48 protein-coding genes and 1 tRNA gene (1 of these 49 cut by a window edge) are annotated in these 57,671 nt (G+C 46.9%); 29 read left to right on the top strand and 20 right to left on the bottom strand.

Translation table 11 applies throughout. The features are described from left to right. Positions 1-247, bottom strand: partial view of a peptidoglycan-binding protein gene (locus tag JGK11_RS07490; protein WP_293175736.1) — the 5' portion only. Its footprint begins 602 nt before the window's first position; the window shows 247 of its 849 coding nt (coding positions 1-247); the start codon lies at positions 245-247; its stop codon lies off the left edge, out of view. A 126-nt stretch (positions 248-373) separates the two neighbouring features. On the opposite strand from JGK11_RS07490, the gene JGK11_RS07485 reads away from it, so the two are divergent. Together JGK11_RS07485 and JGK11_RS07480 are read left to right on the top strand one after the other, a co-directional pair. Then, on the top strand, positions 374-2,293 hold the full coding sequence (locus JGK11_RS07485; protein WP_293211137.1) for an SdrD B-like domain-containing protein: 1,920 nt from the start codon (positions 374-376) through the stop codon (positions 2,291-2,293). 1,054 nt (positions 2,294-3,347) lie between these two features. After that, positions 3,348-5,825 (top strand): SdrD B-like domain-containing protein, encoded by a 2,478-nt coding sequence (locus JGK11_RS07480; RefSeq protein ID WP_293211134.1) that lies wholly within the window; start codon positions 3,348-3,350, stop codon positions 5,823-5,825. Between the two features lie 582 nt (positions 5,826-6,407). Here JGK11_RS07480 and JGK11_RS07475 read toward each other — a convergent pair. Further along, on the bottom strand, positions 6,408-7,436 hold the full coding sequence (locus tag JGK11_RS07475; protein WP_293175742.1) for a hemerythrin domain-containing protein: 1,029 nt from the start codon (positions 7,434-7,436) through the stop codon (positions 6,408-6,410). Between the two features lie 319 nt (positions 7,437-7,755). Between JGK11_RS07475 and JGK11_RS07470 the strand changes: the two genes are divergently transcribed. The 4 genes from JGK11_RS07470 (at position 7,756) to JGK11_RS07455 (ending at position 11,395) form a co-directional block, all read left to right on the top strand. Beyond that, positions 7,756-9,021, top strand: a complete 1,266-nt coding sequence (locus tag JGK11_RS07470; RefSeq protein ID WP_293197836.1) for a pitrilysin family protein — start codon at positions 7,756-7,758, stop codon at positions 9,019-9,021. 243 nt (positions 9,022-9,264) lie between these two features. Further along, positions 9,265-9,396: a hypothetical protein gene (locus JGK11_RS07465; RefSeq protein WP_293175745.1), complete on the top strand. Its 132-nt coding sequence runs from the start codon at positions 9,265-9,267 to the stop codon at positions 9,394-9,396. 7 nt (positions 9,397-9,403) lie between these two features. Next, positions 9,404-10,672, top strand: coding sequence for a pitrilysin family protein (locus JGK11_RS07460; RefSeq protein WP_293197869.1), 1,269 nt, complete (start codon positions 9,404-9,406; stop codon positions 10,670-10,672). 96 nt (positions 10,673-10,768) lie between these two features. Next, positions 10,769-11,395: a Uma2 family endonuclease gene (locus JGK11_RS07455; protein ID WP_293175747.1), complete on the top strand. Its 627-nt coding sequence runs from the start codon at positions 10,769-10,771 to the stop codon at positions 11,393-11,395. A 14-nt stretch (positions 11,396-11,409) separates the two neighbouring features. On the opposite strand, the gene JGK11_RS07450 is transcribed toward JGK11_RS07455, so the two are convergent. Then, complete coding sequence (locus JGK11_RS07450) at positions 11,410-11,721, bottom strand: DUF1272 domain-containing protein (protein ID WP_293175749.1); 312 nt, start codon at positions 11,719-11,721, stop codon at positions 11,410-11,412. A gap of 35 nt (positions 11,722-11,756) precedes the next feature. Further along, a complete protein-coding gene (locus JGK11_RS07445; protein WP_293175751.1) occupies positions 11,757-12,137 on the bottom strand; it encodes a hypothetical protein in 381 nt (126 codons plus the stop codon). An 84-nt stretch (positions 12,138-12,221) separates the two neighbouring features. On the opposite strand from JGK11_RS07445, the gene JGK11_RS07440 reads away from it, so the two are divergent. The 6 genes from JGK11_RS07440 (at position 12,222) to JGK11_RS07415 (ending at position 17,582) form a co-directional block, all read left to right on the top strand. Beyond that, entirely contained in the window at positions 12,222-12,356 is a 135-nt protein-coding gene (locus JGK11_RS07440; protein WP_293175753.1) for a hypothetical protein, read from the top strand. A 15-nt stretch (positions 12,357-12,371) separates the two neighbouring features. Next, positions 12,372-12,536: a helix-turn-helix transcriptional regulator gene (locus JGK11_RS07435; protein WP_293175755.1), complete on the top strand. Its 165-nt coding sequence runs from the start codon at positions 12,372-12,374 to the stop codon at positions 12,534-12,536. 409 nt (positions 12,537-12,945) lie between these two features. Next, the gene (locus tag JGK11_RS07430) at positions 12,946-14,766 is read left to right on the top strand and encodes an efflux RND transporter periplasmic adaptor subunit (protein WP_293175757.1); all 1,821 of its coding nucleotides are present in this window, start codon (positions 12,946-12,948) and stop codon (positions 14,764-14,766) included. A gap of 286 nt (positions 14,767-15,052) precedes the next feature. Beyond that, positions 15,053-16,318, top strand: coding sequence for an ABC transporter permease (locus JGK11_RS07425; protein WP_293197840.1), 1,266 nt, complete (start codon positions 15,053-15,055; stop codon positions 16,316-16,318). 56 nt (positions 16,319-16,374) lie between these two features. Continuing rightward, positions 16,375-16,644, top strand: a complete 270-nt coding sequence (locus tag JGK11_RS07420) for a DUF2442 domain-containing protein (protein ID WP_293211131.1) — start codon at positions 16,375-16,377, stop codon at positions 16,642-16,644. 110 nt (positions 16,645-16,754) lie between these two features. Then, positions 16,755-17,582: a methyltransferase domain-containing protein gene (locus JGK11_RS07415; RefSeq protein ID WP_293175763.1), complete on the top strand. Its 828-nt coding sequence runs from the start codon at positions 16,755-16,757 to the stop codon at positions 17,580-17,582. An 11-nt stretch (positions 17,583-17,593) separates the two neighbouring features. On the opposite strand, the gene JGK11_RS07410 is transcribed toward JGK11_RS07415, so the two are convergent. The 8 genes from JGK11_RS07410 to JGK11_RS07375 all read right to left on the bottom strand — a co-directional run bounded on the left by JGK11_RS07410 (position 17,594) and on the right by JGK11_RS07375 (position 22,747). Then, the gene (locus JGK11_RS07410; protein WP_293197842.1) at positions 17,594-19,057 is read right to left on the bottom strand and encodes a class I SAM-dependent methyltransferase; all 1,464 of its coding nucleotides are present in this window, start codon (positions 19,055-19,057) and stop codon (positions 17,594-17,596) included. A 124-nt stretch (positions 19,058-19,181) separates the two neighbouring features. Further along, a complete protein-coding gene (locus tag JGK11_RS07405) occupies positions 19,182-19,880 on the bottom strand; it encodes a hypothetical protein (protein ID WP_293197844.1) in 699 nt (232 codons plus the stop codon). Positions 19,881-20,040: 160 nt separating this feature from the next. After that, positions 20,041-20,289 (bottom strand): DUF4926 domain-containing protein, encoded by a 249-nt coding sequence (locus JGK11_RS07400; RefSeq protein ID WP_293197847.1) that lies wholly within the window; start codon positions 20,287-20,289, stop codon positions 20,041-20,043. Positions 20,290-20,307: 18 nt separating this feature from the next. Beyond that, positions 20,308-20,640, bottom strand: coding sequence for a DUF6883 domain-containing protein (locus tag JGK11_RS07395; protein ID WP_293197849.1), 333 nt, complete (start codon positions 20,638-20,640; stop codon positions 20,308-20,310). Positions 20,641-20,745: 105 nt separating this feature from the next. Further along, positions 20,746-21,249 carry an NAD(P)H-quinone oxidoreductase subunit J gene (locus tag JGK11_RS07390; RefSeq protein WP_293175773.1) on the bottom strand — a complete coding sequence of 168 codons (504 nt, stop codon included), beginning with the start codon at positions 21,247-21,249 and terminating at the stop codon, positions 20,746-20,748. Beyond that, on the bottom strand, positions 21,242-21,967 hold the full coding sequence (ndhK, locus tag JGK11_RS07385) for a photosynthetic/respiratory NAD(P)H-quinone oxidoreductase subunit K (RefSeq protein WP_265233759.1): 726 nt from the start codon (positions 21,965-21,967) through the stop codon (positions 21,242-21,244). Before ndhK ends, JGK11_RS07390 begins: the two co-directional genes overlap by 8 nt. After that, complete coding sequence (ndhC, locus tag JGK11_RS07380) at positions 21,958-22,320, bottom strand: photosynthetic/respiratory NAD(P)H-quinone oxidoreductase subunit C (RefSeq protein ID WP_006635500.1); 363 nt, start codon at positions 22,318-22,320, stop codon at positions 21,958-21,960. The genes ndhK and ndhC overlap by 10 nt, the downstream gene beginning before the upstream one ends. A 277-nt stretch (positions 22,321-22,597) precedes the next feature. Then, positions 22,598-22,747: a hypothetical protein gene (locus tag JGK11_RS07375; protein WP_293175776.1), complete on the bottom strand. Its 150-nt coding sequence runs from the start codon at positions 22,745-22,747 to the stop codon at positions 22,598-22,600. A gap of 522 nt (positions 22,748-23,269) precedes the next feature. Here JGK11_RS07375 and JGK11_RS07370 point away from each other — a divergent pair. The 7 genes from JGK11_RS07370 to JGK11_RS07340 all read left to right on the top strand — a co-directional run bounded on the left by JGK11_RS07370 (position 23,270) and on the right by JGK11_RS07340 (position 28,281). Next, the gene (locus JGK11_RS07370; protein ID WP_293175778.1) at positions 23,270-23,605 is read left to right on the top strand and encodes a rubredoxin; all 336 of its coding nucleotides are present in this window, start codon (positions 23,270-23,272) and stop codon (positions 23,603-23,605) included. Next, positions 23,592-24,605 carry a photosynthesis system II assembly factor Ycf48 gene (locus JGK11_RS07365; protein ID WP_293175780.1) on the top strand — a complete coding sequence of 338 codons (1,014 nt, stop codon included), beginning with the start codon at positions 23,592-23,594 and terminating at the stop codon, positions 24,603-24,605. Before JGK11_RS07370 ends, JGK11_RS07365 begins: the two co-directional genes overlap by 14 nt. A gap of 56 nt (positions 24,606-24,661) precedes the next feature. Further along, positions 24,662-24,910: a cytochrome b559 subunit alpha gene (gene psbE / locus JGK11_RS07360; RefSeq protein ID WP_293144446.1), complete on the top strand. Its 249-nt coding sequence runs from the start codon at positions 24,662-24,664 to the stop codon at positions 24,908-24,910. A 20-nt stretch (positions 24,911-24,930) separates the two neighbouring features. Beyond that, the gene (psbF, locus tag JGK11_RS07355) at positions 24,931-25,068 is read left to right on the top strand and encodes a cytochrome b559 subunit beta (protein WP_006635504.1); all 138 of its coding nucleotides are present in this window, start codon (positions 24,931-24,933) and stop codon (positions 25,066-25,068) included. Between the two features lie 9 nt (positions 25,069-25,077). Then, the gene (locus tag JGK11_RS07350; RefSeq protein ID WP_293175782.1) at positions 25,078-25,200 is read left to right on the top strand and encodes a photosystem II reaction center protein L; all 123 of its coding nucleotides are present in this window, start codon (positions 25,078-25,080) and stop codon (positions 25,198-25,200) included. A gap of 69 nt (positions 25,201-25,269) precedes the next feature. Next, on the top strand, positions 25,270-25,392 hold the full coding sequence (locus tag JGK11_RS07345) for a photosystem II reaction center protein J (RefSeq protein WP_293175784.1): 123 nt from the start codon (positions 25,270-25,272) through the stop codon (positions 25,390-25,392). Between the two features lie 636 nt (positions 25,393-26,028). Continuing rightward, complete coding sequence (locus tag JGK11_RS07340) at positions 26,029-28,281, top strand: transglycosylase domain-containing protein (protein ID WP_293175786.1); 2,253 nt, start codon at positions 26,029-26,031, stop codon at positions 28,279-28,281. Between the two features lie 104 nt (positions 28,282-28,385). Here the strand turns inward: JGK11_RS07340 and cobA are convergent, their stop codons facing one another. The 4 genes from cobA to JGK11_RS07320 form a co-directional block, all read right to left on the bottom strand. Beyond that, positions 28,386-29,231 (bottom strand): uroporphyrinogen-III C-methyltransferase, encoded by an 846-nt coding sequence (gene cobA / locus JGK11_RS07335; RefSeq protein ID WP_293175788.1) that lies wholly within the window; start codon positions 29,229-29,231, stop codon positions 28,386-28,388. After that, entirely contained in the window at positions 29,228-29,962 is a 735-nt protein-coding gene (locus tag JGK11_RS07330) for a sirohydrochlorin chelatase (protein WP_293211129.1), read from the bottom strand. Before JGK11_RS07330 ends, cobA begins: the two co-directional genes overlap by 4 nt. A gap of 143 nt (positions 29,963-30,105) precedes the next feature. Continuing rightward, positions 30,106-31,020 carry a manganese catalase family protein gene (locus JGK11_RS07325; RefSeq protein ID WP_363319084.1) on the bottom strand — a complete coding sequence of 305 codons (915 nt, stop codon included), beginning with the start codon at positions 31,018-31,020 and terminating at the stop codon, positions 30,106-30,108. A gap of 124 nt (positions 31,021-31,144) precedes the next feature. Beyond that, positions 31,145-32,656 (bottom strand): serine/threonine-protein kinase, encoded by a 1,512-nt coding sequence (locus JGK11_RS07320; RefSeq protein ID WP_293211127.1) that lies wholly within the window; start codon positions 32,654-32,656, stop codon positions 31,145-31,147. A 624-nt stretch (positions 32,657-33,280) separates the two neighbouring features. Here JGK11_RS07320 and JGK11_RS07315 point away from each other — a divergent pair. The 4 genes from JGK11_RS07315 (at position 33,281) to JGK11_RS07300 (ending at position 39,355) form a co-directional block, all read left to right on the top strand. Next, positions 33,281-33,353: transfer RNA gene (locus tag JGK11_RS07315), tRNA-His, on the top strand. A gap of 229 nt (positions 33,354-33,582) precedes the next feature. Continuing rightward, entirely contained in the window at positions 33,583-37,911 is a 4,329-nt protein-coding gene (locus JGK11_RS07310; RefSeq protein WP_293211125.1) for an AAA domain-containing protein, read from the top strand. After that, positions 37,889-38,824 (top strand): hypothetical protein, encoded by a 936-nt coding sequence (locus tag JGK11_RS07305; RefSeq protein ID WP_293175796.1) that lies wholly within the window; start codon positions 37,889-37,891, stop codon positions 38,822-38,824. The genes JGK11_RS07310 and JGK11_RS07305 overlap by 23 nt, the downstream gene beginning before the upstream one ends. A gap of 195 nt (positions 38,825-39,019) precedes the next feature. Further along, positions 39,020-39,355, top strand: coding sequence for a XisI protein (locus tag JGK11_RS07300; RefSeq protein ID WP_293175798.1), 336 nt, complete (start codon positions 39,020-39,022; stop codon positions 39,353-39,355). 246 nt (positions 39,356-39,601) lie between these two features. Here the strand turns inward: JGK11_RS07300 and JGK11_RS07295 are convergent, their stop codons facing one another. After that, on the bottom strand, positions 39,602-40,858 hold the full coding sequence (locus JGK11_RS07295; RefSeq protein WP_293211123.1) for a DUF3747 domain-containing protein: 1,257 nt from the start codon (positions 40,856-40,858) through the stop codon (positions 39,602-39,604). A 439-nt stretch (positions 40,859-41,297) separates the two neighbouring features. Beyond that, positions 41,298-42,290, bottom strand: a complete 993-nt coding sequence (locus tag JGK11_RS07290) for a ribose-phosphate pyrophosphokinase (RefSeq protein WP_293175802.1) — start codon at positions 42,288-42,290, stop codon at positions 41,298-41,300. Between the two features lie 529 nt (positions 42,291-42,819). Between JGK11_RS07290 and JGK11_RS07285 the strand changes: the two genes are divergently transcribed. The 4 genes from JGK11_RS07285 to JGK11_RS07270 all read left to right on the top strand — a co-directional run bounded on the left by JGK11_RS07285 (position 42,820) and on the right by JGK11_RS07270 (position 47,585). Beyond that, entirely contained in the window at positions 42,820-43,278 is a 459-nt protein-coding gene (locus JGK11_RS07285) for a GatB/YqeY domain-containing protein (RefSeq protein ID WP_293175804.1), read from the top strand. A 376-nt stretch (positions 43,279-43,654) separates the two neighbouring features. Then, positions 43,655-45,328 carry a serine/threonine-protein kinase gene (locus JGK11_RS07280; RefSeq protein ID WP_293211121.1) on the top strand — a complete coding sequence of 558 codons (1,674 nt, stop codon included), beginning with the start codon at positions 43,655-43,657 and terminating at the stop codon, positions 45,326-45,328. Positions 45,329-45,385: 57 nt separating this feature from the next. Then, positions 45,386-46,093 (top strand): dethiobiotin synthase, encoded by a 708-nt coding sequence (gene bioD, locus JGK11_RS07275; RefSeq protein WP_293189752.1) that lies wholly within the window; start codon positions 45,386-45,388, stop codon positions 46,091-46,093. Positions 46,094-46,373: 280 nt separating this feature from the next. Then, positions 46,374-47,585, top strand: coding sequence for a M20 family metallopeptidase (locus JGK11_RS07270; RefSeq protein ID WP_293175810.1), 1,212 nt, complete (start codon positions 46,374-46,376; stop codon positions 47,583-47,585). 330 nt (positions 47,586-47,915) lie between these two features. Here JGK11_RS07270 and JGK11_RS07265 read toward each other — a convergent pair whose 3' ends face one another. Both JGK11_RS07265 and JGK11_RS07260 read right to left on the bottom strand, forming a co-directional pair. Next, positions 47,916-48,896 carry an aldo/keto reductase gene (locus JGK11_RS07265; protein WP_293211119.1) on the bottom strand — a complete coding sequence of 327 codons (981 nt, stop codon included), beginning with the start codon at positions 48,894-48,896 and terminating at the stop codon, positions 47,916-47,918. 345 nt (positions 48,897-49,241) lie between these two features. Continuing rightward, the gene (locus tag JGK11_RS07260; protein ID WP_293175814.1) at positions 49,242-50,558 is read right to left on the bottom strand and encodes a glycoside hydrolase family 10 protein; all 1,317 of its coding nucleotides are present in this window, start codon (positions 50,556-50,558) and stop codon (positions 49,242-49,244) included. 279 nt (positions 50,559-50,837) lie between these two features. On the opposite strand from JGK11_RS07260, the gene JGK11_RS07255 reads away from it, so the two are divergent. Both JGK11_RS07255 and JGK11_RS07250 read left to right on the top strand, forming a co-directional pair. Further along, the gene (locus JGK11_RS07255; RefSeq protein WP_293175816.1) at positions 50,838-52,172 is read left to right on the top strand and encodes an FAD-dependent oxidoreductase; all 1,335 of its coding nucleotides are present in this window, start codon (positions 50,838-50,840) and stop codon (positions 52,170-52,172) included. Between the two features lie 524 nt (positions 52,173-52,696). Then, complete coding sequence (locus JGK11_RS07250; RefSeq protein ID WP_293211116.1) at positions 52,697-57,559, top strand: CHAT domain-containing protein; 4,863 nt, start codon at positions 52,697-52,699, stop codon at positions 57,557-57,559. Positions 57,560-57,671 lie beyond the last annotated feature (112 nt).

The raw sequence follows: 57,671 nt of genomic DNA, 5'->3' as shown, positions 1-57,671 counted from the left end.
AACCGCACAAACTCCAGCCGAGGAGTAAACTCGGAACTTCGCGGGCTTTATTCCAGCTTGCTGTCAGGTTTTGGGACATGGGAAATTCGACCGATACAAAACTTGGTAGCGATCGTACATCAAATCTGGCAAAAATTGGGCGGAGCGAAGCGGAGGGATGGGGCATGGGGCATGGGGCATCGGGCATGGGGCATGGGGCATCGGGCATCGGGCATCGGGCATCGGGCCCTCTGGGCCCAGAGGGCATTTTTGATTCCCAGTCCTTCCCTTTGATAAAAAAATTAATCCCCTAAAATAGCTGCAATTGGCAAAAAAACTGCTAGATTGCCGTAGAGCAAAGATTAAACCGCGTTCATTGGGCCCCACCAACACCATGACCGAATCCAGCAACCCCACCAGAACCGCTAGCCAAATAGACATCGGCAATGTCAACATCGGCAACTTCCAAGTCGGCAGCATCAGCGGCAACAAATACAACGACTTCAACGCCAACGGGCGGCCCGACGGCAGTGATGTGCCAATTCCCAACTGGCAAATCTACCTCGACCTCAACAACAACAACCGGATCGACGGCGGTGAACCTTCGACCCTCACCAACGCCCAAGGCAACTACATCTTTGCCAACCTGCCACCGGGAACTTATCAAGTTAGGGAAGTCCAGCAGCCGAACTTTCGCCAAACTACCCCGAATCCCGCACCCATAACAATAACCAGCGGGACAAATGCTAGCAATATTAATTTTGGCAATAATTTCAACGCTGGGACGATCGCAGGTACAAAATTCAACGACATCAACAGCAATGCTCGCCTCGATCCGGGGGAACCGCCCCTAGCTAACTGGCAGATTTACCTCGACCTCAACCGCAACAATCGGCTAGACGGTGGCGAACCTTCTACTATTACAAACCTTCAAGGGAATTACGCTTTTGTCAATATTCCTGCAAATACATATTTGGTGAGAGAAGTCCAGCAACCGGGTTTTCGCCAAACTACCCCCGACCCGGGCCCGGTTAACGTTACTTCCAATGTGACCACCACAGATATTAACTTTGGCAATGTGTTTTTTGTCGGCAGCATCAGCGGTCTCAAATACAATGACCTCAATGCCAACAGTGTCCGAGACGCGACAGATCCGCCTCTGGTTAACTGGCAAATTTACCTCGACCTCAACGCCAACAACAGGTTAGATCCGGGGGAACCCAATACCATCACAAACCCCCAAGGCAACTACACTTTTGCCAATGTTTCCCCGGGCCGGTATTTGGTGAGGGAAGTTCAGCAACCGGGATGGATACAGACTACGCCAAATCCAGGGTCGATCGACATTACGGGCAATACCAACGCTGTCGGGGTCAATTTCGGCAACAATTTCCCCACCGGCAGCATCAGCGGCTTTAAGTTCAACGACCTCAACGCTAACGGTGTCAACGAACCGACTGAACCGAGAGTTGCCAACTGGCCGATTTACCTCGACACCAACAACAACAATGTCCGAGATCCCAACGAACCTTCGACTTTAACAAACCCCCAAGGTAATTTCTCTTTTATCAACTTGCCCCAAGGCATTTATTCGGTGAGGGAAGTCCCGCAGCCCGGTTTCCGACAAACTACGCCAAATCCGACTCCGATCGCCGTGGGTAACGGCACAAATGCCACCAATCTCAGCTTTGGCAACGTGTTGGTGACTGGTACGATTAGCGGTGTGAAATTTAACGATTTTAACGCCAACGGTCGCCTAGACCCCGGGGAACCGCCGATCGCCAATACCCAAATTTACATTGACCTCAATAACAACAGCCGTTTAGATCCGGGCGAAGCCAGTAACTTTAGCGACAGTCAGGGCAATTACAGTTTCCGCAATGTTCCGGTAGGTAGTTACATCATTAGGGAAGTTCCGCCGCCCGGTTTCATTCAAACAACTCCGCCTGCGCTGGTAGTTGTCTCGGCAGATGTTCGGGCTAGCAGCATCGATTTGCTGACTGGAGATCCTGAAAGTCGTAGCGTAGCGGGGCGTAAGCCATCGGCTAAATCCTTGAAAGGCGACCCGCTGACGGATGCTAGCTATGGGGGCGAACCTGTAGGCAATATGGGGGCGGATACCTCGCTGGCGATCGCGGGTCGCGATAGTTATCAAATTAGCGATCTTTTGCTCGATCGACCTGCCGCGAATGTAGGCAATCTTCCTAACTTTGGGCAACAAAATGTCATTTGGGAGCCTAGTCCACAAATCGCCGGATTTGTCAAGACCAATGAATTAATTAATTGGGATCTGGAAACTCGTTCGGGTAGGTGATTTAGTTTTGAATAAAGCTCGATCGCCCGGAATGCCAAACTGCAAATAAAAATCAGGAACAGATTAAAGGGCGATCGCGTGATACCCTATTCTTGGCAGCGTCCAAGACTCAAGCGTAAGTTCCGGGAACCCCGAAGCTGGCTTGTTGTATATTGGGTGAAATATTTCAGAGGCTGTTGATACAAAGTAAATGATTTTCTAGAAACTTCTTGAATAATTAGGTAAAAGCTGGTAGTGTAGATTGAGAAAAAAAATGCTTTAGCGACTAAAACAGCTAAGAGCATGGTCACTTTGAGTCATTATCGTTTCCAGGAAATGTTGAAGCATCAAGCTGTTAAATATGGCAGTTTTGTAGTAGGCATAACGGAAGAATACATATCAAAAACCCGTTCAAAGTGTGGACATAAATTCAAATGGCGCTTTCAATATCTTGTTGAAAGCTTTGAGAGATACCTCCTTGACAGGAGAGCTTGCAGCTTTTTCTGTCTTGCCATACACGGTAGTATCAGGCTTAGTCCTGGATTTGCCGGGTTAAATGTATCTGTAGCATTGAGCGTAAGTCAGAAACTATCAGACAGTTCCCCTAACCCCGATCGGCATATTTTCAGGGAAAGCAAATCATATCCAGTCCGGTAGCTCGATCGGTCTAAAGCTTGTTGTGAAGAGCTTGTTGTGAAGAGGCAATCCCAGAGCCTGCGATCGTCTGTTTACAGCAAACCATGACAAACCTGAACGATGCCGCCCGACTTGCGATCGGCTGGAGCACTCAATCAAGGCCTTTTTAGAGCTCAAACCAGCAAGTATGTACGGAGAGAGAAGGCGTGCAAATCTTAAAGATGTTGCCCTCAAATTGCCAGGGCTCTTCAAAACCTGATATACTGGCCAGCGACAAAGCTTGAGGCATTGTTGTGTGAGATGGGGAACATTACCTCAAGCACAGACGTATGTAAAATCGAGTGGCAATTGTCAGCGACTAGCAAAAACTACTCAGCTATTGACAAACCCATACAGTAGTCTGTAATTTACGTGGATTTAGGTGTGAAGGAGAGAAATCATGGCAAATTTAACTAGCGAAGAGCGGATTGCCCAGCAATTACAGGTTGGGAATACAGGCCCGGCAATTTTAGGTATCAAGTTCAATGACTTGAACGCGGATGGGATCAGACAGGCAAATGAACCAGGTCTGGCAAACATTCCCATTCTCCTCGAACCTGCGATCGGCAGCAACGGCCGATTAGATACAGGCGATATCTCCGTCCTTACAGACGCTAACGGAGGGTTCTCGTTCATAAATCTGGTTCCCGGCAACTACGTAGTCACAGAAACAACAGTACCGGCTGGTTTCCGTACCACGACTCCGAATCCCCTCGCTGTCACTGTTGGAAACACAAACACCAACGTTTTCTTTGGCAACACCCAGCTTGTGGGCAGCCGGATTGTTGGATGCAAATACTTAGACATAGATGCCGACGGCTTTCGAGACGGGAATGAACCGGGGATTAAAAATGTCAGGATATATCTTGATGGCAGCAACGGCAGCGTCCCCAACGGCCGATTAGATGCAGGGGAACTTAACACATTATCAGACAAAAATGGTTCGTGGTCGTTTAATGTAACACCTGGAACATACAGAGTTCGGGAAGAACGAGTCAACGGTATCAACGGAGAACCCCTAGAAAGAGATTTCCCCCAAAGCACCCCACCCAACAACATCCCTGTACTGGACGTAACCGTAGGCCCCGGTCAAACCTTTGCCTGCGCTCAAGTTGGCGACACTCCGCTGTATCAAATTGAAATTAACAAATTTCGGGACATAGACCGCAGTGGCACGCGAAATTTGGTCAATGGAGTTTTTGAACCCCCCATTGCTAACGTACCCTTCATTTTAGATTTGAACGGGAACGGTCGCTGGGATCAAGCCTCAGAACCCATCGCTATCACCGATGTAAACGGAGTTGCTACCTTCAGGGATTTGAGAGCTGCCAATTACTCTGTCTTGGAAATTTTTCCAGCGACACTGCCCGGTGGCGGTGCCCCAGGCAACCTCAATGCTCCAGTGGCAACTACTCCTAACCCCGCTCTGGTTTCGGCACCAGGCCCGCAAGCACGGTTCCAGGGTACGATCAGCAGAGAGCAACCGATCTTGGTAACAGATTCAACCTATACACTGAAACCAAACGACCCTAAATTCGTAGATACCAACCGCGACGGCGTTCAACAGGCTGGGGAAAGATCGATCGCGGCAACTGGCGAACGGCCGATTTTTGCCAACACACCTTTTCCTTTCCCAGCGACTAACCCCTCACCAGCAGTTACCTTTACTCCTGTGGGAGCTAATACTGGGAATGGAAGTAATTCTGGTGTGGGAAACACTCTACCTAACATCACTGTATTCAAATACAATGACCTGAACGGAAACGGTCGCTTCGAGCCTATTCAGGGTGAAGCACCAATTAGCGGTGTCACTGTCTTCCTAGACACCAACAATAATGGCACTCCTGAGGCCGGAGAACAACAAATACAGACGAATGCTCAAGGAAGAGGAGCATTTACCAACTTGCAACTGGGCAATTACACGGTGCGGGAAGTCGTACCGGCTGGTTTCTCGGCTTCGACAACTGCTGGTGTTCCGGTAACTCTAGGCACTCAGGACGCTAACGTTACTTTTGCCAATACACCGAATAGCAACATCACTGGTTGCAAATTCGAGGACTTTAACTTGAATGGCTATCGAGACGGAAACGAACCGGCGATTAGCGGCGTTACTGTTTTTCTCGATACCAATAACAACGGCGCCCTGGATGCAGGGGAAGCAACTACCACTAGCGATCAGTTTGGTACTTTTGCTTTCAGAAATTTGCGTCCCGGTACTTACAACCTGCGAGAAGTACCTCCTCCTGGTTTCTTCCAGACGACTCAACCGCTCAATATCGTTTTGGGCCCCAATCAAACCTTTACTTGCGCTTTGATTGGTAACTCTCGCCGCTATGATTTGTTAGTTCCCAAATTCCGAGACGACAACCGCAACGGCGTACAAGACGGAACCGAACCTCGTCTGGCTAATGTTCCATTTACTTTGGATTTGAACCGGAACAATCGTTACGATGCCGCCACTGAGCCTTTGGTGAGAACGAACGCACAAGGGATTGCTCTATTCCCGAATTTGTTCCCGGCTACTTACTCGGTTTTGGAAGTTTTCGACGATCCGAACGTGCCCAACCCGTTCCCGATCCGGACAGGGCCTAATCCTGTTACCTTTAACGTGCCGGGCCCAAATACTACGCCTTCGGCGCCAGTACCGACTCCAGCAAGAACTGCTTCTAGCCTCGATCCTCTGACTGAAGGTGGACTTGATGCTACGGTTAAGGCCAGCAGCATTGATACCAGCTTGATCGCCAATGAAAATGCAGGTATCAGCTTTGTTGATGACATGAGCTTGAGCCGCACAGCGAGTGCACTAACTGTAGTGTTGCCTGAAGATAAGAAGGATTTACTGTTAGGTGCTCCTGCTACTTCTCCGACTGGTTTCTAATCTGAAGTTGGGTTTCTAGTTTGAAACTCAACTATTAGTAATTAGCTAGTTTAAACTGCACGTCAAACATTGTTTTGGGGTGCAGTTTACTTTTGTGCCGATCGCACAAACTGTCTTTAGTATAGCAATCCTAAATGATTAATACAGATATGTAGGGGCGGTGCCAAGAGTGCCCGCCCTCTGAGATTGGGCAACCACGGGGAGTAGGGGTCGGATTGCCCCTACAAGAATTACACAAATGATTTAGGATTGCTATAGTAGACTGCGATCGGCAAAAAGAACGATTCCCCGCCGCCACAAAACCTTTATTTATATCACAGGTAAAATTTTGCATCCCAACGGCGGATCTGTAGTTAATGGTTAGGAAGGACTAAATTCCTTACTACAAACCTTGTTTTTAAGAAGGACTAAATTCCTTACTACAAACCTTGTTTTTAAGTTTGTACTGAGGACTTTAGTCCTCATATTTCTTTTTTCCTGCTTTTTAAAATAGTAATCCCGCCATCTTGGTGGCGGGATTGATAGGTTGCAGTTGAGCTGTTTTCTAGCTTTAGCTAGAATTGAAATTAGCTCGCTGCTCAATTAGCTAATGCCAGCCATTTCTTGCTGAATTGTACTCTTGGCTTCTTTGAATTGAGTAGCCATTTGTTCCATTTGTGCTTCGCTCAGGTTGCGGCGAATTTGAGGGAACATATCGTTTTCTTCTTCCTTAACGTGATCCTGAACCGCTTTTTTTAGCTGTTGGATTTGAGCTTTGAAATCAGAAGAACTGGGGTTGAGAGCCTTGATTTGGGCGAGCATTTGCTTCATTGCTGCTTGCTCGTCGTACAGTTCTTGGGTATCGCTGTAGTAGCTGCGAACTGCGGGATAGACAATTTGTTCTTCGGCTTCTGCATGAACGCTTAAGTCTTTGTAAAGTTGACCGAAGAATTCTTGCAGTTTTTGAGGATTGTCGGTTTTTTCGATTTCCATGAATATGGTATCGACTTTGCGGTGATCCATGGAGATGATTTCGGTGATGTTCATCTCCTCTTTGGTGCGGGTAACTGCACCGCCGATGATGCCGGTCATCGCAGCCATTGCGTCTTGGACGCGGGCCCAAACGCCTTGATCGGGGTCTTTTCCGGTGAGTTCGCGCACTCCTAAAATTTCGAGAACTCCTTTGAGTTGTTCTTGGTGGGCGCGGTTTTCAAAGTTAACTGTGTTGAGGGGAGTAATGGCGGCTTCGATGTCGGCGCCAACTACTTGAGCGGCTTTGTGAATTAACAAGCCGGCCATTGTTTGTTTGTGTTTGAGCAGTTCGTGCTGACCGACTTTTTCAAACATTGTGAGTTCAGAACCTTCCATGAGTTTCTGAATTTCTTCGATCATTTTTGTGGTGGTTTCTTTGGGTTCGGATTGAATCCCGTATTGGACGATCGTGGTTTCCAATACGCCCATGTTTTTGCGATCGTCCTCCAGCATATCCCGGAAGCGATCGCACAGTTCGGAGTCGTTGCAGGAATTGATGAACAATTGCTCGTTGGCGATCAGCAGGTTTTGCAGTGCTTTCATGTCTGCTAATTTCATCGCGATCGCTTGGCGCTTGGTATCTTCAAGGGTAGCTACCATCTGTCGTTTCTCCTCTCGATGTCTTTAGTGTTCTTACATCTTTTAATTTATGGAAATATTCTGATTACTCCCTCTTTCTCCCGACTGATTCATTAATATCCCGCGCAACCTATTGACTTTTAAACCAAGAAATGGTAAGTAATTAAGGCTAAGGTCGTTTTAAAAAAAGCAAAAATTACTTCCTGAATGACCACAACCCACAGACAACAGCCCACTGACAACTGACAACTGACTTTTGTATCAATTAATCCCGATCGCACATCAGTAAAGCGCTACTATAGTTGAAGCCGAAGTTAACTGAAGTTTAAGAATAACTAGCTTGTCTCAACTGCTCACTGCTTTAGAGTTCCCAGCCAAGGTCTGGAAGCTGCACAATGGGTTAACGGTCATTCACCAGCGGATTTCGGCCACACCGGTGGTTGCGCTAGACGTGTGGGTGAGGGCTGGCGCTACGAAGGAGCCGGATTCTTGGTCGGGAATGGCTCATTTTCTAGAACACATGATATTTAAAGGGACGGATGCGATCGCCCCTGGAGAATTTGACCAAGTAATCGAAAATCGCGGCGGTGTCGCCAACGCAGCTACAAGTCACGACTACGCCCATTTTTATGTCAACGCTGGGGCAGATTATTTAGCAGAAACGGCGCAGCCACTGGCAGAATTGCTGTTGCGTGCTGGGATTCCCGATGCGGAATTCGATCGCGAACGAGATGTGGTGCTCGAAGAAATCCGACAATCTCAAGACGATCCCGATTGGCTGGGTTTCCAAGCAATGATGGAAACAGTCTACCAGCGACATCCCTACAGGCGATCGGTACTCGGTACGGAAGAGTTGCTGATGTCGCGAACTCCCCACGAAATGCGCTGTTTTCATCGATCGCACTATCAGCCGGAAAATATGACTGTGGTGATAGTCGGGGGAATTGAGGAAGAAGAAGCCAGAGATATCACAGGGAAAGCATTCGATCGGTTTTCTGACAGGTGGGATTGTCCTAAATTTGTCGCCGAAGCCGAACCGCCGTTAGTAGAAATTCGCCGTCAGGAACTCTGTCTTCCTCGATTGGAACAAGCGCGACTGATGATGGCGTGGACTGGGCCGGGAGTCGATCACTTGCAAAGTGCTTGCGGCTTGGATTTGATCTCTGTGTTGCTCGCAGATGGGCGGAGTTCGCGTTTAGTCCGGGAACTGCGGGAAGAATTACAATTGGTACACGCGATCGAAAGCTCTTTCTCGCTACAACGGGAATCGAGTTTGTTTACGATTAGTGCTGTCTTGGAAGCCGAGGATCTAGAAGAGGTGGAATCTCGAATTTGCGATCGGCTTTGGGAATTGCAATCTGAGCTGGTTTCGGAGGCAGAACTGATGCGCTGCAAGCGTTTGCTGTGCAACGACTTTGCTTTCTCCCTCGAAACGCCGGGACAGTTAGCTGGTCTTTACGGATATTACAGTACGATCGCCACTGCCGAATTAGCGCTCAGCTATCCTACCAGGATTCAGTCATTTAAGCCATCAGACCTCCAGCGCCTAGCTCAACAATATCTCTCACCCCAACGCTACGCGGCTGTGGCGATCAAACCAGTCTGATGGTAAAGGGACAGAATATGAATATCTTTGATACCGGATAAATCTTGGTTTGTCCGGTGTTTTCTCTGTTTGGCCCGCACCCTACGGATAGATTTTGTTACATTTAGTATGATCGTGCATCAAGCTCTGCTCGGTCTGACAGCATACAAAATGCAAATGGAAAATAGCAAAATGGCGATCGATTCAGTTGACAGTTGACAGTTGACAGTTGACAGCACTTGACGAAGGAAGAAGATTGGAGTAATGAATAGTCTGATTTTAATTTCTCCCAATCAAGGTTCCGGCTTTCAACCAATTATTTCTGGTAATTACCAATTACCCATTACCAATTACCCATTACCGATTCCCCATTACCGATTCCCAATTACTAACTAAATTAATGATGAAAAATGAAATTCAGCGCACGGTTTTAGACAACGGTATGGTTGTCTTAGCATCAGAAAATCCAGCAGCAGATATTATTGCAGCTAGGATATTCCTGCGCGCCGGTAGCCGCTGCGTACAGCCGGAACAAGCAGGATTGTGTCACTTGCTGTCGGCGGTAATGACTAAGGGAACCGATCGCCTGTCTTCGCTAGAAATTGCCGAACGTGTAGAATCGGTAGGAGCGAGATTGAGTACCGACTCGACTACAGACTATTTTTTAGTGAGTTTGAAGACGGTTGTTGCCGATTTTCAGGACATTTTGGAGTTGGCTGCGGAATTGATGCGATCGCCCACTTTCCCGGAAGCTGAAGTCGAACTCGAACGCCGCATTGCGATATCGGCAATTCGATCGCAACAAGAACAACCATTTGCGATCGCCTTCGAGCAATTGCGACACGCCATGTATCAGGAACATCCCTATGCTTTCTCCACCTTGGGCACGGAAGCTACGATGTCAAAGCTCACCAGAAACGAGCTCGAACAGTTCCACAAAACCTATTTCCGTCCCGATAATGTGGTTATTTCGATAGCCGGCAGAATATCTACCGAAGATGCGATCGCCCTGATCGATCGTACATTTGGTGACTGGAAAGCGCCTTTAACACCCCTCCCAACTTTAACCGTTCCCCCCCTCAAAGCCTCCCCGCAATCCGTGGCTAAGGCGCAAGATACCCAGCAATCAGTGATTATGCTGGGCTACCTCGCGCCCTCGGTCAAAAATCCCGACTATGCAGCGATTAAGTTACTGAATACCTATTTGGGTAACGGTTTGTCGAGTCGGTTGTTTGTGGAATTGCGGGAAAAGCGGGGCTTAGCTTACGATGTTTCGGCACTCTACGCGACGCGCCTGGACACGGCTCAGTTTGTAGCGTACATGGGTACAGCACCCGAAAATACGGTGACTGCTTTTGAAGGATTGCGTACAGAAGTCGATCGACTCGCCAACACCCAACTAAGCGAAGAAGAATTGCAAGCTTGCAAGAATAAAATGCTCGGTCAATATGCTTTAGGAAAACAAACCAATTCGCAAATTGCCCAAGTTTTAGGTTGGTACGAAATCCTGGAATTGGGAATTAAATTTGACGAGCAGTTTCAAGCAGAAATTGCGGCAGTTACTGCTGCTGAAGCTAGGGAAGCTGCTCACAAATACTTCGTCGAACCGTATATTTCTTTGGTGGGCCCGGAGGCGGCGATTACAGAGTTGGGCGTGGCTGCTGTTTGTTAAGGAGGAAATGGGCGATCGAACTTGTGAAAAGTTCGATCGATCTAACCAGTTTGTCCATCTGATAGACTAAAGGAATTGATTGGGCTAAGTTGAGCTATGACCATTGCGATCGACCAACCAATACAACAGAAACCACTCAGCTTTGACGAGTTTATCGCCCGTTATGGTGGCGATAATCGCTATGAGCTGATCGATGGAGAGGTATTCGACTTGGAACCCACAGGCCCCCATGAGGAGGTTGCAGCCTTCATTACCACAAAAATATGTGTCCAGATCGACGGAACAGGCTTACCTTGGTTTGTCCTTCAGCGGGGACTATTGCGCCCTTCAAATATTGGTATGACAGCATTTCGACCTGATGTTGCAGTTGTCGATCGAAATGAACTTACTAAAGAACTGCTTTGGTCTGGTGAGTCGATTCTAACACTGGGCAGTTCGATTAAATTTGTGGCGGAAGTTGTTAGTAGTAACTGGCAAAATGACTATTCTCGTAAAGTCGAAGACTACGCAGTTTTAGGTATTCCTGAATATTGGATTGCGGACTACGCAGGATTAGGTGGTACTCAACACATTGGAAAGCCTAAAAAACCCACCCTTTCTATCTGCACTTTAGTGAATGGGGAATATCAAATTCAACAGATTCGGGGCAATCAGACCATCGTCTCTCTAACTTTCCCAGACTTAAAACTGACTGCTGAACAGGTTTTGATGGCTGGCAGGTAAAATCATTAAATGCCTTACCGCTTTTCCGGAGCTAAGCTGCCAATTACCGCCACAAGCTTTGCATAAGCCTCTAGATCCACTGGCCTGTATTTGACTTTGGCGATCGCCGGATCGTTGCTAAGATAGTTGTTGTCTCTCCAGTTTTTTGATGGCCTGATTGGTCTCAGAACAAAGCCACCACCACAATTCGGACAAATATTTTTACCCAAAATGCTCTCCACACAGGTAGCGCAAAAAGTGCATTCATAGGTACAGATGCGTGCATCAAGCGAGTCTGGTGGCAACGCCTTGTTGCAATGCTCACAGGTTGGTCTGAGTTCGAGCATATTTTCTCCTATTTGTGACGGCTTTATAACTCTTTCTAGGAATATGTAACCGATGTTTCGCGTTGCGGTGTCATAGATGAAAAGGTTCCTTCACTATAAACACAGAACAGGGGTGGACGGCGATCGTTTGGTTTCCAGCCGTTAGCAATACCATGCAAGATAGCTGTCCGAGCAAATTTGCTAGTGACGATCCAGGCTGCTTTGTGCAAATGGAACACATTACCGCCATCGGTTAAATGGAAACCGTTGATTGGCAACCACGGATAACGCATGATAACAATTAACTGCTCGCCAGATGAAACACTCCCTTGCAAAGTCAAGTAGTCGTCGTCAAAAGAAGGGCGGAAATGCCAACGGAATTCTTGCCCTTCAACATTGATGGTGCGGAAACCTTTTTTCTTCTTAGGGTAAGTCATAGCAACTGTTACCTCGAATGACGATCTTCGCCATAATTATATCAGATATGATATAATATGACACGGATATAGAGGACTAATGTTATGGATCAAGCGAAAAAGAAGCGTCTAGAAGATCGAGGCTGGAAAATCGGATCTGCCTCGGAATTCTTAGAACTTTCACCAGAGGAATCGACCTTAATTGAGATTAAGTTAGCCCTCAGTCTTAATCTCAATTAAGGTCGGCAAAAATTGATGACACAGGCAGAGTTAGCCGATAAAATCAACTCCAGTCAACCTCGTATTGCCAAGGCTGAAAATGGCGAAGATTCGGTTTCTATTGAACTGTTAATACGCGCAATCCTGGCAACAGGTGCAACGCCTCAAGATATAGGGAAAATTATTGCTCAAGCAGGATAGAAATGATGGCGCAGGTTTCGAGCATATAATTGACTATCGGTAATATCAGGTCGTGAGTTGATGACTCCTTCACTTTGCCAGTAAGCAACAAGTTCTGCTCCAGTTTTAGGTGGGTTACTCAGAACTTCTCTGATCGATAAAACACGTAGTATGTACTCAGATAAAGGTAGGTTTAGTCGTAAGGCTTCAGTAGATAGTTGACTTTCTAACTCCGGCGGTAACTCTAATTGAATGCTCATGTCTGCGTTCCTCATCGATCGAGATTCTCAATTGATCGTAGCTGATTTCATTATTATCCAAAATAATCCGACACAACACCACAACCAAAAAAAATTAGCCAGACTTAAATTGAACCTTTTCGGTTCCCGATCGGTCAAAATGAAGCAGACGCCCGATCGGTCTAACTTATATGTACTTCCTAAAGCAGTTTCAGATTAAAAAAGGGCTGACTCCCTGGTTAAGCGGACTCCTCGCTGCCTCCCTACTCGCCGGAGTCGGCTACACAGCTTACAGCCAACTCGCAGTCAAATCGCGCCGTGAAAGCAGACGCAAGGAAAAAACCGTTGCTGTAGAAAGGGTGAATTTGCCGATCGCCATTTCCGCAAATGGCACAATAGTACCCGAAAGGAGTGTTAACGTCAGCCCCAAAACTTCAGGAGTGCTCAAAACTTTACTGGTTAAAGAAGGAGACACTGTTAAAACAGGGCAGATTCTCGCCCAAATGGATGACTCCAACCTGCAAGGACAATTGACTCAAAATCGCGGACAACTCGCCTCAGCCGAAGCCAACTTGCAAAAATTACTCAATGGTAATCGAGTCGAAGATATTGCAGTAGCAAAGGCTCAATTAGCTGAACAACAAGCCAGTTTGGAAAAATTACTTAACGGTAATCGCACTCAGGATATTGCCGCCGCCCAAGCCCAAGTAAATGAACAACAAGCAAACCTGCAAAAATTGCTCAATGGGAATCGCAGTCAAGATATTGCAGCAGCAAAGGCCCAATTAGCAGAACAACAAGCAACTCTTCAAAAATTGCTCAAGGGCAATCGCCCTGAAGATATTGCCCAAGCGCAAGCTAAACTTAGGGATGCTGAATATGCCAAAAAACAAGCAGAAGAAGACTTTCAAAGAAATCAGGAACTCTACACATCGGGGGCCATTTCTCTTCAAATTGTGAATACTTCTCGCACCGCGCGCGATCGAGCTCAAACTCAAGTCAGACAAGCTCAACAAGCTGTAGCTTTGTTGCAAGCTGGTTCGCGCCCGGAAGACATCGCTGCTGCGCGGGCCGCAGTTGAACAAAAACAGCAAGCTTTGGCGCTAATTCAAGCTGGTGCTCGCCCGGAAGATATTGCGGCTTCCGCAGCAGCAGTCGAGCAAAAACGGCAAGTTTTGGCAGGAGTGCGATCGGGGGCGCGATCCGAAGACATCGCCGCTTCCGAAGCCGCAGTGGAGCAAAAACAGCAAGCTTTGGCACTAATTCAAGGTGGTGCTCGGCCGGAAGAAATTGCGATCGCCCGGGCTCAAGTTCTCTCGGCTAAAGGTAGTCTCCAAACAGTCCAAGCGTTGATTAATGATACGAAAATTCGCGCTCCTTTCAGCGGTACTGTCACCCGCAAATATGCCGATCCAGGAGCTTTTGTGACACCGACAACAGCAGGTAGTGCGGTGACATCGGCAACTTCTTCTTCGATTTTGTCTTTAGCTTCAAAAAATCAGGTTGTGGCGAATGTGGCAGAAAGTAATATTGCTCAAATCCGCCTCGGCTTAAATGCGTCTATTCAAGCTGATGCTTATACGGGAAAGACTTTTACTGGGAAAGTTAATCAAATTTCACCTCAGTCAATTGTCCAGCAAAATGTTACCAGTTTTGAGGTAAAAGCTTCAATTCTTGATGATGCTAAAAAACTATTGCGATCGGGAATGAATGTGAATGTGGAGTTTAAGGCGGGTGAGTTGAAGGATGTTTTAGTTGTCCCGACTGCGGCGATTGTTCGTCAAAAAAAGGAAACGGGAGTGTTTGTGACTGGTGGTGAAGATGGGAAGCCTTTGTTTGTGCCGATTAAGACGGGGATGACGGTTGATGATAAGACGGAAGTGCGATCGGGCTTGAAGGGAAATGAAAAGGTTTTTATTAGTTTCCCCCCTGGCTTGCGGCCTAAATCTCAAACTCCATCATCGGGCGGAATTCCAGGTTTGCAGCCGGGTGGTGGAAGTCGTTTGCGTTAGATCGGATATTTTGCACTATTTGGAATAATCTTTTCTGGGCGGGCTAGAAGCCCACCCCACAAGCAGAAAATTGATCTATTGTGGAACAGGCATCTTGCCTGTTCATAAAAAGAGATATTTTGCACTATTTGCAATAATCTTTTCTGGGCGGGCTAGAAGCCCACCCCACAAGAAAATTGAATTTTTGTGGAACAGGCATCTTGCCTGTTCATGAAAAAGTACAAGATTTGAGTAGTAGAAATTTGCCCGCTCAATAACAAATAACAAATAACAAATAACCGATAACATGAAATTAAAAACTCCCCCAGTTATTAACAAAATCTCAAATGTTCAAATTATGTTCATGGCGACTGAGGCGCTGTGGAATAATAAGTTGCGTACCAGTTTGACGATGCTGGGCGTGATTATTGGCATATCTTCGGTGATTGCGATTACTTCGGTGGGCCAGGGAGTACAAAAGTCTACTGAGGAACAGTTGAAGGCTTTGGGTACTAATGTGCTGTTGGTTTTATCTGGTGCTTCGCGATCGGGCGGTGTTAGTCAGGGTAGTGGTTCTGCTTCTACTGTGACATGGGATGACGCTAGGGCGATCGGCAAACAAGCACCGGCAGTTAAGGCGATTTCGGCGTTTTTGCAGCGCCAAGTGCAAGTTGTTTATGGCGGACAAAATTCATCTACTTCTATATTAGGAACTGATTTAAATTACCCCGATGTGAAGAACATTCAACCTCAAGCAGGACGGTTTTTTAATGAGGATGAATTGAATGCTGCTGAACCAGTTGTTGTCCTTGGTTCTAAGGTGCGAGACGAGCTTTTTGGAGTTGGTGCTAATGCCCTATCAGCCGATGTTCGCATTCAGGGAGGGCGCTACAAGGTAATAGGAGTGATGGAACCCAAGGGTTCGGTAGGGGGTACGGATCAGGACGATCGCGTGTATATTCCCCTGAAAAATATGTCGGCTCGAATTGTGGGTAGAAATTCTTTGGCTGGAATTGCCATCTCTGGTTTTTGGTTACAAACTACGGGGGAATCGGATTTAGCTGATGCTCAATTTCAAGTAGAAAATATCATGCGTTTGCGCCACAATATCTATCCGCCACAACCGGATGATTTTCGAGTGATTAATCAAGTTGATATTGTGAATACTTTCAGCAATGTGGTAGGTTTGTTTACAGTGATGGTAGTGGCAATCGCCGGAATTTCCCTGGTAGTTGGCGGCATCGGGATTGCTAATATTATGTTGGTGTCAGTTGTGGAGCGCACTAAGGAAATCGGGATTCGCAAAGCTGTAGGTGCTACCAATGCAGCTATTTTGATTCAATTCATGGCTGAATCGATTTTAGTTTCGACTGTGGGCGGTACGGCTGGTATTGGGTTGGGAATTGCGATCGCCTTTGGGGCCGCGACAGCATTTAGTTTTCCGTTTGTAATTTCAGTATGGTCGATCGCAGCCGGTTTTGGACTATCCTTTACAGTAGGCTTATTGGCTGGAGTATTGCCGGCACGGAATGCCGCTCGCTTAGATCCGATCGCAGCTTTGCGGAATGATTGAAGTTAGTGGCGATGGTCTGTCATTGTGCTATTATTTCTACTACAATAATCCTCATTATGAAACCTGAGCGCATTGTTTCTGCTAAAGTTATTGACGATAATACCTTGATGGTTAAGTTTGCTAATCTTGAAATCAAAAAATATGACATCTCTAAGTTATTAGAGAATCCGATGTTTGCGACGTTACGTAATCCTGGGTTTTTCAGAAACTTTAAAATTGAGCCTGGTGGTTATGCACTGGTTTGGAATGAAGATATCGATCTCAGTGAATATGAAATTTGGCAGAATGGAATTACTTGCACGGATGCGGAATGTAACAGTATGTAAACAGGCTTAAGTCAGCCAGTAGAAAGCATTTGGACACTTTACAATCGTTTACATAGTTGTGTTTTAAAGCGCCGACTTACTTACATTAAATCTATTCATCATTTTGCTCTATGAACAACCAACCTAAATTAGACAAATACAAGCAAGAAATCGCAGATTTGTACACCCGCAGAAGTCAAAATTATGACAATAGCGATTGGCATTTGCAGATTGCTCAGCGTCTCGTTGAATACGGGCGAGTCAGTCGCGGACAGCAGGTTTTAGACATTGCAACGGGAACGGGTCATGTGGCGATCGCAGCCGCTCAAATTGTCGGTACTGAAGGTCTAGTTATTGGCGTAGATATTTCGCATGGAATGCTCGATGTAGCCAGAAAAAAAGCTCTCGAATTAAAGCTTAATAATACAGAATTTTTGCTAAGGGATGCCGAAAATATCGACTTACCACGTAATGTTTGCGATCGCATTTTTTGCTCTTCAGCCTTCATTTGGATGTCTAATCTGCACGCAGCCCTCACTCACTGGCATCGATTTCTCAAACCAGGAGGAATAATTGGCTTTCATGCCTTTGCCGACACCGCTTTTGTAGGCGGAGTTGTGACGCAGAAAGTAGCCGAAAAATACGGCATTTCCTTCAATATGAGCAAACCCACAGGCACTGTTGAAAAATGCCGAAACCTGCTCGAAAAAGCAGGATTTAAACAGATAGAAATTAAAATCGAACAAGATGGCAGCTATATCAGTTTAGAAAAAGCAAAAGCAATGTGGGCCGGAAATTCTCATCCCGCCCCTGGACAATATCCGCCGCCGTTATCAACACTTTCAACCGAGCAATTAGCACAAGCCAAGGCCGAATTTGAAGCAGAAATAGAAGCATTGCAAACCCAGCAAGGAATTTGGAACGATATCACCACTTTTTACGTATTCGGTCAAAAATAGCAGAACTATACTCATCCGCGTGCATCTGCGGTTACAAACTCCGAATCTGCCAGCAGTGCCAGATTCAGACAATTTAAGACACTCGATTTGATCGGACGCTTTTCATCCCAAAATACGATCGCAGAATAAAACTTAATTGCAGCCGATGAATTCAAAAGCTCAAAAGTTTGACGTGCAACTCCCTCATCATCAAAACTTAGGAAGTAAACAGTATCATCAAAAACTACAGGTTTATTAGCGATTTCGCCGATTAACCTAAACTCCAATTTTTTATAAAGCCCGCCGATCGCAATTTTCCAAGGTTTGAAGGTATAATCGCCCACTCCAAAAATCGCAAATCTAGGGTTATTTTCATAAATTTTGCTTTTTCGATTATCTAGATATTGCCCGCGAGACTCCAGATATCGCCCCGTTTTAGGGGCAATTTTTTGGATATTTTCCGTTGATTCCCCGATATTTTTTTGAGTAATTAGCATATAGCGATCGGTAGCATTAATTCGATTTTGAGCAACACCAGATCCTTTGATCATGGGAAACAGATAAGTTTCCTCAATATCAGCAACTTCTCCCAATTTATTTACAAAATAATTGTCAATTTTCTTAAATTCCATTACACTAGAACAGTTATGCTTTACACCCGATCGCCATTTTGTCCCTGAATCCACCGCATATAAATTACTCAATTTACTGAAAGCATCGATATCCTTAACCAAGAGATTATTATGATATCCAATTCGGTGACAGTCCGAAGTTTCTAAACTGCTAAATACATCACAGAAGTAGTTTCGCGAATAACTGTCAAATTTGCAAACTAACAAACAAGCATCAACATTTGCATCAAAATATTTTTTGGCATCTATTGTGTAAGTTGCACAGTCAGCGAGATAGAGTTTTTGAGAGTGAATGTAATTCAATAACTTTCTAGCAGTAGAAGTCTTGCAAAGCATGGCCAGATAAGCATCGCGCTTTTGCAGCCATTGCACCGCCTGAATCAGCATCCATTCTGAGATATCAAAGTTACTCTTACCTGTGAGAGCATCTAAGCCTTTGTGATTTTGAAAGTTGTTTTTTTTAGGTAAATTTTCGCTACCAAAAGTTCCTTGTTGTGAGTTTGTCACCCAAGGAAAATTGCCGAGTACAAGCAGTCTATTTGTGTATTGATCAACTAACGATTTCCAATTAAATCGAAAGAAATCTCCATGAAAAATATCGCATCTCTCATCCTGAAATAATTGCTTATTTAGTCTGATTTCTGTTAAGTAATTTTGATTTATTTCAACCCCGATAATCTTCGCTGCGGATGGAAACGAACGTGCAGCAGCTTCAATAAAATTACCGACTCCGCACGTCGGCTCAATGATAGTGTTTGGATTGACATTAAGTTCTACTAATTTTCGACATACCATCTCGGCTAATGCCGGCGGTGTCTGAAAATCGCCGTATTCTAGTCTTGTTTTGCGATCGTTGGAACTCATCGGTTAGATTTATAAACTGCGATAACGCCTTCCTGTTGTCCAGCGCGCTCAATGACTCTTCCATACTGAAGTCGCCACTGCAACGCATTAGAAATAGTCAAAAATCCTTGCAATGGTGGATTTCTCAGTATTTCGTCGTCTCATCTACCTTAAGATAATCAAACAAGTCTTCTCTAACATTAGGAAAAAGCTCGGAAGTTAGTAGGGTGAAAAGAACTTTCCTTGCTAAATTGTATTCCTTTTGCTGGATTTTTAGATAATCAGTGTCGGTGTCATCTTTCACAATGTGAACATGAACACGATTTCTAATCTGACGGAGATATGGAAGGTTCTTAAAGAATTCGTCATTTCCCAATGCAACAAGCTTTTTTGACTCGACGCGCTGGCACATTTTATCAAAACTCATTTCTTGGTAAATTTCTGGCTTAACCTTTTCAAAGATTTCCATATTAATTTTTTTCTTCTTCCCATCAGAATCTTCAAACTCCTGCCCTGATAACTTGCGATAGGATTTCCATGAAGTAGTTGCAGCTTTACCGCGTGCGCGAAGTAGGTAAAAAAATAGAGCCTCAATAATTGAACACGCTACTATGATGAACGTTTTCGCGTTTTGATTCCAAAGAACGGAAGTAAGATTTAAGTCTTCGCCACAGCGATGTATAAATTCGAGGTGTTGAAGCGAGTAAGCAATATTCTTTTGCAGCCCTCTACACTCTTTCTCTTCATAGTGTGGTATTGGAACCATGAATTGTTTAAGATAATTTTCCAAATCCGATACTGACTTTGGAAGCCATTTATTTCCCTGTTTCTTCAGTGTAAGCATTGTTTTCGTTAAGCATTTTTCATTTGAGCTACTATCCCTATTCTAGATGTCTTATTGACAACTTTCCGATGCAGGCGATCTCTGCTACTGCTCGTGCACTGCGCTGACATGGCCTACGACAATTTGCCAGACTGCGGGTCCATGGGTGTTGTTGTACCACTTATGCTGTAACCATTTCGGGTTTGATATTAGGTGATGCTGGCTCGAAGTACAAAACCATGATTTGCTCTGGATTCAGTCCGACAGATTCATAAGTGCGTCCGTTGCGATCGCAAAATTCAACCTCAAACGCTGCACCATCAGCCAACAGTTCAACCACTGTCCCAACTTGTCCGCGCCAGAGATTGTATTCAGGAATATCAACGGTCAAGGCAACAACATCTAGTAATTTAATTGTATTATTTACCACTTTTATTACCTCCCGGCACTACAAAGGATAGCAGGTTGTTAATCTCGGAATTTCCGAATCATGCTCAATAATCCAGCCACTCCGAAGGGTTGCACTTCTATTTTGCCATTCAATCGTGAAATCTAGGGTGTACCGTTGCCCGAACCCATCCCGCCTCCCTAACTGAGCTTCATGACTTTGAATTACTTCAAGCAAAATTTGGCGCAATTCCTCCGCATTGTCAGGCATCATCCCCAGAATTGACGAAAACAGCCGCGCTTTGTGTTTACCATCATCGTGTTCTGGATTTAGGCAGTAGTCACGAAGTTTACGAATATCAACAACTGCATTTCCTGCATTTGGAATGAGCATAGAAAATAGGAACCAGTTAATGAAAAAAACAGAGGGCGAGTTTTGCATAAAACTTGACTGCAAAAGTCAAATTTTATACTCTAAACCCGCCCTCGCAAAACTCGCTTAATAAGCGTCTTGCAATTCGTAAAAATCAGGCGAAATATAATCTTTCCGCAGCGGCCAGCCCACCCAATCTTCGTTCATCAAAATCCGTTTCAGATTCGGATGTCCTTCGTAGACGATGCCGTACATATCGTAGGATTCCCGCTCTTGGAAATCTGCTGCTTTCCAAATCCAGTAAACTGATGGAACTCTCGGATCTTCGCGGGGAATAAATACTTTGACGCGGACTTCTTCGGGGTGCGAAGCGTTGTCCGTCAATTTAGCCAAGTGGTAGACGCTGACTAAATCTTGTCCAGGGCCTTGGTCGTAGGCGCACTGGTACTGCATATAATTGAACCCGTAGGCGTACAGTGCTGTTGACATCGGAATTAGGAATTCTCGATCGACCTTTAAGATCTCCACACCCAAATTATCAGCAGCTAAAGCCTCGTGATCGAAGCCATTCTGAGTCAACCACTGAGAAACCTTCCCAGCTTCAACAATCGCAGATTCTGTCTCAGCCACGTTGTACCTCCTGTTTTTGTCCTGCAAGCAGGGCGGGCGGTACGGGCATTCCCATTGCTTCCGTCAACTCCTTCGGTGGGGCTATCCGCCCGGGAATTGACAAATATTTGCCATCCAAAATGTCGTCTACTACTTTCATTTTGTGGGGTCTGGTGTAGTAGCGGTGAGTCGGTAACAAGTTAGCCCTTTCTTGCATTGAGTCGTTGGCGATTTTTTTCCGCAGTTTGATAATTGCGTCAATAATCGCTTCGGGACGCGGGGGACAGCCGGGGATGTACACATCTACGGGGATAAGTTTGTCAACGCCTCTGACTGCTGTGGGGGAGTCTACGCTGAACATTCCACCGGTGATCGTGCACGCGCCCATGGCGATCACGTACTTGGGTTCGGGCATTTGTTCGTACAGCCGCACCAAGATGGGGGCGTACTTCATGGTAATTGTACCTGCGGTGATTAACAGGTCAGCTTGTCTGGGGCTCGATCGCGGTACTAAGCCGAATCTGTCGAAGTCAAAGCGCGAACCAATCAAAGCTGCAAATTCGATGAAGCAGCAAGCCGTGCCGTAAAGCAACGGCCACAGGCTGGAAAGTCTCGCCCAGTTATAGATGTCATCAACCGTGGTTAGGATGACGTTCTCTGATAATTCGGATGTGACTTGCGGCCGCTCTGCCGGATTGACAATTAGGGATTTTTGTGATGTATCAGAACTTAAGACCATTCTAAGGCTCCTTTGCGCCATGCATATACAAGAGCAATAACGAGGATCGTGATGAAAAACAAGGCTTCGATGAAAGCCAAGAGTCCTAGCTGGTTGAAAGCAACCGCCCAAGGGTAGAGGAATACGGTCTCTACGTCGAAGATGACGAAGACCAGGGCGAACATATAATATCGGATGTTGAACTGAATCCAGGCTCCGCCGATCGGCTCAACGCCAGATTCGTAGGTAGTGCGTCGGTCGTAGGGACGACTTTTGGGCCGCAGTACCTTAGACGCCGTGAGGGCGAGGATAGGCACTAGGCTCGAAATTAACAGGAAGCCTAAAAAATACTCGTAGCCGCTAAGTGCAAACACGGTGAATAATTACTGCCTCTGTGAAAGGGTTATTTGACATACTCCCCAACCTAAAGGCATGGGGATTGTGGATTTAAACAGCAAAAGCAAGCACGGCTTGTCTGATATTGCCTAGCACGATAGTTGATGCCCCAACTTATTTGAGATTTTTTGGATTTATACAGTTGAGACCGGATTTTTACATCTCGCGAATCAACAATACATAAATACATAACTTATCATAAAAGCCGTCTGATCGGGACACGGGGCTTTAGGCCCAATTTTTCGGTAACAGAAATTACTGGTCGATCGAGATTAATTGTCCATCTTCTGCAATAATTTTTAATGTATATTTTAATAAAACCGCAATCTCAGGATTGGGTAAACGATATTCTAACTGCCTGTGGAAGACGGGCGGCTGCCTGTGGACGCTGAGTAAGACCATCATCGACGCTTTGTGTCGAACACCCTTGTGGTGTCCCTAACGTGGTATCGGCGGTTGAGACGGGAAACCTCGAAGACGAATAAGACCGTCCTAATCTGAGTGTTGGTTGGCAGCCCCAACTATAACGAAGCTTAGTTGAGGTACTTCACCAACAAAATCGGTCTGAAGCCCCGTCCTTCTAGGACGGCTTCGCGTTAGAAGATCTAGAAAGGCAAGTAAGAACAACCATCTACGTGTTGAAACAATATCAAAAGGTGTAACTCCTGATTTAGCTCGCCTCGACTCGATCGTAGCGAGAGTTAAACAAGCAATAGTGAATTGTTGAGCGTACCTAACTGGCGGGCGTGATGGACTCTGAAAGTATAAAAAGATCAAAGTAAGCGCAATTGCAATACTTCTGGTGTTAGTAGTTGTTTTGAGCGTGTAGAGGCGATTTGTCAGCGCCTTTAAGACTCAAATTGTGGTCTTAAGAATCTCCGTGGCTAAAGCCCGGAGAGTGTCAACTGACCTACTCTTTTTGGAACTATGAGCGATCGAGCCACTGAGACTAAGACCCTCGATCGGCACGAGTGCCGCGCCTGCGGCTACGTCTACGATCCGAAAAAAGGGAATCCTAAAAATGACATTGCCCCTGGCACAGCTTTTGAAGATTTGCCCGCTACTTGGGTTTGTCCCGTTTGCGCGGGCCGCAAGTCGGTCTTTCAAAATCTGGGTCAGATGGAAGGAGTATCGGGATTTAAAGCAAATCAGCGCTACGGTGTCGGCGTCAACGGCATGACCGAAGGTCAAAAAAGTTTGCTGATTTTTGGCGGCTTGGTCGTTGGTTTCTTGTTGTTACTTAGTATGTATGGTTTGCAGTAAAACGATTGTGAGATTTTGGCAACGAATTGTAATGTTATTGGCGGCTGCACTCATCTGTACGAGTTGCAGCACGATCGGTTCTGTGAGTTACAACCCTTGGCAAGTGATTTCCTTGCCAACAGAAGCTAATTTACAGGATATTGCCTTTACGGGAAATGCCCAGCACGGCTGGGTTGTTGGTTCTGAGGCGACTCTGTTTGAAACGATCGACGGCGGGACTAACTGGAAGCCAGTAGCACTGGATATAGACGAGCCGAGATCGCGTTTTGCGTCGGTGAGTTTTTCCGGTTCCGAAGGCTGGATTGTCGGTCAGCCTTCGGTTTTGCTCCACACAGAAGATGAGGGCAAGTCTTGGACGCGGATTGCTTTAAGCTCTCAGTTACCAGGTTCTCCGAGTACGATCGCCGCTATTGGCCCAAATACGGCTGATATGACGACGGATGTCGGGGCGATTTACCGGACTTCTGACGGTGGCAAAAATTGGAAAGCGATCGTGCAAGATTCTTTTGGGGTAGTTCGCAATATCAACCGCTCGGAAGACGGGCAGTATGTTGCGGTATCCTCGAAAGGTAATTTCTACTCCGTGTGGAGACCAGGACAACAAGCTTGGGAACCCCACAACCGCAATAGTTCTCGCCGCTTGCAAAACATGGGCTTTACCAAGGACGGGCGTTTGTGGATGCTCGCCCGCGGCGGTCAGATTCAGTTTAGCGATCCGTCCAATCCTGAAGGTTGGGGAAAACCGTTTTTTCCCGATCGCAAAGCGAGTTGGGGTTTGCTAGACATGGCTTACCGGACTGATAATGAAGTTTGGGTAGCCGGCGGCGGCGGCAATTTGCTGTGCAGTTTGGATGGCGGGAAAACTTGGCAAAAAGACCGCGAAGTTGAGGACGTTCCTGCTAATTTTTACAGGATTGTCTTTATGGGCCCCGATCGCGGATTCGTGATTGGTGCGAGCGGTACTCTACTTAAATATCAAGGTTCAGCGCAAGCTGCTTGATAGTAGAATAGTAATAGAGATTGTCTGTCGATTTGTTGTTGAAAGGAGGATTCTAAATGGCCGGTACAACTGGAGAACGTCCGTTTGGGGACATTATTACAAGCATCCGTTATTGGGTAATTCACAGCCTCACCATTCCAGCTTTGTTTATTGCTGGATGGCTGTTTGTGCAAACTGGTTTGGCTTACGATGCTTTCGGAACTCCTCGCCCTAACCAGTATTTCACAGAGCAGCGCGAAGAAGTTCCGATTATCTCGGATCGCTTTGAAGCTAAGAAACAAGTAGATCAGTTCATTGGCAAGTAATTTTACAAGGATTTGGAAAAATGACGAGCAGAACGCCAAACAATGAGCCAATTTCGTATCCGATTTTTACGGTACGCTGGTTGGCCGTTCATACTTTAGGTGTCCCAACGATTTTCTTTTTGGGCGCGATCGCAGCAATGCAATTTATTCAACGATAGGAGTTTATAATGCCTGAACGCGCCCCTAATCCCAACGAGCAGCCAGTCGAGTTAAACCGGACTTCTCTTTATTTGGGTTTATTGCTGATTTTTGTGTTGGGGATTTTGTTCTCCAGTTATTTCTTTAACTAACTGGTGGTTCAGTTCAATCTCTGTGATTCAATCCAATTTGTTTAGCTGTGAATTAGTGAGGTGATCGCTATGTTTAGTGAAAGTGGCAGAATTCCTTTGTGGCTGGTAGCTACTGTCGCAGGTCTCGGTGCTCTGAGCATTTTGAGCCTTTTCTTCTACGGTGCTTATGCCGGTTTGGGTTCTTCGATGTAAGGACAATATTGCGTATTTTACGCCTAAAACCTCCCTTGAAAAAGGGGGGTTTTAATTAATTCAGTCTTAGACGCAACCGTCACACTAAATAAAGGTACGTAGTTGCGCTCTTTGCGCTCTTATCGCAATCCTCGCAGGATTTTCATGAGTACCTGTAGGGACTTAGGTCAAGCCGTGTCCCTGATTGATTTAGGCGAAATCACATTTATGTTCGCCGCCCGTGATAATGATTTAGGATGGCTATATATATTAAGATCGGAGCGCAAAGAGCGCAACTACGTACCTAAGAATTAGCCTCGATCGAGGTCGATCAAACAATCCGAACAATTGTTTTGTAGCAAAAGTTTTGATAAATGATATAAATCGAGGATAAATGTTAGATAAACAGTTCATTGTTTAGGAAATTTATAATATTTTGCTGGGAATCGCTAGTAGGACTAAAGTCCGAACGATCGAACATTTTTAATTTTAGGTAATTGACAGGACACGGTATAAATCTAAAATCTAAAATCTAAAATCTAAAATCTAACATCGACGGTCGATCGCCCAAAGTATGGGACAGATCCTGAAAATAGCCAAAAGTTGCGAGTAGAATGATTCAAGAGCCGATCGCTCGATCGTAGTCCATAGCGAAATATGACCCCACCGCAGCCGCCCCGCAAACCTCAAACCGTCTTGGGTGCGATTACCCAAGCAGTCCAGACAATTGCCAAGGTTAATTTTAACCAGCTAGCCCTGAAACCAAATGCCAAAGTACCCGAACTGTGGGTACAGGATGCAGGTGCGGCTAAAGCTGAGGTTTATCCGCTATTGGGCGATCGATATCTGTTAGGTCGATCGTCCAAAGCTTCAGATATTGTAGTTCGCAATCCCGTTGTCAGTCACGTACACCTATCCCTGTCGCGGGATACTCGACGGCGAACACCTTTTGTAATTAAAGACGAAGACTCTACCAACGGCATTTACAGAGGGAAAAGACGAATTAAAAGTATGTCCCTCCGTCACGGAGACGTGTTCACATTAGGGCCGCCGGAACTCGCCGCCGCCGTCAGAGTTCAGTACGTAGATCCGCCACCTTGGTATTTAGAATTTTTGCGTTACAGCTTTTACGGTGTTAGCGGAATCACCACTCTGATAGCTATTTTGGTTGGTGTTGAATCGACCAAGTTTCAAGTGCGGCCTCTACCGAGAAGTATCAACGGCCCTGTGATTGTTTACGCCCGCGACGGACAAACTCCGCTGCGTCCCCCTCAGAATAACGCTCACTTAGAATTGAAGCAATTGCAGGATTTTTCGCCTTATTTATCCAAGGCGGTACTTGCTTCGGAAGACAGCCGCTACAATTGGCATTTGGGCGTAGATCCGATCGGCGTTTTGCGGGCGCTGTTGACCAATGTGCGCGGGGGAGGAATTCGCGAAGGCGGTAGCACTCTGACGCAGCAGTTAGCGCGGAGTTTGTTTCGAGATTATGTAGGTACTCAAGATTCGGGCGGACGCAAATTCCGGGAAGCAGTAGTTGCTTTGAAACTAGAGAGTTATTACAGCAAAGATGAGCTGTTGCTGACTTATTTAAATCGCGTGTTTTTGGGAATTGACCTCTACGGTTTTGAGGATGCGTCTCGATTTTATTTTGCCAAGTCGGCGAAGGATTTGACTTTATCGGAGGCGGCGACTTTGGCGGGGATTTTGCCTGGGCCAAACAGTTTTAATCCGATTCAAAATTATCAGTTGGCGGTGCAGTATCGCGATCGAGTAATCGAACGGATGCGAGCAATGGGGACGGTTTCTCAGGAAGAAGCCGATCGCGCGAGGCGATCGCGAATTGACATCAATCCCAAAGCCCGCCAATACCTGCAAAGTACGATCGCGCCTTATTTCTACAATTATGTATTTGACGAATTGGAGTTTTTGTTGGGGGAGCAGTTAGCCAGAGAAGGCAATTTTATTGTAGAAACAGGCTTAAATCCAGGTCTGCAAAAAGTAGCTGAATCTTCCCTCAAAAATGCCGTAGAAAATGCCGGAGCGAATGCAGGTTTTTCTCAAGGAGCTGTAGTAACTCTCAATTCTACAACCGGGGAAGTCTTAGCATTAGTTGGGGGTGTAGATTACTTGCAAAGTCAGTTTAATCGGGCTACCCAAGCATTGAGACAGCCCGGTTCTACATTTAAGATTTTCACCTATGCCGCCGCCCTAGAACGCGGAATCCCACCCAGTAAGACTTATTCTTGCGAGCCGCTTTCTTGGGGAGGACAAAGTTACAATGGCTGCGCCAGAACCAGCGGTAGCACTGATATGTATCGGGGTTTAGCACAGTCGGAAAATCCCATTGCTTTGAGAGTCGCGCAAGATGTCGGTTTAGACAATGTAGTGGGCATGGCCAGACGTTTGGGGATTACATCTCCCCTGCGTTCTTCCCCCGGTTTAGTGTTAGGTGAAAGTGAAGTTAACGTATTGCAATTAACGGGTGCGTTCGGGGTTTTGGCGAACCGGGGTTTGGGGAATCGCCCCCACGTAATCAAGCGAATTATTGACAGCAGCGACTGCAAAGATCGAAATGATTTTAAAAGTTGTCGGGTGATTTATGACTATCAAAAAGATGGCGTTGCCAATCGACAGTTAGTTTCTGAAGGCGTCGCGGATACGATGACTGATATGCTGCAAGGAGTTGTTCGGGGAGGTACGGGTAGCAGTGCTGCTTTGGGCTTGGGAGAAGCTGGAAAAACAGGCACGACTAATGATAATAAAGATTTGTGGTTTGTCGGTTATATTCCCAGCCAGCAACTGGTGACAGGAGTTTGGTTGGGAAATGATGATAATTCTCCGACTGGCGGAGGTAGTGCAAATGCGGCTCAGTTGTGGGGGGAATATATGCGGCAGGTGGCGCGTTGAACATAGGTTTGTAGAAAAGACACGGCGGTTAAAACCGCGTCTACACAGACAAAACCCGCCTCCGCGGGTTGAAGACAAAGATTGTTAAATTTAATTTGTTTTGTTCAGTCTGCGGAGGCAGAAATCGTTTGTGTAGGTGCGGTTTCAACCACCGTCTGATGTGGCCGACAGCCAGACAATATAGAGTGCAAATTAACGACATTTCCGATTACGGCGATCGCAGGTGCGGAAAATCCAGTCGCCTCAACTTGCTCTACAATTGTACTCAAAGTGCCAATCAATTCCTCTTGTTCCGGCCGCGTTCCCCAGCGCACTAAGGCTACGGGCGTTTCTGCGCTCAATTCGGCTGCTGTTAACTGGCCGATGATATAAGGCAAATTGTGGATTCCCATGTATACTACAATAGTTTCGGAGCCGCGGGCGATCGCCTGCCAATTAACCTCCGGCCGATATTTTCCCGCCGATTCGTGGCCGGTGACAAAAGTGACTGACGAACTGTACGATCGATGTGTTAACGGAATTCCCGCATAAGCCGGGGCCGCAATTCCCGAAGTGACACCGGGTACAACTTCTACCGAGACTCCAGCTTTTACCAAATCTTCCATTTCTTCGCCGCCGCGCCCAAAAATAAACGGATCGCCGCCTTTGAGACGAACTACGATCGCATTATCTTGAGCTTTGTCTATCATTAACTGAGTAGTTTCGTCCTGCATTAACGAGTGACGGCCTTTGCGTTTCCCGGCATCAATTCGTTCTGCTTGGGGGTTGATGACTGCCAAAATTTGAGGGCTGACTAAAGCGTCGTAAATCACCACATCCGCGCACTCTAACAGCGCTTTTCCCTTCAAAGTCATCAAACCCGGATCTCCGGGGCCTGCACCTACTAAATACACTTTACCTAAAGACATTTTTCTTGCTTCCTTGACCTCTTCTGTGTCTTTGCGATTCATTTTTGAATTAAATCCCGAATTAAGTCTGCTAATTCTACACTGGCGCCTAGAGGATTTGCGAGATGAAGTTCTGCCGTGGGAAATTGCTGCTGTAGCTGCTCGACATTTTTGGCGATCGCATCTGTAATTCCTCCATTAAATAAGAAGTATGGCACAATTCCTATTTGCTGCTGTCCATCACGAACTAAACTGTCAATTCGTTCTTCCAAACTCGGCTTTACTGACCAATAAGCAGTCTCTGCGCCGAGTTGGCTGGCGATTTCTTCAAATGTCGAGTTACCTCCGGGGCGGCGGCTGCCGTGAGATAGTACAATCCATTTTGGGGATAGCAAATTGGGGACAAAAGCTAGCTCTTGCATCTGAGTTTTGAGCAAGTTTGTTAAGCCTGCTACTTGGGAACCTAAATGCGGGCGCACTTCTATGTTTAACCGGGAACCAAAAGTTTTCTGGGCAATTTCCACCTCTGCGGGTATGTCGTCGGCGACGTGAACTCCGGGTAATAAAAATACGGGCAGGATTTGCAAATGAGTCAGTCCGAGGGAGAGGGTACGTTCGCCAAAACTGCAAATTTGTTCGTGGAGTGGCGCGGGGCCGAGTTCTAGGGTGGCGGTGGCGACTGCGGGGAAGGAGTGGGCCAAATTATCAGACAGCAGTTGAGCCAGGTTTTCCAAAGCTACTTGCGGTCTGGGGTCGCGGCTGCCGTGAGAAACTAATAGGTAAGTCGATCGCAATTTCAATAGGGATTTGATGTTAATGGTCGATCGGGATGTTGAATAATTCTAACATCAGGGAGCCGCAACTCCTAAAAAAAACCGAACGCCGAAATCCCCGACTTCTTTAAGAAGTCGGGGATAACAGTTGCCGAATATTCTGATTAACCTTGAGGAGTAGGCTCGGCGACGTACTTGAAAGTAGGTTCAGAGTTCAAAGCAGTTGGTTGGTCTTTGCCATCACTAGACAAATTAAAGAACAAATCTACTGTTGAATCTGGCGCGATATTTCCGAAGAACGGATCGGTAAGTTTGCCCATCGCTTCCAAAGCTTTCATGAACATTTGAGTGTGGGAAATTTCCCGAGTCAGCAAGAAGTGCAGCGTCTTTTTCGTTCCCGCATCCGGCGCTAGTTCAATCAATGCTTCGTAGGTTTGGCGAGCTCCTGCTTCCGCACCGATATTAGCGCGCAAATCGCGGACAACATCGCCGCCTTCGTTGACGTAAGCAGCACTCCAAGCTTGACCTTGGCTATCCAACAAGTGCGGGCCTACACCTCTGACTGCAAACAAAGTGCTTTTGTAAGCTTCTGTTTGGTCAACGTTTTTGGTGTGAGCTTCGATCAGTTTGCCAACCATTTCTAAGTGGCTGAATTCTTCGATCGCAATATCTTGGAGCATATCCTTAATCTCTGCATTTTCACAGTGAAAGGACTGCACCCAGTATTGCAAAGCTGCTGTCAGTTCTCCGGTTGCTCCGCCAAACTGTTCTAGCAGCAGTTGGGCAAAACGGGGGTTGGCTTCGTCTACTGTTACCGCAGACATTAGTGGCTTTTTGTGAAAAAACATCGATCGATACCTCTCTTTAGTTCGGTTGTTACAGTCGTCAGATTTCCGACTGTATCTGTGTTTACCTTCAGCATCCATTGTGCGACAAGCGATCGCACTGAACCTCGCTCGTTGGATACATCTAGCGGGAGCCATTGCTCTGCTTTCAGGTAGAGTTAAGTTATTGGGCATCGGGAATTGGGCATCGGGAATTGGCCAAACAGGGCAGTGGCCAAACAGGTCATTGGGCATTAGTCATTAGTCATTAGTGCTGTCCCTGCTCGCGAACGCTATTAGTCATTAGTTATTGGTTATTAATTATTGCGAAATATTCAAAAATAACAAATAACAAATAACAAATAACAAATATCAATAGTCAATTGTTGTTGCATTCGGTTAGCTTTGCTGACAAGGCATCGAGGTGTCGCAGCCACTGAATGCCACCAACCCAACTGCGAGATGGCAGGTGTCCGATTGGTGCTTGCTGAGTAAATTTAAGTTGTCCTGAAGCAGTAGCAGAATTGTAGGTTTGCCAGTTTACCCGATCGCAAAATCTGACATAATCTCCCTTGACGCTTTCATAGATTTCCTTTTGGACGCTGAAGCCAAACCGACCTTGACTGTAGTGCAGCCACAGGCGATCGACTATTTGCAAATCTTCGCATGGTAACTTGTAAATTTGGCTGATTTCTAGCTGAATTCCCGGTGTCAGCGATAGAGATTGACACATCACGGCCCAAGTTTCGCGATCGGCTTCTTTCCACTTTTTAGTTGACAAACAATCCCGCAGTTTGGTATAATCAACTCCCGCTGCTGAAATCATGGTAGAATCGAGATTTGAAATCCTTGATAAGGACAAAGTTTCTGCGGAATTGGCGGTAGTTTTGGTCGGTGAAATCGGAGGCTCAGAAGTTGGCAGGGCTTTGAAATAAGGCGAGTTGTCGGTATTAATGAGAGTTTGGGCGATCGGCTTTTTCGGCACAACCAAATTTTGCTGGCGAATATCTAAAACTGCATTGATATCTTGCAAAACTTCCGCCGCAAAACTGTAGCGCTGACAAAGATGAGTTTGTAGCAATTTATCTAAAATCTCACCTAACTCGGCGCTAATACTCGTGCCTTTGGGGAGAAACTCGCGCCACCACCAGCGCTCGGTTTTACAGTCGTACATATCCAACGGCGGAACTTGCGTCATCAGGCGAATGCAAGTAACACCTAAACTGTAAAGGTCGCTAGCAGGAAATACTTTACCGCGCATTTGTTCGGGAGCTATATAATCTTGACTCCCGATCAGCGTTGCTGAACGGAGTATAGCTGAATCAGTCAGCAGTTTGGCAATGCCGAAATCGATCAATACGAGTTTGTTGTCCGACTGGCGGCGGATAATATTTTCAGGTTTGATGTCGCGGTGAATGACGCGGTTGTCGTGGATGAATTGCAGCACGGGTAATAAGTCTTGCAGCAGTTGCCAAATTTGATTTTCATCGCAGACACTTTGGTCTAATTCTTCTTTGAGAGTCGGCCCGTCTATAAACTCTTGAACTAAATAAATATGACCTTCTTGTTCAAATGCAGCTAATAAAGTGGGAATTTGCGCGTGTTTTCCCAGTTCGTCTAAACGGACTGCTTCTTGGTGGAATAATTCAAGGGCTTTGTTGAAAATTACTGGATCGCGATCGCGAAAATAAAATTGCTTGAGGGCACAGCGCGGTTGCGAGGGGATGTCTTCATCAATGGCGAGGAAAGTTTTGCCAAATCCACCTCTTCCTAAGAGTTTAATCGGGCGATACCGCTGTCTCAACAATAGGTTAAAGCCGCAGTTCAAGCAAAGTTTTTCTGTGAGTGAATTTTCGGGATTTTGACATTCTGGGTTAATACAGTAGCTCATAGGGATTTGAGATTTTATATTTTAGATTTTGGATTGTGAAGAAGTTTTTTAAATGCACCGCTTTCATAGTCTCCTTGCTTCGCGGGGCGAAGGAAGAGAGATAAGAGAAGAAAATTAGTTGACAATAGACGCACACATGGATATAAGGCTATTCTATTCCGCTGGGCCCGATCGCGATGTTATACAATGTGCACGGCGCCCCAAGCTGACACAGATCCGGGCGCGCGACAGCTTGCTGCGCGGGCGTTTCATTTACATTCCGAGACGCAACTGGCACATTAACCAAAGGTATGCGGTTGCGCTGTCTTCACTCTTGGCGCCACAATCTACCTCAAAAAATCTTTAACTATTGTCACACTTGCGTCGAGGACTTATCTCATGTCCAGTAATGAAAGTTCGCAAAAGCGGACTTCAGTCCGCATAATGCGGACTGAAGTCCGCACTACGAACCAATTTTATTGTGCGATCGCCCAAATCGAAAATTGTGCTAAACTCGGGCTGTGCGCTGAATTTCAGGCACAATTGATGCCGATCGGTTTAGGGAGGCTGAAAAATATTTTGAAATTTTTTTGCTTTACCCCTAGACTTGTGCTGAGATGTTATGTTATAGTTGAAAACGTTATGGCGAGTGTAGCCAAGTGGTTAAGGCAGTGGTTTGTGGTACCACCATTCGTGGGTTCAATTCCCATCATTCGCCCTTTTGATTTTATTGTGCAGAATTAACAAAGGTACGTTGTTGGGCTTCAGCCCTCTTTAGGCGTATATATAAAGAGGGCTCGCATCCCAACAACGTACCTAATTCTCTGATGACTGTAAAACCACCTTGGGTTTCGCCTGTATAGACGCGGTTTCTAACCGCCCAGTCTTCCAATATGCTAATCTTAAATCCAATCTCAAATCTAAAATCCAAAATCTAAAATCAAAATATGCCATCTTTAGTAGCAGAAGATTGGGGATATAAATTTAGTGGCGATCGCACAATTAGTAAATTTATTGGTCAAGTTGAAGGAGAAGCGGCTTTAGCGAAATATTGCGATTGGGAATGCAGAGATCGGGCGGAAGTTGTGATGTCGGAAATAGCCGGTAAATCCCCCAGTCTTTTCTACGTGCGGCGCCAAAAGGTAAATGAGAGATTTTCTGAAGAGGAAATCTGGGAGTTGATTCTTGCTACGGATCGAGATGATTTTAAATTACCGGAATTGTTGCAAAAAGCCGTGAAGCGAAGCTATCCCGAAGGGAATCGCACTTTACGCTTGTTAGCAACTGTACGGATAGAAGACGGAATCGGCGGCTTAAAACTGCTGGATGCTGGTTTGGTGGCGCTTCCTAGAGGTAGAAAAGATGGCTATGCTTTGCCGGTACAGTTGCGACTTTTGCCGAAAAGTAGATCGCCAATTCCTGCAAAGTCGATCGCCCGCGTCCAACAAATGCCATTTTGGGACGAGAGACACATACCGACAACTGAACAATTAAAAGTTTGGCACACTTTCTTAAATGTCGAAAAACGCATCGCCGAAGCGCGTCAATTTTGTGTACCTTTCCGCGCGCATAACTATGGTTCCGGCTTCAAAATCGTTACTTTTGAAATCGATCGCAATTCGGCAACTCTTGACGGCTACGAGGAGAATCCCTTACAAGTCGGCGACTTTCGCGAAAGGCTGAAACAAGCCAGAAATGAAGACATTATTTTGTTTGATTCGCCGCCGGGAAGCAGAAGCAGCCGCGATGGCGAGACTTTGGGTAGCATTGCGGAAATTGAATTTGAACGTGGTATGTTACGGATTAAGTTGGATGTTGATTTGGGCGATCGCATGGCGGGCGGTAGATATCAACTTCCCAAACAAGGATTTTTGTATTTCGAGGCGGCGGGGGATATCAGTCAGATCGATCGCAAAAAGAAAGCTTTAAAGATGCTGGCGGATGGCCGCGCTCAAAATCCCTATTTAAGCGAGTTTTTATTTGACTCTTCCGAGGCGAGAATTCCCGACAAGCTGGTAAAATTGGATCGGGAAAATTTATTAAATCGCAATGCTAACGACGATCAACTCGCTGCCGTAGAAATGGTGCTTTCGGCGCGGGATTTAATTTTGATTCAAGGGCCGCCAGGAACCGGGAAAACGACGGTGATTGCGGAAATTTGCTATCAAATTGCGCGTCAAGGCGGGAAAACTTTGATTGCTTCCCAAGCTAATTTAGCCGTTGATAATGCTTTGAGTCGGTTGGTTCACAATCCGGCGATTCGGGCTTTGCGAAAGGGAAAAGCCCATAAGGTACAGGAGGAAGGCCAGCCGTTTTTAGAGGAAAATGCGATCGGCACTTGGCTGCAAAATACGGCGACTGATTGCGAACAAAAACTGTCGCAGCGTCAGATTAATGTCACATCTTTACAGCGGTTGCTGGCAGATTTCGACAGATTTAATGCCTACTCGGCCGCCGAGAGAGCTTTTTTTAAGGAACAAAAATACCTGCACGACGGGAAGGCGGAGGTTGAGGAAAAGTTGACCGCGCAATCAGCAGCGTATCAATTAAGTTTAACTGCTAAAAGCGAGATTGCATCTTTGGTTGATGGGCTGGCAAATTTACTAGCTGCGCCGGAGATTAACTGGGAATCTTCAGAAGTTTCCGAGTTTATGCCGAAACTAAAACCTTATTCTGAAGGTAATGTTTTAGTGGAAAACTTTATGGCAAATGTGCGGATTTGCGTCAACCATACTATTCAAATAGGATTGGATCGCCCTAGTTGCGGTGCGTTTGGGATTGCGGTTTGGTTGCGGGAAACTGTAGCACCGCAATTATCCGAATTTGAGACGGCGGGCGATCGCGCCCAGGAAGTTTGTCACGCGATGTCAGGAGTTGCGGAGTCGCTGCGGGCGTCGCGGCAGTTGTCGGATGCGGTGAATCAACTCGAGTTGGGCGACAAGCAAAATCAGACACACCGCCACAATCTCGAACAGAAAATCAGTAATTTGGAACTGCGAAAAGCGGAAATTGCCGCCGTGGTTGTCGCCGTTGCAGAGTGGATTGAGACGGCGGATACGCGACTTTATACTGTTGTGAAAGCTTGCTGGGAAACGGGCGCAATGCTGACGGATGATATGGTAGAATTGCCCGCAGGACTTTTGAAAATTGCCCGATCGCTCAAATTGCCGATCGTCCCGCCGAAGTGTAAAGTCAGTTTGCCCGATTTGGAAAGACTGCAAAAGGCGATCGCCCATGAAGCCAGCGCGGGTTTCAAGGACATTCAAGGGCAGCAGTTCCGGTTTAGCGAGTTTTTGCACCTAAATTTGACTCAAATGCCGATCGTGCTCGCTGCGGGCGATCGGGCGCAATGGCAACAACTAGCCAAAGACTTCGCCAGCTATTCCCAAGTTAGTCAAAGTCAGCGCAAATTCATCCTCGAAAAAGCTGACACTTTCTTAGCTAACATCCAACAATTTTACAGTCAATCATTGCAGCCAAATCAAATTCAAGAAACCTTCGATCGGCTACTCAAAGAATTGCTGCATACTATTCTCGGAAACGCCCGCCAGTGCATAGTTCCCCTGAAAACCGAAACCGAACAACAACTAATTAAGCAGCAACAGTTATTAGATAAAATCGGTCAAACCGTCAGCCAGCAGCAAATATCCGCCGCCCAAGTTCAAGTAGAAGCCGCGCAGCAAGAAGCGAACTTAAAAATTAGCGAAGTTACGAATCAATTGCAAGCAATTGTAGAACAGTCAAAGGTTCCAGACAAGTTGCGGATTCTCGCCCAACAATATCTCGCGCAAAAGTCGAATATTTGGGAACAACCGCAGCAGTTTTTCAAGCAAGTTGATAGTTGGAAAACCAGTGTGATTCAGCTTAAAAAATCCCTGGCTGACTTAGATCCGTTCGGGATTTTGGAAGTTGTCAAAACTACTCTTGACGAGCAATTATCCCCACTGCAAATTGCCGCTACAACTGCACAGGAGGAACTCGCGACACTTCAAACAGAATTGAGCGAGATTACGGCTAAACTGCAACAGCAACAACCAGCGCCAGAATTAATCGTAGAGAGAAGTTGGTGGGAATCAGCATGGCAAAATATCCCGACTAAATACCAAATAGAAGTTCCCAGTACCGGATTATTCAGCGTAGATTTTTTAAGTAAAATCAAGCGTTTATTCAAGCATTGGCAGCGAGAATTAGAACGAGAAGAAACTGCCCTCAATCGTTCTCAAAACTTCGTCACAGATTGGATTGAAAAACTCCGCCATCCGTCAGAAAAAGACCGTCAAGATTTAAAGCAAATTTATATTGACAACGCGAACGTCATCGGCATTACCTGCGTGCAAGCTGCCAGCTTTGATTTTAGCAAAAACTTTCCCAGCTTTGATGCAGTCATCATTGACGAAGTTAGTAAATGCACTCCGCCAGAGTTATTAATCCCCGCCTTGAAGGGCAGAAAATTAGTATTAGTGGGCGATCACAGGCAATTGCCGCCGATGTTTAATCAAAGTACGATCGATGATATTGCCGAAGACATCGGTTGTACCGGAGACGAACTTAGCTTTATCAAAGAATCGCTGTTCAAAATATTGTTTGAAAAAGCTGACGACGGTATTAAAAAAATGCTGACAACTCAATACCGAATGCACCCGCAAATCATGGGCGCAATCAATCAGTTTTACCAGCAAAAGCTCAACTGCGGGATTTTGGAAGCAGACACGAGACGCGCGCACCATCTCGCAGGTGACACCATCAAAGAAAACAATCACATCCTGTGGGTGAAAACGCCCGTGGGACAAGGGTTTGAGGAGGGGAAACAGGGTACTTCGCGGTTGAATGTCAAGGAAATAGATGCGATCGAGCTTTTGTGCGAACAGATGGAAACCGCTTGGCGGCCTAAAATGGTAGAGGGTGAACCGCCGAAGGAAATCGGGATTATCACTTTTTACGGTGCTCAATTGAACGCAATTAAAGATAGAATCGCCGCCGAAAGATTCCCATCTTTGAGTATCCGCACTGGTACAGTTGACATCTTTCAAGGAATGGAAAGACCTGTGATTATTGTCAGCACTGTGTGCAATAATATTAGAGGCGATATTGGATTTGCTAAGGAACCGGAACGGGTGAATGTGGCTTTTTCTCGCGCTCAAGAATTGTTAATAGTTGTCGGCTGTCACGATTTATTTACGCAACAAACAGGTACTGTCGGAAAAATGTATCAGGAAGTTTCAAAAACGGTGCGTCACTGCGGAGGTTTTGTAGATGTTGCTAGCATCCTCAGCTAAACAAATTGATGCGAATTTAAGTTCGCTAGCGGCACAAATTGAGCAACAAAACCCTGATTTGTCGGTGTTGGTGGCGCGTGAATTCCGCTTTGCAATTCGCCAAACTCCGCTGGAGGTGACGATTAGCGAACCTCGCGAGTTTAATGTATTGGAAGAGTTCATTTTGCGGGCGGGTGTGGAGTTCGATCCTGCGCCAACTTTGCAGGAGTTGGCGGATTTGTTGGGGTTGGATCGGGTTTTTGTGAAGACTGCGGCGACGAATTTGGTTAATTTGGAGATTTTGGAGGTGGCGGAAAATGGTAAAATTGCGATCGCGAATCCCGCCCTTACGGGGGCTACGCCAACGAAGACGATCGCACCTCTAGGCGAAGATTTTTTTGATAAAGGTGCAGTTAGTCGATCGCAAATCCAATCAATTTACGCCATTTCCGATCCATTAAACCAAACTCTCACCTTCAAATTCGACGCTGTAGCAGCAGAATCAATCAACTTACCAGATTTAGCAGACTTCGTATCCCTCGAACATAAAATTACCGACCTTGCGGATTTAAGCATAACAGAAATCCAGCCGCTGATCCAAGCTTCCGGCTTAGGGATTCACGTCCCCGAAAACGGCAAAATCGTCTCTCAGTGCGATGTCATCGGTGATGATTTGGATATTTGGCAAATTGTATCAGTTTTTGTGTTGCAGGATGCGATCGAAAATAAAACTACCATCCAACTCCGACAGGGAAAGCACATATTAGAAACAGCCTCAAACTTGCTAAACGAACTCGAATCCCAACAAAAATTTTCCTTAAACGACTTGTGTAAATTAACCGAAGAAGATGTTATTTTGGAAGAACCAGAAATAATTGCTACTCCAAAAACTCGGAAATCGGCAGCTAAGAAGAAAGGCAAGGAAACGATATGATCGGGACTAAAAAAGACTTTATATCAATTCCGGCTGCGCCGGAATGACAAGCGAGGAGACGGCAGTGCCGTGTCCCTACGCCAGATTAATTGTAGGGAAACGGCACTGCCGTCTCCTGATTTTGGGTAATATTAATTCCGATGTAACCCGAATTGATATTAGTCCTGATTAACCAACAAATGAGGTAATTGTGCAATGGATAAACTAGCTCAATACCGTCAATACGTTCAGACATTAATCACCCGTTATGCCGAAGATGATGTTTCCGATGATGAAGTCGAAGTGCAACTTATCTGCGACACAGAACGAGATCATTATCAGTGGATGAATGTCGGCTGGGAACACCTTAACCGAATTTATCGAAGCATCATTCACATTGACATCAAAGATGGAAAAATCTGGCTTCAGCAAAATTTAACCGACCAAAATCCAGCGGAGGAATTAGTTGCAATGGGAGTGCCAAGAGAGGATATTGTTTTGGGATTGCAACCCCCATACAAACGACCGTATACTGACTACGGTGTAGCGTAAATAGTTGACAGTTGACAGTTGACAGTTGACAGTTGACCCCTTCGACTACGCTCAGGGCACAGCAGTTGACAGTCTATTCTTATGGTGCGCCAGTCTTAAGATTACTAAAAAAACTTAGGGTTTCCCTACTGACCGAATAGCAGGGGTTTGAAGCACCAGCATGAAGGCAGATTGTGATAAGAACGGAGTTTAAATCTCCATTCTTATCAATTCGCTGTCAACTGTCAACTGTCAACTGTCAACTGTTTATTGAGCCTTAACGCATTTCAGCATCCGCAAAGTAGCCGCCGCCGCGTAATTCCGCTTTGCCGCATCATCGGGAGCAAAACGAGTTCCAACTTCGTTAACAGCGGAAGCAACAGAACAATAAGCAGACATTTGAGTAATAATAGCAGCAGCCCAATGATTTTGAGTGTCTGAAAAAGTTTTAGGCGGTTCTTTTCCAACTAAATTTGGCTGCATTCCCCGCGCCGACAAACCAAATTCTGATGCTCTCCGCAGCACCGCCATCAATTCAGCGCGAGTCACTGACTGCATAGGTTTAAAAGTTCCATCTTGATAGCCACTAACTATCTTATTGTCCCGCGCAAATTGCACTTTTCCGGCACTCCAGCGCGTGCTATCAACGTCGCTATAAGGACGAGCAGAAACATTGTTAGGAAATGTGATATTAGCACCTTGGATTCCTTTCAATGATTCCAATACTAAAGATACCAATTGCTCTCGCGTAACGGCAAGCTGCGGCCGAAATGTATTATCTTGAGCAAAGCCGGCGACAAACCCAAGGCCCACAGCTTCTTTAATTTCGGAAGCGTAGATATCGCTAGCAATATCTCCGAATGTAGAAGAGCCAGTATTGCCTCCGGTATTTCCTCCGGTATTTCCGCCAGTATTACCTCCGGTATTTCCGCCAGTATTTCCGCCAGTATTTCCGCCAGTATTTCCGATTTGTCCCGGTGCGGCTTGACTGCTAGTGAAATAAAAGTGACCTAATACTTTCCCTTGATAAGTTCTTTTACTAAAGCGCCAAGCGGGATCGAGAGTGATTTTCATAAAGCCGTTAGTATTGCCGTTGGTGCGGCCGATAATTATCGGTTGAGCGTTAGGATCGCTGGGAATTCCCATTAATACCACATTGCCATCAACATTTTGCAATATTAGGCTGTATTTTAATGCTAAATCGGTGCCGGCCATGCGAATGGAAAAGCCGTTGCTGTCTGTGGCGCGGCCGCAAATGCCGGTGAAGTCAAAAGTAGCTAATAACGGATCGACTGTCACGGGATTAGAACCGCTTTCGCTCCAGCACTTCCGTCTGTCTGTGACTTGTTCTACAATAAGCAATTGGTAGCCGGTCAAACCGCCCGGTTGGGCGATCGCAATTACTCGATCTTGGTTAATTTCGGTTTCGTCAAAAGTATATGCTTTCGCCGGAGCGATCGCCCCGAGTGTTAAAATTGCTGAACCGACAAGTGCGGCCGCTGCTCGTACCAGTGAATGTTTCATAGTTTTTCCCTATTTACCCCTTATTTTGGTCAGACATCTCTAGAAGATGAAAAGGTCGCGGTCTTAAGACAACAAGATAGAATTTTACCATTTGTTGTTCCAGCGATCTCAAGTGCGATCGACTCCGGTTAGATCGGATGATATCGTTTCCGGTTGCATCGGAATGATTTAACCGCAGAGGGCGCAGAGGGCACAGAGAGAGAATAGAGAGATTAATACAGGACGATGCTACCGGATTTGATATGATACTGCAATGCGATCGTTAATGCGGTGTTACGATCGCGAGCTCTTAAGCTCGCACTATAGGAAACATATTATTATTCGGATGCCTGTGGAAACGATATTTATTGCCAGAAAGAGCGCAACATACAAAAAAAACGGTGCGTTAACAAGCCTGTAACGCACCCTAAAACAAATATTGAAAACGTGCTTTCTCTAGCTAGCGGAACATACTGCTAACAGAACTATCTTCGTGAATCCGCCAAATAGTTTCGCCCAGCAAATTCGCTACCGAAAGCACCGTCAACTGCTTGAATCGGTTCTCTTCAGGTACGGGAATTGTATTTGTAACAATTACCTCTTCCAAAACTCCGCTAGACAAACGCTCGATCGCCGGAGGTGAAAAAACCGCATGAGTAGCACAAGCATATACCTGTCTCGCACCCTGGCGGCGCAACAATCTCGCGCCTTCGGTAATCGTCCCCGCAGTATCGATCATGTCGTCCACCAACACGGCAGTTTTGCCTTTGACATCCCCGATGACGTTCATCACTTCAGCGACGTTGTGAGCTTGGCGGCGCTTGTCAATAATTGCTAGGGGAGCATCGCCAAGCTTTTTCGCAAAAGATCTCGCCCTGGCGACTCCGCCCACATCCGGCGAAACGACGACAATATCTGTCAACTTCTTGCTCGCGAGATAATCCAACAGCACTGGCGAACCGTAAACATGATCGAAAGGAATGTCAAAATAACCTTGAATCTGAGCTGAGTGCAAATCCATCCCTAAAATGCGATTTGCTCCAGCTTCAGTAATCAAATTAGCTACCAGCTTTGCAGTAATTGACTCTCTGCCGGCTGTTTTGCGATCGGCTCTAGCATAGCCGTAGTAAGGAATCACAGCAGTAACTTGTCTTGCTGAAGCGCGGCGACAAGCATCGATCATAATTAATAATTCCATGAGTCGATCGTTCACCGGACAGCAAGTAGGCTGAATCAAGTAAACATCGCAACCCCGAATCGATTCTTGAATTTGAACGTAGAGTTCCCCATCAGCGAACCGCTTGCGAACCATCGGCCCCAAATCGATCCCCAAATAGCGAGCCACCTCTTGGGCGAGGGGAACATTAGCAGAACCGGAGAACAGCCGCAGACGGTCGTGAGCGGAAACCGGCGGCTCGGGAAACGGAAGCGGTAAAGTAGCAGAACGGATCACAGCAGGCCTCTTGCAAGACGTTTATTTAACCGCCATCTTACCATCGGAAATTAGAAATGTTCAGCCAATATTTGGAGAGATTTAACTTTCGGGGCGGCCGCAAGTGTTAACTTAGGCGAACTGAATAGAAGTTGCACAAATATGTCGGATAAACAGGGTTTATGGCTGGCTGTGTGCAGGCAGAAGCGCGATCGCACTTCTGTCTCAATACGGTTCACTTAAGGTTTGTTTGTCATTGCTGTCCTCGCGACGCAAACGAGCGCGTCTGTTTGTCACATTCTTTTTCCCCGTGGACTATCAGTGAACCGTATTGACTTCTGTCTGTGCGTCTCAAAATTGTGCCGACAGTCTATTTGGGGCCCAGACTTGAAGTGCAGCCGCTCAAAATTCGGTCAAAGGCCGAAAGCCACCGGCTTCAAGGTGATAAAAATGCCACCAACAGGCAATAAACTTGCAAAATACTGTAAAAAAAGTTAAGAATCGGAAGCATACTCCTGATTTTTGATATAGCAAAGCAAGGTAAAAATCGATGAGCTTAAGAGAACGGATTGACGCAGAAATCAAAGCAGCGATGAAGTCCAAGGACAAAGTTCGCTTGGAAACTGTTCGCGGCATCAAGAAAGTTATTCTGGAAAAAGAAGTCAGCCTCCGTCCCTCGGGGCAAGAGACGCTGACAGAAGCTCAAGAATTGGAAATTTTGATGCAGATAGCGAAACAGCGCCGGGATTCGATCGACCAATACCGCAAAGGTGGCCGCGAGGACTTAGTGGCACAAGAGGAGGCGGAGTTGGCAATTCTGGAAGAGTATTTGCCGGCGCAGATGTCTGATGAAGAGGTGAGTCAAGTGGTTGACGAGGTGATTGCTTCGGTGGGCGCTACTTCTGCCAAAGATATGGGCAAGGTGATGGGCAAGGCTATGCAGCAGCTTAAAGGCAAAGCAGACGGTAACAGAATTCAAGAGATGGTAAAAGCAAAGCTTAACAGTTGACAGTTGACAGTGGACAGTTGACAGTTGGTAGAAGTCATTAGTCAGCAGTCAACAGTCAGCAGTCAGCAGTCAGCAGTCAACAGTCAACAGTCAACAGTCAGCGGTCATTAGGAAGAATGTAGCAGCCTGCTAATTTTTCGCCTTTGCGATCGCCCAAAAAAACCGCAACTATGGGGCAAACCCCTCCGGGGGAACCCCTGATTTTCGATCGCCCGCTTGCGCCTAATTTCTCAAAGTTGCTCAAAAAGAAGTAAAATGCTAACTTTCATCGGGACTGGGAACTACAGACAGTGAAGTACGATCTTGAGCATTAAAGATTTAACATTCTAAGTCTGCCAGCGATCGTCTATTTTTTAACAATTTCTACTTAAAACTTATGCAGCCACCTATTTCTATTGGAACTCTCCTACAAAACCGCTACCGCTTGGTGAATATTTTAGGTCAAGGGGGATTTGGCCGGACTTATTTAGTAGAAGACGAGGGGCGGTTTAAAGAACGCTGCGCCCTCAAGGAATTGATTCCGATGCAAAGCGGGCCTTACGTTTTGGAAAAATCGAAGGAATTGTTTCAAAGAGAGGCGGCAATACTTTACCAAATTGCCCACCCGCAAATTCCCCAGTTTCGGGCAATATTTGAAGAGAATCAACGTTTGTTTTTAGTGCAGGATTACGTGGAAGGGATGACTTACCGCGAATTGTTGCTAGATCCTTCTACAAGCCGCACTTTCAGTGAAGCAGAAGTCTTAGTATTTATCCGACAAATGCTGCCGGTACTGGCTCATATTCACGCCCGGGGCATCATCCACCGCGACATCTCGCCAGAAAATATCATCCTCCGTGAAAACGATAAGTTGCCGGTACTGATTGACTTTGGAGTGGTGAAAGAACTCGCTACCAAAGTTCAGTCTCCCGAAGGAACAGCCCACGCGACAACTGTGGGTAAAATTGGCTACGCGCCGATGGAACAATTGCAAAGCGGGCGCGCAACGGCCAGCAGTGACCTGTATGCTTTAGCTGTAACGGCGATCGTCCTGCTGACGGGCAAAGAACCGCAGGAATTGCTGGATCAAACAACGCTACAGTGGAATTGGCAGCAGCAAGTACAGGTGAGCGCTGGTTTGGCTGTGGTGCTGAATCGGATGTTAAATCGCTCTCCGGGCGATCGATATCAATCTGTCAGCGAAGTCGCTCAAGCACTCGACACCCAAACTAATTCTAACCCTCAATCTAACGCGCCAACTGCACCACCAGCATCAGCAGTCGTCCAGTCAAATCCTTCGCTAATCGCAACGGTAGCGGTGGGGAGGCCACCCGAACCCGAGCCGGTGGTGCCCCTAAGTCCCGGCCCGCAAAACCAGCCAGATCCGCTAATTGAGCCTGCTGGTGGCTCTTTGTGGGATAATCCGGTTGCTGCGATCGGACTGCTAACAGGCTTAGTCATCTTGACAGGCTTCGGTTCCTGGGCATTAGTAGGCTCATTTCTCAACAGCAAACCGAAGCCCACAGCCACTCCGACAGCGCCATCAGTCATAACTCCGACGCCGAGACTAACTCCGCTTCCAACCCCGGAACCTTTGCCAACTCCAACCCCGGAACCTTTACCAAGCCCAACTCCAGAACCTTCGCCAAGCCCAACTCCAGAACCTTCGCCGGAAATCACACCAGAACCTTCGCCGGAAATCACCCCAGAACCTTCGCCGGAAATCACACCATCGCTACCACCTGAACCAACGCCAGCGCCAGAACCCACGCCAACACCTGAACCGACACCTGCGCCAACTCCCGCGCCGAAACCGACACCCGCGCCAACTCCCGCGCCGAAACCGACACCCGCGCCGACTCCCGCACCCAAACCGACTCCCGCACCGACTCCCGCACCCAAACCGACTCCCGCACCAACTCCCGCACCAACTCCTGCACCAACTCCTGCGCCGTCACCAACTCCTGCGCCGTCACCAACTCCTGCGCCGTCACCAACTCCTGCGCCGGAACCCGCACCGACTCCTGCGCCTTCACCGGAACCCGCACCGACTCCTGCGCCTTCACCCTAGTTCTGGCAAAATTCCTCTAGACTTAAGTTGAAGCCAATTACTTACTAGCTTTTGCCAATGAACTCGCTGCTGATTGCTGGAACTGATACTGACGCGGGCAAAACTGTTTTGACCAGTGCTCTGGCTGCTTATTGGCAAATGTATTTTCCCGATCGCAGTTTGGGAATTATGAAGCTGTTGCAAACCGGCACGGGCGATCGAGAACTCTACACCCGTTTATTTAGCCTCGACCAATCCCCCGAAGAACTCAATCCGCTGCACTTTAGCGCGCCTCTAGCACCACCGATTTCTGCCGAACGCGAGGGGAGAGCGATCGAACTCGAAAAGGTCTGGACGGCGCTGCAAAGCCTCACTGAGCGCAAGAATTTTGTGCTGGTGGAGGCTTTGGGAGGGCTGGGTTCCCCTGTAACGCGGGAACTGACGGTGGCGGATATTGCCCGAGATTGGCGGCTGAGGGGCGTTTTGGTGGTACCTGTGAGGTTAGGTGCGATCGGGCAAGCTGTAGCGAATGTTGCCCTCGCCAGACACACGGGCTTTCAGCTTAGAGGCATTGTCCTTAATTGCCCTCAAGCTTGTTCCGAACAAGAAATTGCCGATTTTGCGCCGATCGATTTAATCGAGTCTCTGACTCAAATTCCAGTGTTGGGTACTTTGCCACATTTAGACGATCCAAATGACTTGACAAAATTAGCAGCATCAGCATCAGAATTAGATTTAGAGCGGTTGTTACATGGAGTTAATTTGGTTTCTCAGACTGCTAAATAACCCCATTCTCAACACCTCTGTTGCTCAATCTTCTCTTTCTCTGTGTACTCTGCGCCCTCTGTGGTAAAACATCTTAGATTTTATTTTAACCGCAGAGAGCGCANNNTCTGTGTACTCTGCGCCCTCTGTGGTAAAACATCTTAGATTTTATTTTAACCGCAGAGAGCGCAGAGAGCGCAGAGAAGGAAAAGAGAGTTTTACAAATTATTTAACTGGTTCCCAGGTAAAGAGTAAAACGAGTAAACAACTAACAAATAACAACTAACAAATAACAACTAATATGGTTTCTACTGTACCGAATTTAACCGATTTCGATTTATCTCAGTTGCGGCTGGAGATTAGAAGTTTGCAGCCTCAGCTAGTCGAATGGCGCCGCCGCTTGCACCAAAAACCGGAGTTGGGTTTTGATGAGAATTTAACAGCCCAGTTTATCTCGCAAAAGTTGCAGGAATGGGGAATTGAGCATGAAACTAATATTGCTAAAACGGGTGTTGTCGCAACTATTGACAGCGGGAAGCCGGGGCGAGTTTTGGCAATTCGAGCGGATATGGATGCTTTGCCGATTCAAGAGGAAAATGAGGTGGATTATCGATCGCAGCATGATGGTATTATGCACGCTTGCGGTCACGACGGTCATACTGCGATCGCCCTCGGGACAGTTTGTTATCTCGCCAAGCACAAACACAGCTTTTCGGGTAAGGTAAAATTCATTTTTCAGCCCGCCGAAGAAGGCCCGGGTGGCGCCAAACCGATGATTGAAGCCGGAGTTTTGCAGAATCCTGACGTTGAGGCGATCGTCGGCTTGCATTTGTGGAACAATCTACCATTAGGCACTGTAGGCGTCCGCAGCGGCGCCCTGATGGCGGCTGTAGAAGTTTTTGACTGCACGATTTTTGGCAAGGGCGGGCACGGTGGAATGCCACACCAGACTGTAGATGCGATCGTCGTTACAGCCCAAATTGTCAGCGCCCTACAGGCAATTGTCGCACGGAACGTTAACCCGATCGACTCAGCGGTAGTCACAGTCGGCAAATTCCACGCAGGGCACACCCACAACGTCATCGCCAACACCGCCCAAATCGGCGGCACAGTGCGCTATTTCAATCCCATATATCAAGGTTATTTTCACAGGCGAATCGAGCAAGTAATTGCCGGAATTTGTCAGAGTCACGGCGCCAATTACCAACTAGATTATTCTTCGATTTATCCACCAGTTATCAACGATTCAAGCATGGCTGACTTAGTACGCAGCGTGGCTGAATCCGTTGTGGAAACTCCTGCGGGAATAGTCCCAGAATGTCAAACAATGGGCGGGGAGGATATGTCATTCTTTTTGCAAGAAATCCCCGGCTGCTATTTCTTTTTAGGTTCCGCAAATCCCGAGAAAAACTTGGCTTACCCGCACCACCACCCGCGTTTTGATTTTGACGAAACTGCGTTGGGGATGGGTGTAGAAATGTTTGTGAGGTGCGTAGAAAAATTCTGTGGTTAGAGTAGAGTCGGCGGTTGAAACCGCGTCTATACAAATAAAACCTGCCTCCGCAGGTTGAAGAATCAAAGGTTAAAATTACGTTATTCAGCAATTAGACTCGGCGGTTGAAACCGCGTCTATACAAACAAAACCTGCCTCCGCAGGTTGAAGAATGAAAGGTTAAAATTATGTTATTCAGCAATTAGACTCGGCGGTTGAAACCGCGTCTATACAAATAAAACCTGCCTCCGCAGGTTGAAGAATCAAAGGTTAAAATTACGTTATTCAGTCCGCGTCGGCGGACATTGTTTGTGTAGGAGCGGTTTCAACCGCCGACTCTAACGAACCGGGTTATCTCGTTTGAAAGATATTCTGCACCATTTTCTTATCCACACTCGCCGCCGCCTTATCCAATTCTGCAATCTCCCCCGAATTCAACTCCCAGCCCAAAGCACCAATATTATCCATCGCCTGCGCCGCCGATTTAGCCCCCGGAATCGGAATAGTTTCTTTGCAGATGCACCAGTTGATTGCTACCTGCGAAACAGTCTTGTTTCTGAACGCCGCTATTTCTCGCAAACAGCCCAAAAGCGATCGCATTCCCGGCAATAATTGCTTGCACGCCAAACCTCGGATACCTTTAGGAATAGAGCCCTTTTCCGAATATTTTCCAGTCAGCAACCCCAAAGCTAAAGGACTGTAAGCAATCAATTTTATCCCCAATTCATCGCAAACATCTTTCAATCCAAGTTCTGTTACTGGATAAGTAGAAAGTAGCGAATATTGCACTTGTAAAGTCACAATAGGAACTTGGCGCGAACTAAATCTTTGATGCACCCATTTCAACCGTTTCGGCCCGTAATTAGATAAACCCACTCCCTTGACCAATCCTTGCTCGTAAAGGTCTGCCAAACCGTCCAAAAGAGCCCCCTCTTGCCAAGGTGCATAATTGGCTGTAGACCAGTGCATTTGCACTAAATCTACATTCTTTCCGAGGCGCGAAGCCGAGGCTTTTCCAGCAGATATCATGGATTGTCGCGTCAGTCTCCAAGGATAAGCCGCTAGTTTTGTCGCTATACAAATATTGTCTTGATTTGCACCTTGATATTGTTGGGAAAACTGCCCCAAAAGTTGCTCGCTGCGTCCGTTTAATTTCCCGGTTCCGTAGGAATCACCTGTATCAAATAAGGTGACACCATTGTTAACGCAAAGATTGAACGCGGCTTGCAATTCCTCGTCCATACTTTCATCGTAACCCCAGAGTAATCTGTTACCCCAAGCCCAAGTGCCGCAGCCCATTTTTGGTAGTACAATTTTTTGATTAGTTGACATTTTTATTGATGATTAATGATTGATATTAGGGTAAGGTATACTGAACAAGTGACCGGGGATGCTCGCACTCGTTCGTCGTTACCAAAGTATCTCACCAGCCCCTCACACGCGAGCGGGGACGGCACTAGGAAGAGACTGAGGAATGATATTAATGATATTATTTTCGCTTACATCCAAACAATAATTTTCCGCTCTTAAGTGCGAGCGTCCCCGCTCGCGTAACCTTCACTCCCCGCTCGCGTAACCTTCGCTCCCCGCTCGCGTAACCTTCACTCCCCGCTCGCGCAACCTTCGCTCGCGAGCGCTGGAATATCCCGATGTAACCGGATTTGATATGAGGACTTTTTACTTTTTAGATGTGGTTGGTGAGGGCGAAGGTGGGCTGTTTTTTGTAGGTTGATTGGGCTTAGCTTTGGGGTCTGGTTTGGCTGGGGGCGGCGGAGGAAAAGTTGCCGCGCGTCTCGGTATTTGTAGCGCTGTGCGGAATGCAGAAGACGGGAAGAAGGCGCTAAATTGAGAAAGTCGATCGCCCATTGGTTCGGGTGCATCTTCCCACAAGCTTTCGTAGTAGAAGAAAGCGGCACCTAAGCCGTATTGTTGGACTGCTTGCACCTGGGATTTAATTTGCCCTATCGCTACTGGACGATTTCTTAAACCTGTCATAATCCCAACTCCAGTCGGAATTTTTTGCTGTGCTTCTCGCATTTCTGGACGGTTAATCTTGTCCACAAATGATTCTAGATTGGGACGGTACACTTGCACGATCAGTTCGTCGGCAATATCCAAACGCACCCAAGCCAGCCAATCTTGGAGGTGATGTTTGTAAGCAAATTCGTAGTAATTGGGAGAAATTGAGAAAATTGCCTTGGGTTTTGCTGCTTTGACGGCTTGATTTAGTTGGGACATAAAAGCGGTGATTTTATTAGCTCGCCACTTCACCCATGCTGCGTCTTGAGAGTCGGTTGGAGGTGCTTTTTTGGTTTCTTTGGTATACAAAGCCACTGTGTATTCGTCATAGCCAAATTCTGAGGGCAAACTCATATGGTCGTCGAATTGGATGCCGTCGGCGTTGTATTGGGTGGTGATTTCTAGTACGAGTTCGGTAATAAATTTCTGGACTTCGGGATGAAAGGGATTGAGCCAAACTACTTCGCCGCCTGCACCGTTTGATGTTTGACTGCCGTCTTGTTTTTGTGTCAGCCAATCGGGATTGTTTAAGGCTAATTCTGAGGTGGGAGGAGTCATAAAACCAAACTCAAACCAAGGAATTACTAGCAGCCCTTGACGGTGAGCTTGAGCGACTAAATCTCCGATCATATCTTGTCCGTCTAACCCTCTATAAACAAAGGGTTGAATGTCTCTTTGCTGGGCGACTGGGCTGGGATACATTGCATAGCCAGAGTTCCAGACTACGGGATAGATTGTGTTAAAATTTAATCGCTTTAATTGGCTGACAGCCTCGGCTACTTTGCGCCTATCTCTGAGGATGTCTTTGTCGTTTGTCGTCATCCAAACTCCGCGAATTTCTTGGCGGGGTTGCTGGGCGATCGCGCCGATCGCATTATTGACCAACAATACTATAATGAATGAGAGGGCAAACAGCAGTGGGAACAAACGTTTAATCGATCGCGACCAACTGCGAGGAATGATCCGTAATGTCATAATTTTGAATGGTGAGTTAGCTTTCAAACACACCCCGGCATAATTTGGCGATCAAATTTGCTCGCTCTACAGTCTACAGCCATTTGCGCTGAATGTGCGATCGTACAATCGCTGAAAATCTGCGATGTAGGCGGGGGGTAAGTGAGAGCATTTTGTCAAAAGTGCTGGCCAATCTTAATTACACACCGCCAGCTCTCCTGACCGGACAGTCCTGTCTGCGGAAGTGCGAGTGCTGTACAATATCGGGGAAAGGAATATTTCGATCGAACATCTGTAATTGTGAAAGATTTAGTCTTAATTGGTGGCGGTCACAGTCATGCTATTGTATTGAAAATGTTCGGCATCAAACCGCTGCCCTCCGTGCGGTTGACTCTGATTAGCGATGTCCTGTACGCGCCCTATTCGGGGATGTTGCCGGGACACGTTGCCGGGTTTTACGATTATGATGAATGTCATATCGATTTGCGATCGCTCGCCGAATTTGCCGGGTGTCAAATATTGGTCGATCGGGCGATCGCGATCGACTTTAACAAAAATTTAGTAATTTGTCAAACCAGCCCTCCAATTAACTTTGACGTGCTGTCTGTGGATATCGGCAGCACTCCCGCGACTATATCAGTTCCAGGTGCGGCAGAATACGCAATTCCAGCTAAACCCGTACCGGAGTTTTTAGCTAGCTGGAATCAGTTAATCTCTGCAACGCAAAACTATCCAAAAAAAACTGTACGAATCGCGATTGTTGGTGGCGGCGCGGGCGGCGTAGAATTAGCATTGAATATGCAATCTCGTCTTGCGAAGGAAGAGGAAAGAAGGAAGAAGGAAGAAGGAAGAAGGAAGAAGGAAGAGGGAAGAGGGAGGTTCGGCAGCGGATTTTGTAACGGATGGATTTTAAAGGAGAGAGGAAAGTTTAAGCAGGAAGAAGGATTAGAAATTAATTTGTTTCATAGCGGTGCTGAATTGATGCCTGCACATAACAAACGGGTTCGCCGCCGCCTGAAAGAAATTCTGATTAGTCGCGGCATTCAACTGCATCTAATGGAAAAAGTTAGTGCTATAGAAAAGCAAGAAATGATGGAAATAACATCCGATTCTCAATGCCCAATGCCCAATGCCCAATGCCCAATGCCCAATGCCCAATGCCCAATGCCCATTTACCAAATATACTGTGAATCTGGTTTGAAGATTGAGTGCGATCGCATTTTTTGGGTGACACAAGCATCCGCCGCCCATTGGATCGGAGAATCTGGTTTAGCAACTGACTCAAACGGCTTTATGCAAGTCAACGATTGCCTGCAATCAGTCTCTCACTCCAACGTATTTGGGGCTGGAGACATCGCGGCGATGGTTAATTATCCCCGTCCCAAAGCAGGGGTGTTTGCTGTGCGTCAGGGCAAACCGCTGTTTGAAAATTTGCAGCAGTTTTTATTGGCAAAACCGCTGAAACCCTTTGCACCACAGGAAAAATATTTAGGCTTAATCGGTACTGGGAATAAAAGGGCGATCGCATCTCGCGGATCGTGGATGTGGGAATCAGCGCTACTGTGGTACTGGAAAGATTGGATCGATCGCCAATTCATGCAAAAATTCAGTAATCTACCCAAAAAACAGCAATAGTAAATCGAAATACATTCAACTATAATCTTCTCTTTTATTCTCTTACTCTGCGTACTCTGCGCTCTCTGCGGCTAATAAAAAAAGTTCATTTAGTTGACAGTTGACCGCTTGACAGTTGACAGGTAAACACAACTACCGTCAGAGGAGCGAGTGATTTCGTGGTTTGACTGCTCTTCTATCCAATCAGTACACCACGAAAGCCAGCATTTTGTCAAGACACCTGCTACAGATACATATCAAATCTGCATGGGATTTCCGATATTATGGCAGCGGGCGCTTTGAAAGTGCGATCGACTGAAGGAGGCACCCTTGGCACCCAGGAGACAAACCCCCCGTGTAGGCGCGCGATCGACTTTTTTAAGTTTATTGGCACTTTCGCGGAACATTACAGCTCAAACAAAATCAAAACTACTATAGATTAGAATTGGGAATCGGGAATTGGAAATCGGGAATTGCTTCCCATGACAACTATCAACCATCAACTATCAACTGTCAACTGTCAACTATCAACTGTCAACTGACTAATGACCTATTTTCGCTCTGCTTTAATTTTGACATTAGGTTTTTGGCTGCTACCGATAGCAGTGCGATCGCAATCTGTCGTTCCAGCGAATGACGGCACTAATACTGTTGTCAATCAGGAGCAAAATCGCTTAAACATTAGCGGCGGACAACTGTCGGGAAACGGCGCCAATCTCTTTCACAGCTTCAGCCAATTTAATCTCAGTGAAGGTCAAATCGCAAATTTTCTCACTAATCCAAATATTCAAAATATTTTAGGGCGGATTTCCAGCAGCAATATTTCCGTCATTAACGGTCTGATTTCTGTAAGCGGCGGTAACTCAAATTTATTCCTGATGAATCCGGCGGGAATTGTCTTCGGTCAAAATGCTAGATTAAACGTGCCTGGTTCTTTTTTCGCCACAACTGCTACAGGTATCGGTTTCGGCGATCGCTGGTTTAATTCGGCAGGAATTAATGATTATAAAGCTTTACTGGGAAATCCCAATCAATTTAATTTTAATAACTCACAAGTCGGTGCAATTGTAAATGCAGGAAGTTTGGCAGTTGGCAAGGGTCAAAATTTAACTTTGCTGGGCGGTACAGTAATTAATAGTGGGCAATTATCGGCGCCGGCCGGTCAAATTACGGTGGCTGCTGTTCCGGGACAAAATGCAGTCCGCATCAGTCAAACGGGTAACTTATTGAGTTTAGAAATTACTCCATCTTTGCCGTCAGAAAAATCTGCGATCGCCCCTGCTGCTACTTTACCTCAGTTGCTGACGGGCCCAGGAGTAGCGTCAGCCACAGGTTTAACAACCAACGCACAAGGTCAATTGGTACTGACGGGCGGCCAAACAGTGCCGATAAATGCCGGAAGTGCGATCGTCTCGGGTACTGTAAATGTATTTGCCCCTGCTGGCCAGACTGGCGGCACGGTAAATATTTTAGGCGAAAAAGTCGGATTGTTCGGCGCAAATATTAATGCTTCCGGGACTAACGGCGGAGGTGTTGTGCGCGTCGGAGGCGGTTTCCAGGGGCTCGAACCAGTGTTAAATGCCCAGGTAACTTATGTTAGTCCTGATTCTACGATCGCCACAAACGCGATCGACCGCGGCAACGGTGGCACAGCCGTAATTTGGTCAGACAATACCACTGGCTTCTTCGGCAATATTACTGCTCACGGCGGCACTGCCGCAGGTAACGGTGGCAGAGTCGAAGTTTCTGGCAAAAATGCTCTAACTTTCCAAGGACAGGTCGATACCCGCGCGCCTAACGGGACGATCGGCAATTTGTTGCTCGATCCGGCAAATATTACCATCGTCAGCGGTAACGGCATTCCCAGCGCGCGATCGACCGGCGGGGAACTCCAAGCCACAGGATCGCCCGCTGAAACATCGATCTCAGACGCGCAGTTGGAACAGATGGCTGCCGGCAGCAACGTAGTTTTAGACACTCCGGGCTACATCACCGTCCAAGACTTGCCCGACAACCAACTTTCACTGCAAGCGAGAACCGGAGACAGCGTAACATTTAGAGCGGGCGGAGTGTTTTTTGTCAACGATCCCAAGGATTTAATCGAAACTCAAGGCGGCAACATCAACATTTTTGCCAGCAGCATCTCTCTGGGGCGGCTGAATGCAAACGGTGGCAATATTGCTCTCACTGCTAGCGGCATTGACTTCAGGGGCGGCAACAATTCTGTCAGCAGTGCGGGGGGAACAATTAGCTTGCAACCCAACGACGGCAGACAAATTCGGATTGGCGGCACCGGGGATAATTTAGGGATTTTGGACTTAACGGCAACGGATATCGCTGCTTTGGCAGGGGATTTTGGCTCGATCGCGATCGGGCGTCCCAACAGCAGCTCGATCGCGATCGTCACACCCATTACCTTCAACAGTTCGCTGACACTTCAAGGCAACTCTATCGCGATCGACAATCCCCTAAGAACGACTGGCAGCGCTAGTTTGACTCTCGATGCGTCCCAAACTGCGATCGGCGCAAACATTTCGACATCCGGCGCCGATCTCACTTTGACAGGCAACTTCTCCCTAAATGCTGATGTAGCTTTGAGCACTCAAGCTAGGGGCAACATTCTGTTCTCCGGCAGCCTAGACGGAACTCGCGCCCTTAGACTTGACGCTCAGAGAGTGCTGTTCGGCGGTACAGTCGGTCAAGCTGCGCCCCTAGCTAGTTTGACTGTCAACGGCCGGAGTACCGAGCTATCCGGTGCGATCGCAACTGCGGGCAACATCACTTTCAACAGTGCCGTCACAGTCGATCGCACCGCCACCCTCGCCGCCAGTACCGGCAATATCACTTTTGCCAATACCCTCGACAGCACCCCGGGCGGCGCAAATAATTTGACCCTGCGCGCTGGTGGCAACATTACTTTTGGGGGTTCCGTCGGTCAAACTCAGAGCTTGGGCCAGCTCTCGGCTGACGCTCCTAGCATCACGGCGACTTCGAGAATTACCGCGCGCAATTTGACCCTAAACGCCCGAGATCCCGCTACCCTCGGAGGGGACAACGGGGCGGGTTTACCAGCCGATATCAACGCAGGAAACCTACTCTTAGAGGGCAATTTAAGGACGGATGGCGGCAGCATCAACCTGCAAGCAACTCGCGAGGTGAGGACTGGCAATATTACCTCCAACGGCGGGAGCATTCGAGTTGAGGGAAATACTGTTACTGCCGGTACGATCGACTCCTCATCAGCAACGGGAACAGGCGGCGCGATCGCACTCAAAAGCAATGCCGGCCCTTTAACTGCCGGCTCTTTGAACGCTTCGGGAGCGATCGGCGGCAATATTGACCTCACCTCCCAAGCCGGAATTTCCGCTCTCGATCTCACCTCCCGAGGCACTCAGAGAAACGGTGGCACCGTCTCCCTCAGCGCGACAGGTAACATTCTGTTGGGTTTTATCGATGCTAGAGGCGGCAAACAAGACGGCACAGGTGGCAACGTTGATGTGACAACCCTTGGTTTATTTCGATCGAACAATGTTTTCACCGACGATATATCTGGCAATCTTTCCAGCAGTATTTCTACCGCCGGAAGTGCCAGAGGCGGCGCGATCGCAATTCGGCACGGCGGCGGTAGCAATCGACCATTTGTAGTTGGCGGCGCGATCGACAATGGAACCAAGGGAAGCATTAATTCTGGCGAGGGAAACACCATTTTCCCCAATCTTGCTTTTGGGGAAACTTACACCCAAGGAAGTTTACCAAATCTGATTTCCCTAATCGCACCAACTCCCGCAGCAACTCCCGCACCAACTCCAACTCCCGCACCAACTCCAACTCCCGCACCAACTCCCGCATCAACTCCCGCACCAACTCCAACTCCAGTGTCCGTAAATCCTGAGCCTGGGCGATCGCTTCCGGCATCTTTGCAAGTAGAATTGCGATCGCCAAATCGAGACAAGCATTCTCCAATTAGCCCGGATATTTTCACTCCTTCTCGCAGATACGATGCCGCAGGCTCGGGAGTGTTAGCATTTGAGAGAACCTTCACTCGCGAGTACGAAAAACATCTAAAACTGCCCGCCAGAACGCCGATAACTAATATGTCGGTAATTTACGAAACTCTTCGCAAAAACGAACAAATTACCCGCGTAAAATCGGCAATCATTTATATGAATTGGGTCAGCGGAACCAACGGGGCAGCGAAAGAAAATAGTTCGGTGCTGGTGGCAAGTAGGAATTTATCTAATGTATTTCCTACAATCAAAAACCTCACATCCGAGTCTTCTAGCTCCTTAGAAAACAAGTTAGGAAAGAGCCTCCAACCAGCCGACAAAGAAATTTCCGATGTTCCTAACGGGGAGCAGTTAGAATTAGTATTAGTCACAGCTAACGCTCAACCAATACGCATTTTAGTTCCCGCAATAACGCGTTGGCAGGTATTGCAACTGGCAGAATTCCTGCAAACCGAAATAACTAATCCCAGAAGAAGAAACAGCATCAGTTATTTGGATGCAGCCCAAAAACTTTATCGGTTGTTAATTGCGCCCATAGTCACAGAATTGGCAGCTTTAAAGATTGACAATTTAATTGTAATTCCGGCAGCAGGTTTGCGAAGCTTGCCCTTTGCTGCCCTTCACGATGGCAAACAATTTTTAGTAGAAAAATACAGCATTAGCGTCATCCCGAGTCTGAGTTTGACGGATACCCGCTACCAGAATATTGCTGACGATGAAGTTTTGGCGATGGGCGCGTCGGTATTTCAAGATAAAGCGCCATTACCGGCGGTACCGGTGGAGTTAGAGTCGATCGCGCCGCCGACGCGCGGAAAATCATTTTTGAATCAAGATTTTACCCTCAGAAACTTGCAAACTCAGCGGGCAAATCATCCGTTTGGCATCATTCATTTAGCAACTCACAGCGAATTCCAGCCCGGGCAACCGACTAATTCTTACATTCAATTGTGGGATACTAAGTTGCTCATCACTGAAATGCCGAAGTTGGGGTGGAATGAACCGCCAGTGAATCTCTTAGTTTTAAGCGCGTGCAGTACCGCTTTGGGCGACGAAGAGGCAGAGTTGGGGTTTGCGGGTTTGGCGGTAGCTAGCGGTGCGCGATCGGCTTTAGCGAGTTTGTGGGAAGTCAGCGACGAGGGAACTTTGGGGCTGATGACAGGGTTTTACCGGCAGTTGCGCGCCCCCAGACGCGAGGGGAATGTGACGATTAAAGCCGAGGCTTTGCGGCAAGCGCAATTGGAGATGCTGCGGGGGCGCGTGCGGATTCAAGACGGGCTGCTGCGAGTCGAAGGGCTTGCTTTACCTCTAATTTTGCCTCCGGAAATTGCCGCGCGGGGCGATCGAATCCTTTCCCATCCCTATTATTGGGCCGCCTTCACCATGATTGGCAATCCCTGGTAATTGGCGATTAGTGAGGTACGTAGTTGGGCTTTAGCCCTCTTAGGTACGTAGTTGGGCTTTAGCCCTCTTAGGTACGTAGTTGGGCTTTAGCCCTCTTAGGTACGTAGTTGGG

The sequence above is a fragment of the Microcoleus sp. PH2017_34_RAT_O_A genome (genome assembly GCF_020737885.1).
Lineage (GTDB): Bacteria > Cyanobacteriota > Cyanobacteriia > Cyanobacteriales > Microcoleaceae > Microcoleus.
Note: the sequence above shows the minus strand (reverse complement) of the source record. Positions and strands in the feature narration are given on the sequence as shown.

Coding starts and splice junctions, on each gene's coding strand:
- JGK11_RS07485 (WP_293211137.1), top strand. CDS start 374: ATGACCGAATCCAGCAACCCCACCAGAACCGCTAGCCAAATAGACATC.
- JGK11_RS07480 (WP_293211134.1), top strand. CDS start 3,348: ATGGCAAATTTAACTAGCGAAGAGCGGATTGCCCAGCAATTACAGGTT.
- JGK11_RS07475 (WP_293175742.1), bottom strand. CDS start 7,436: ATGGTAGCTACCCTTGAAGATACCAAGCGCCAAGCGATCGCGATGAAA.
- JGK11_RS07465 (WP_293175745.1), top strand. CDS start 9,265: ATGAATAGTCTGATTTTAATTTCTCCCAATCAAGGTTCCGGCTTTCAA.
- JGK11_RS07460 (WP_293197869.1), top strand. CDS start 9,404: ATGAAAAATGAAATTCAGCGCACGGTTTTAGACAACGGTATGGTTGTC.
- JGK11_RS07455 (WP_293175747.1), top strand. CDS start 10,769: ATGACCATTGCGATCGACCAACCAATACAACAGAAACCACTCAGCTTT.
- JGK11_RS07450 (WP_293175749.1), bottom strand. CDS start 11,721: ATGCTCGAACTCAGACCAACCTGTGAGCATTGCAACAAGGCGTTGCCA.
- JGK11_RS07445 (WP_293175751.1), bottom strand. CDS start 12,137: ATGACTTACCCTAAGAAGAAAAAAGGTTTCCGCACCATCAATGTTGAA.
- JGK11_RS07440 (WP_293175753.1), top strand. CDS start 12,222: ATGGATCAAGCGAAAAAGAAGCGTCTAGAAGATCGAGGCTGGAAAATC.
- JGK11_RS07435 (WP_293175755.1), top strand. CDS start 12,372: ATGACACAGGCAGAGTTAGCCGATAAAATCAACTCCAGTCAACCTCGT.
- JGK11_RS07430 (WP_293175757.1), top strand. CDS start 12,946: ATGTACTTCCTAAAGCAGTTTCAGATTAAAAAAGGGCTGACTCCCTGG.
- JGK11_RS07425 (WP_293197840.1), top strand. CDS start 15,053: ATGAAATTAAAAACTCCCCCAGTTATTAACAAAATCTCAAATGTTCAA.
- JGK11_RS07420 (WP_293211131.1), top strand. CDS start 16,375: ATGAAACCTGAGCGCATTGTTTCTGCTAAAGTTATTGACGATAATACC.
- JGK11_RS07415 (WP_293175763.1), top strand. CDS start 16,755: ATGAACAACCAACCTAAATTAGACAAATACAAGCAAGAAATCGCAGAT.
- JGK11_RS07410 (WP_293197842.1), bottom strand. CDS start 19,057: ATGAGTTCCAACGATCGCAAAACAAGACTAGAATACGGCGATTTTCAG.
- JGK11_RS07405 (WP_293197844.1), bottom strand. CDS start 19,880: ATGCTTACACTGAAGAAACAGGGAAATAAATGGCTTCCAAAGTCAGTA.
- JGK11_RS07395 (WP_293197849.1), bottom strand. CDS start 20,640: ATGCTCATTCCAAATGCAGGAAATGCAGTTGTTGATATTCGTAAACTT.
- ndhK (WP_265233759.1), bottom strand. CDS start 21,967: ATGGTCTTAAGTTCTGATACATCACAAAAATCCCTAATTGTCAATCCG.
- JGK11_RS07375 (WP_293175776.1), bottom strand. CDS start 22,747: ATGATGGTCTTACTCAGCGTCCACAGGCAGCCGCCCGTCTTCCACAGG.
- JGK11_RS07370 (WP_293175778.1), top strand. CDS start 23,270: ATGAGCGATCGAGCCACTGAGACTAAGACCCTCGATCGGCACGAGTGC.
- JGK11_RS07365 (WP_293175780.1), top strand. CDS start 23,592: ATGGTTTGCAGTAAAACGATTGTGAGATTTTGGCAACGAATTGTAATG.
- psbE (WP_293144446.1), top strand. CDS start 24,662: ATGGCCGGTACAACTGGAGAACGTCCGTTTGGGGACATTATTACAAGC.
- psbF (WP_006635504.1), top strand. CDS start 24,931: ATGACGAGCAGAACGCCAAACAATGAGCCAATTTCGTATCCGATTTTT.
- JGK11_RS07350 (WP_293175782.1), top strand. CDS start 25,078: ATGCCTGAACGCGCCCCTAATCCCAACGAGCAGCCAGTCGAGTTAAAC.
- JGK11_RS07345 (WP_293175784.1), top strand. CDS start 25,270: ATGTTTAGTGAAAGTGGCAGAATTCCTTTGTGGCTGGTAGCTACTGTC.
- JGK11_RS07340 (WP_293175786.1), top strand. CDS start 26,029: ATGACCCCACCGCAGCCGCCCCGCAAACCTCAAACCGTCTTGGGTGCG.
- cobA (WP_293175788.1), bottom strand. CDS start 29,231: ATGAATCGCAAAGACACAGAAGAGGTCAAGGAAGCAAGAAAAATGTCT.
- JGK11_RS07325 (WP_363319084.1), bottom strand. CDS start 31,020: ATGCCCAATGACCTGTTTGGCCACTGCCCTGTTTGGCCAATTCCCGAT.
- JGK11_RS07320 (WP_293211127.1), bottom strand. CDS start 32,656: ATGAGCTACTGTATTAACCCAGAATGTCAAAATCCCGAAAATTCACTC.
- JGK11_RS07310 (WP_293211125.1), top strand. CDS start 33,583: ATGCCATCTTTAGTAGCAGAAGATTGGGGATATAAATTTAGTGGCGAT.
- JGK11_RS07305 (WP_293175796.1), top strand. CDS start 37,889: ATGTTGCTAGCATCCTCAGCTAAACAAATTGATGCGAATTTAAGTTCG.
- JGK11_RS07300 (WP_293175798.1), top strand. CDS start 39,020: ATGGATAAACTAGCTCAATACCGTCAATACGTTCAGACATTAATCACC.
- JGK11_RS07295 (WP_293211123.1), bottom strand. CDS start 40,858: ATGAAACATTCACTGGTACGAGCAGCGGCCGCACTTGTCGGTTCAGCA.
- JGK11_RS07285 (WP_293175804.1), top strand. CDS start 42,820: ATGAGCTTAAGAGAACGGATTGACGCAGAAATCAAAGCAGCGATGAAG.
- JGK11_RS07280 (WP_293211121.1), top strand. CDS start 43,655: ATGCAGCCACCTATTTCTATTGGAACTCTCCTACAAAACCGCTACCGC.
- bioD (WP_293189752.1), top strand. CDS start 45,386: ATGAACTCGCTGCTGATTGCTGGAACTGATACTGACGCGGGCAAAACT.
- JGK11_RS07270 (WP_293175810.1), top strand. CDS start 46,374: ATGGTTTCTACTGTACCGAATTTAACCGATTTCGATTTATCTCAGTTG.
- JGK11_RS07265 (WP_293211119.1), bottom strand. CDS start 48,896: ATGTCAACTAATCAAAAAATTGTACTACCAAAAATGGGCTGCGGCACT.
- JGK11_RS07260 (WP_293175814.1), bottom strand. CDS start 50,558: ATGACATTACGGATCATTCCTCGCAGTTGGTCGCGATCGATTAAACGT.
- JGK11_RS07250 (WP_293211116.1), top strand. CDS start 52,697: ATGACCTATTTTCGCTCTGCTTTAATTTTGACATTAGGTTTTTGGCTG.